The sequence below is a fragment of the Labrys sp. ALF-8 genome (genome assembly GCF_059699065.1).
Genome location: NZ_AP048537.1, coordinates 2,420,144 through 2,477,814, shown reverse-complemented (window position 1 = coordinate 2,477,814; position 57,671 = coordinate 2,420,144). Strand labels below are relative to the sequence as shown.

The window sequence follows — 57,671 nt, the reverse complement described above, 5'->3', positions numbered from 1 at the left end:
AGCCGCATCGCCGGCTTCGGCGGCGCGCCGAATATGGGTTCCGATGCCCGAGGCCGGCGCCATCCGAGCGAACCGTGGCTGAAGGCGGGTGCAGAGGCCGATCCCGATGCGTCCCCGGCGCTGCGGCGCGGCCGCAAGCTCGTGGTGCAGATCGGCGAAACCTTCGGCGAGGGCAACGCCTCGCTCTTCGTCGAGCGGCTGGATGCACTCGAGCTTGCCGCCAAGCTCGATCTCGAACTCGCCCCCGTGATGGTCTACGGCGATGACGTCACGCATATCGTCACCGAGGAAGGCATCGCCAACCTGCTCCTCTGCCGGGACAGGGACGAACGCGAGCAGGCCATCCGCGGCGTGGCCGGCTACACCGAAATCGGGCGCGCGCGCGATGCGGGAATGGTGGGGCGCCTGCGCGAGCGCGGCGTGATCCGCAGACCCGAGGATCTCGGCATCGACCCGCTCGACGCAGACCGCTCCCTGCTCGCGGCTCGTTCGATCAAGGATATCATGCTCGCCTCCGGCGGGCTCTACCGGCCGCCGAGCCGGTTCCGCAGCTGGTAGGCGAAGGCGATCCTCATGGAAAAGCTCAGTTTCACCTTGAAGGCCGCAAGGCCGGCCGGCGGCACCCGGCGCCAGGTCATCACTGGCGTCGTCGCCTCGGGCAATCTCGAAGTGTTGGCGGAGCGGGTGCTGCCCGCCGACACCTGCACCATCGACATCGCGACCGCAGCCCGCGGTTTCGGCGAGGTCTGGGAGGCCGTGATTGCTGATTTCGTGATCCGCCGTCCGGCCGGCGGCCTGCATCTATCCATCAATGACGGCGGCGCGCGGCCGGATACCGTGGCCCTGCGGCTCGCCCAGGCCGTCCGCCTGATCGAGGAGCCCGAAGCATGAGTGCCTCCAACCGCACCCTGAGCTGGTTCGAAGCCAGCGCGCGGCAACGCCTCGCCGCCGTCGTCGACCCCGGCAGCTTCGTCGAGGCGGTCGGCCCCGAACAGCGCGAGGTCAGCCCCCATCTCGCGCTCTTCGATCTGCCTGAACAGTTCGACGACGGCATGATCGTCGGCCGTGCCGCAATGGCCGGCCGGCCCGTTCTGGCGGCGGCCCAGGAAGGCCGCTTCATGGGCGGCGCCTTCGGGGAAGTGCACGGCGCCAAGCTCGTCGGCCTGTTGCGGTCCGCCGCCGCGCTGAAGCGTGACGTCGTCATTCTCTTCGACACCGGCGGTGTCCGGCTCCAGGAGGCCAATGCGGGCGAACTTGCCATCGCGGAAATCATGCGCGCGCTCATCGAAGCTCGCCTCGCCGGCGCCCGCGTGGTCGGCCTGGTCGGTGGCCGCGCGGGCTGCTACGGCGGCGGCGGGCTGATCGCAGGCTGCTGCTCCACCCTGATCGTCTCCGAGCAGGGACGTATTTCCGTCAGTGGCCCGGAGGTGATCGAGACCAACAGGGGCATCGAGGAATTCGATTCCCGCGATCGCGCCTTCGTCTGGCGCACCATGGGCGGCAAGCACCGCTATCTGATCGGCGGCGCGGACGTCTTCGTGGATGACGAGGCAAGCGCCTTCCGCGATGCCGCCCTGGCCGCGATCGCCCAGCCCGCCGGGCTCGACCTCGACCGGCTTGTCGCGGAACAGCGGCGGCTGGCTCGCCGGCTGCAGCGCTTCGGTGCCGCGCGCGACGGCAAGGAGATCTGGTCGGATCTCGGCATCGCCGATCCCGCCGGCATTCCAGGACTCGGTACGCAGGTCTTCCTGCACCTCGCCGACGGCAGGAGGGAGACGGCCGATGACGCTCGCTGACATCCTCGCCTCGCTTTTTCCCATGGGACACACGGTTACCGTCGCCGATGGCGTGATCCGCGGCGAAGCCACCTCGCCCGGCGGCGGCATGCTGCATGTGCTGGGCCTTGCAGACGAAGTGTCTCTCGGCGTCGAGGACGCGCTCGACATCGCGGGGCATGTGCTCGACATCGCCGGCAATGGCGACGGGAGGCCCATATTGATGCTGATCGACTCCTCCAGCCAGCGCATGAGCCGGCACGACGAGCTCCTCGGCCTCAGCGAATATCTGGCCCATCTCGCCAAGGCACTGCTGCTGGCGGAGGTGCGGGGCCACCGGACCATCGCCCTACTCCATGGCGGCAGTGCCGCAGGTGCGTTCATTGCCACGGCACTTGCGACCGGCACGCTTGTCGCCCTTCCCGGCGCCCATCCCGCGGTGATGGACCTACCCTCGATGGCGCGCGTGACCAAGCTCTCCCTCGACGTCCTCAAGGCGAAGGCCGAGACGACGCCCGTGTTCGCCCCCGGCCTGGACAATCTCTTCAGGACAGGCGCCATCCACGCGGTATGGGATCCGGCGATCCCTCTTGCTGGCCAGCTCGCCGCGCTGCTGGCGACACCGGCCGCAGCCGACCATCGCGACCGGCTCGGCGCCGAGCGTGGCGGTCGTCCGAAGGCTGCCGCCATCGCCGAGCGCGTGATAGCCGAGGTGTGCCATGGCTGAAAACCCGAGGCGCCCCTCGACGAGGACCAGCGGCGCCAAGCCGCGCTTCCAGCCGCTTGCCCGCCACACCATGGTGAAGCCGGCGCCCAGGGCCTGGGCTGCCCTGGTGGCAAGCCGGCCTGACCTCGCCGGCGAGCCCCTGCTGGCGGGTTGGGCCGAGGCCGGCTATCCGCTTGTGGCCCGCCGGCCCGCCAACGGCGAGGAGGCCGGCCCGGTCGCGCTTGGCCTTCCGCTGCCTCCGGCCATGGGCAAGCGGCGCATCGCGATCACCCTGATGTCGGACGAGATCGCGGATTCGGCCCGTCCGCCCCTTCTGTGCGACGCCGCTGGTGCCGCCCCGGTACCCTGGCAGGTGACGATCGCCGCATTGCTGCGACTCGACCCGGACACCCGCTGCTTCGGAAGCCTCGCCTGGCAGCATCTCACCGGGCTTGCCTATGTGAGCGCCGGCTCGGACCTCGACCTCCTCTGGGAGCTGCCGCCACCCGAAATGCTCGGGCGGCTGCTCGAAGGCATCGCGGCAATCGAGTCGAGCGCCCCGATGCGGATCGACGGAGAGGTTCTCGGCGAATCCGGTGGCGCCAACTGGCGGGAATTGCTGGCGAGCGAGGAGATCCTCGTCAAGGGCCGGATCGAGGCTCGCCTGATGCCGCGAAGGCAATTCCTGATGGGAGAGCGGGGATGAACGCCCTTCCGCTAGCTCGCGACTTTCCGTTTGCTCGCCTTGCCGGCATGGGGCGTTGGGCCGCCGATTGCCTGAGGCAGGAAGCCGCGACCTACCCCAAGCCCGGGCTGGTGAGTCATGTCGACAACGGCGCTCACCGCGACATGGACTTTGCCCTGCTGGCCCGCAGCGCGAAAGCGCTGGAGCCTTATTTCGGCGGGCTCGCCCAAGCTGGCGCTGCGGGCGCCGGCTTGGACCGGCTGAGGGCGATCGGCATCGAGGCCGAGCGCGCCATGCTGGCTGCCACCCGCGGCGTGAACACCCATCGCGGGGCAATCTTCGGGCTGGGCCTCCTCTGCGCCGCCGCCGGATTCCGCCATGCCTATGGCATTGCCATGCCGCTCGGCCGGATCATCGCGGAACGCTGGGGCGAGGCGATCCTCGCGGGCCCGGTGCCGCTGCGCAGCCATGGAGCCGAGGTTGCGCGCCGCCATGGCGTCGGCGGTGCCCGCATGGAAGCGGCGCGGGGCCTGCCATCCGTGTACGAGATCGCCGTGCCCGCCCTGCGCGAAGGGCGCGCCGCGACCGGCGAGGAAGAAGCCGCGCGCGTGCAGGCCTGCATGGCACTGATAGCCGACGTGGCCGACACGAACATCCTGCATCGGGGAGGCACGTCCGGGCTTGCCTTCGCCCAGGGCGAGGCGCGTGCCTTCCTGGCCACGGGCGGCGTCGGCGAAACCGGGTGGCGGATCCGGGCGGTCCGTATCCACCAGGCCTTCGTCGCCAGAAACCTCAGCCCCGGCGGTTGCGCCGATCTCCTTGCCATGGCGCTGTTCGTCGACAGGGAGGAGGCGTGATGCTCGCCCTGCTGTGCGGCGGGCAGGGGCTGGTGTCGCCCGCCCTGTTCGATCTCACCGCCGAAGAGCCGCAAGCGGCCACCGTCTTCGCCGAGGCGGAGGCTCTGCTGGGCCGCGACCCGCGCATGCTCGTGCGAGACGCAGACGATCCGCGGCTGCACGCCAACCACGCCAGCCAGATCCTCTCAGTCTCCGCCGTGCTCGCCGTCCATGCCTGTATCGCCACGGCGCTGCCGGCCACTTTCGCGGTGACGGGCTACAGCGTCGGCGAGATGGCTGCCTGGAGCATCGCCGGCGCATGGAGCGCGGTGGCGGCCCTGCGACTTACGGACCGCCGTGCCCGCGCCATGGACGCTGCCGGCGGTACCCAAGCCCAGCTGGGCTATGTACGCGGGCTCGCGAGGGGTGCCGTCGATGCGCTGGCCGGGCGCCATGGTTGCGACATCGCCATCGTCAATCCAGGAGGGCTTTTCGTGCTGGGGGGCGCCCGGGCCGACATCACGGCGCTCTGCCGCGAGGCTGAGAGTGCCGGGGCGGCGAAGGCAGCCCTGCTCGACGTGCACGTCGCCTCCCACACGCCCCGCCTTGCCACGGCGATCGCGCCCTTCCGCGAGGCGCTCGAGAACAGCGTTGCAGGCGATCCCCGGCCCGGATGCCTGCTTCTGGCAGGAAGTGACGGCAGCCGCGTCTTCAAGGCCGCACAGGCCATTCCGCGCCTGGCCGCGCAGGTCGCTCAGCCCATCGACTGGGCCACCACCCTGCAGGCCCTCGGGGAGAGCGGTGTCGATCGTATCCTCGATCTCGGACCGGGCCATGCGCTTGCCGAAATGGCGCGCGTCGCCCTTCCCGAGACACGCAGCTATGCCGCCGACGGCTTCCATAGCCTTGCCGGCCTGCGCGACTGGCTCTCGACGGCGGGGCGCGAATGACGATGCATTCTCGATTTCCAGGAAGGACGGCCGCGAATAGCCGCCTGCGTTTCAGGAAAAGCGCTGCGATCTGCAAAGACGACGTCCGCGCCCCTCGTCTACGAAAAGACCATCACGGAGGCGCCGCCCATCGGTCTCCTTCGCAGCCCGTTTCTTTCGAAGGACCAGAACCATGTTGATGAACAGACGTGTGTTTTCGACCGCCGTTCTCGCCGGAGCCGCGGCCTCGCTGATATCCACCCGCAGCATGGCTGCCATCCCGGCGCCGGCGAAGGCACGCAATGTGGTGTTCGTGCACGGCCTCTTCGCCGACGGCTCCTGCTGGTCCGAGGTGATCGCCCGGCTGCAGGCCGTTGGTCTCAACACCACGTCGGTGCAGAACCCCCTCACCACGCTCCCCGACGCCGTCGCATCGGCCCGGCGCGTACTCGACCGCCAGGACGGCCCGACGGTATTCGTCGGCCACTCCTTCTCAGGCATGATCGTGACCGAGGCCGGGGTGCATCCGAATGTCTCCGCGCTCGTCTATGTTGCGGCCAGGGCCCCGGATGCGGGGGAGGACTACACCGCCCTGGCCAAGACCTATCCCACGCCGCCAGCCACCGCAGGCATCGTCTTCGACGGCGACGAGGGTCGCTTGGGCGAAGAAGCCTTCCTGCGGGACTTTGCCGGAGACCTGCCGAAGGCGAAGGCAGAAGTGCTCTATGCGGTGCAGCAACCCTTCCACAAGGCTCTGCTCACCGGCAGGACCACGAACGCCGCCTGGCGGTCGAAGCCGAGCTTCTATGCCGTCTCGACGGAAGACCGCACCATCAATCCCGATCTCGAGCGTTTCATGGCCAGGCGCATGGGCGCCAGGATGATCGAGGTCAAGGCCAGCCACCTGTCGCTGATCTCCCATCCGGACGAGATTGCCGGCCTCATCCTTGAAGCAGCCGGCCACACGGCCTGAGCTGCCGCAAGGCGACCGCCGGAATCGCGGCCGACCGTCAATGGGGCCGGCGCCGGCCACTCGGGCTCAGCGGCCGCAGGCGGTCGGCCGCGTCGCTATGGGTGGTCTCCATCGGCTTGCGCCGAGGATCCGACTCCGGGGCCTTCACGACCCCCGAAGCATAGTCCTCGATTTCCGAGGCGTAGGGCTGTTTGTTCTCTCGCTCCGCCTTGACGCCCTTGACCTGGATGGCACTCTCCATCCGTGCGACCTTGCGTTCCCTGACCATGGGCTCCCCTTCCATGTGGCTCGTCGGCTTTCACCACGGAAACGCCCCGGCGGCGATCCTGTTCCGAATTCCACCCGCCGGCATCCCATGATTGACATTCGCCCCCGGGCCTGCAATCTCTAATGTGAGATCGATCTCATATCGATCCATCTTGAGATCGGATCCGGGTCACGTAGAGGGCCGCGGGCTCCGGGAGGAACGCCGTTGCTGCTGCAGATTGCCCTCGACAAGCCCGAGCACCTCGCCTGGCTGCCGCGCCTGAAGCCCTTCGCCGACATCGTCGAGATCGGCACGCCGTTGCTCAAGCGCTTCGGCATCGGCGCCATTGCCACCGCCCGCGAACTCTGCCCCGGCATTCCGGTACTCGCCGACACCAAGACCGTCGATGGAGGCCAGTTCGAGGCCGACATGGTCTTCAGCGCGGGTGCGACTCTCATGACGGTGCTCTCCTGCGCTTCCACCGCCACCCATGACGTCGTCGGCCTCAGGGCAGAGCATTTCGGCGCCAGCGTCGTGGTCGATACCATCACCCAGTCGGGACATGACGAACTTCTGCCGCCCGACATCCGCTTCCATCCCAGCTTCGCCTATGTGGCCGTGCATTCGCCCACCGACAGGCGGCTCGCGGGCGACGTCTCCACGGCCCATATCGACGCGGTGCACAGGATGCACCGGCGCGGCTTCCGCGTCTCGCTCGCTGGCGGTATCGGCCCGGCCACGCTCGACGCGGTCCTGGCCGCCGCACCCGAGATCGTCGTGGTCGGAAGCGCCATCACAGAAGCAGAAAGACCCGAGGAGGTCGCCCAATGGATCAGTTCGAGACTTCCCCAGCGCGGCCTTGGCTGGCCGTGGGACAGGAAATAGCCAGCCTGCTCGAAAATATCGACCCGGCAGCCTTCGAGCGTGTCGTGGCGGCCTTCGAGACGAGGGACCGCCGCTGGTTCTTCTCCGGCCAGGGCCGTTCCGGCCTTTCGGCCCAGATGGCGGCGATGCGCTTCATGCATATCGGCCACGAGGTCCATTTCCTCGGGGAGGTCACGGCGCCATCCGTGCGCAGGGGAGATGGCCTGCTGATCATTTCGGGCTCCGGCCAGACGCCCGTGAGCGTCGGCTTCGCGCAGATCGCCAAGGCCGAAGGAGCCACGGTGATCGCGCTGACCCACAAGCCGCAGAGCAGGCTCGCCGGTATCGCCGATATCGTGCTTCCCGTGCCGGTCGAGAAGACGGCGCAGTTCGGCGGCAGCCTCTTCGAGCAGGCTTGCCTGATCCTGCTCGATGCGGTGATCCTCGACCTTGCCTCCCGCATCCCCGACGCCCACGAGCAGATGTGGCACCGGCACACCAACATGCAGTGAAGATCTCCCGGCATGGATGCCATGAAGACGGTAATGACGATCGGCGACTGCATCATCGACGCCGTCGAGCAAACCGACGGCACATTCAAGACCTATGCGGGCGGGGCGGGGCTCAATCTGGCCGTCGGCCTTGCCCGTTTCGGCCTCGACTCGGCCCTGCTCAGCCGGGTCGGGGCCGATCGGCCAGGCTTTCGCCTCCGACGCTACCTCAGCGAGCGGAATGTCCGGCTGATCGACACGCCCAGCGTCGATTTCACCGGCAGCGCCCTGTCTCGCAGGATCAACGGCGAACCCTCCTATGTCTTCTCCGCCGACCTGCGGCGCAGGCGCTATATCGTCGGGCCGGAAGCCCAGTCCGTGCTCGACCGGGCGGCGGCCGTAGCGGTCAACTCCTATCCGTTCGAGAACGCCGCTCATGTCGCCGACCTCGCGGCGAAGCTCGGGGCGGCGACGGGCCTCGTCTTCATCGACCCCAACCCACGCCCTGACCTGATCGCGGAAATGGAACCCGTGCGCGAGGGCATCGCCGCTGTGGCGGGCAAGGCCGATCTCCTCAAGCTAAGCGAGGAGGATGCCGTGCTGATCTTCGGAACGGCCGGCCGCGAGGCGGTTTCCACCCTGTTCTCGTGGGGAGTCGATACCATCGTCCTCACCCAGGGCCGCAGGGGCGCGACCCTGTTCGCCCGCGGCGGGCCGATGATCAAGGTACCCGCGAGCACCGGCGGCGTGCCGATCGTCGATACGATGGGGGCTGGCGACGCAACCTTCGCCAGCCTCATCGCCTCCTGCCTGGAGCGGGGTCTGCCAAGGGATGAGGAGGAGTGGGGCGACTGCCTGGACCGAGCCATGCGAACCGCGGCCGCGACCTGCCGCCACGAAGGCGGCGAACTCGTGCTGCCATGGGATGAGCCCGATCGGCTCCCTGCAGGCAGTTCCGCCCGGCTTCACGGCCTGGAGCCGGGCACCTAAAGAAGCTGAAAAGGGCCGTCCCGCCATCGCGGGCCGTTTCGACTCAGGCCGTCGTCAGCGCCCGCTCGTGCGCCTCGCCGTCGGATCGAATTGCCAAGAATCGCAAAATGCTTTGAAAGGAATCATGGCGAGCAGCACGATATCCGGTGAGGAGCGAGAGAACGAGGTAGGCAGCCGTCCCGCCCGCCTGGTCGATGTCGCCCGCCTGGCCAAGGTCTCTCGCGCCACCGCCGCGCGCGCTCTCGGCGGCTACGGCTTCGTCGGCGAGGAAACCCGGGAACGTGTAACCGCGGCGGCGCGATCCCTGAACTACCGGCTCAACGAAGTCGCCCGCGCCATGCGCGCCGGCAAGACGCTGGCGATCGGCGTGGTCGTGGCCGATATCAGCAATTCATTCTTCGCCAGTGCCGCCCGCGCCATCATCGACACCTGCGCCGAGCAGGGCTACCAGGCGCTGATTCTAAACACCGACGACGACATTGCGCGCGAGATCGAAGCGGTTCGAGTGCTTGCCGAGAAGCGTGTCGACGGGCTTATCGTCGTGCCGTCCTCGCCTGACCACAATGCGCATCTGCGCGGCATCGGCGAACTTTCCAGCCGCATCGTGCTGCTCGACCGTCGCGTCGCTGACATGAATGTGAGCACCGTGACGACGGATGACCGGAAAGGTGCCCGGGACGCCATCGACCTGCTCGTGGCGCGCGGCCATACCCGCATCGGCCTCCTCGTCTCGACGGTAGCCGCCCGCACCTACGGCGCCACCATGCCTCGTCTCGCCGTTTCCACCGTTCGGGATCGCGTCGCGGGCGCCAAGGAGGCATTGCGGCAGGCCGGCCTGCCGCTGCCCGGCGCCTGGGTGCGCTACAGCCGCAACGACCTGCCGATCGTCACCCAGGCGGCCCTGTCCATCCTCGGCAGCGAGCCGAGGCCGACGGCAATACTGGCCACGTGCGAGGAAATGGCGATCGGTGCGCTGGCGGCCTGCCGCGAATTGGGTCTCGTCGTCGGCAAGGACATCGCCCTGGTCAGCTTCGACGAATCGCCCTGGTCAAGGGTGCTCACGCCCGCGATCTCGGTCGTGCAGAGGCCGATCTACGAGATGGGGCGGGCCGCAGTCACGACGCTGATCCAGCAGATCCAAGGTGGCGTCGCGCCGAAGGCCATCGAATTGCCGACCATGCTGGTCGATCGCGAATCCGTTTTCGCCATGAAGCGCTGATCCTTTACCGTTGACAACCCCGGCCCGATGGGGGACAAAATTTGTCGTGAGACACTGCAAACTAAATATGAGATCGATCTCACAAAGGGAGGTTACCATGAAGACCATCAAGCATCTCGCTGCCGTGGCTCTGACGAGCACGGCCGTCGCCCTGGCCGCCGGCGGTTCCGGTGTCGCCAAGGATGTAAAATCCGTCGGCATTTCCGTGGGTTCGATGGGCAACCCCGGTTTCGTGATCATCGCCAACACTGCGACGCGCCTGATCAAGAAGGCCAACCCGAACGCCCAGGTCACCGCGGTCGGCTATGACTATGATCTCGGCAAGCAATTCAACCAGATCGACAACTTCATTGCCGCCGGCGTCGATTTCATCCTGCTGAACCCCGGCGATCCCAAGGCCATCACGCCCGCCATCAAGAAGGCTCAGGCGGCCGGTATCCCGGTGGTCGCGTTCGATACCGTGGCCGACGGCGCCGATGCCGCCATCACCACCGACAATGTCATGGCCGGGCGCATCTCCTGCCAGTACATCGCCGACAAACTGAACGGCAAGGGCAACGTCATCATCCAGAACGGCCCCCAGGTCTCCGCGGTGGTCGACCGCGTGGTCGGCTGCAAGGAGGTCTTCGCGAAATATCCCGATCTCAAGGTCCTGTCCGACGATCAGGACGGCAAGGGCTCGCGCGATGGCGGCCTGGCAGTGGCCCAGGGTTATCTGACCCGCTTCCCGAAGATCGATGCCATCTTCACCATCAATGATCCGCAGGCCATCGGCACGGCGCTTGCCGCCAAGCAGGCCGGCCGCAACGAGTTCTTCATCACCTCGGTCGACGGCTCGCCGGACATCGAGGCAGCACTGAAGGATCCGAGCCTCGACATGATCAAGGCCTCGGCCAGCCAGGACTTCTATGCCATTCCCAAGACTTCAGTCGAGATCGGCCTCGCCCTGATCAACGGCAAGAAACCCGAGAAGACACTGACGCTGATCCCTTCGACGCTCGTCACCCGCGAGAACGTCAACGAATACAAGGGCTGGAACAGCAAGCACGACGACTGAGCCCGGAGAAGCCTTCTCCAGAATGGCCGAAGGGAGGCCGGCATGGGCGATGATGCGCCACCGGCCGACCCCACAGGAGACGCCGGCCGCTCATTCCGGACCGGCCCTTATCCTGCGCCAGGCCCTTCCCTCACCCCGGGGGAGGGCGCCAACTCCGAAGAGAAAGAACCTGCCGTGACCGAACTCCGCAGCGACACGCTGGCCTCCCTGGGCCCCAATGTCGTCAAGCCGACCTATGACCGCAGCCGCCTCACGCCGGGCATCGTGCATTTCGGCGTCGGCAATTTTCACCGCGTGCACCAGGCCGTGGTGGTCGAGGCCTGCCTGCACCATCCGGGCCATGAGGACTGGGCGATCTGCGGCGTGGGACTGCTCGACGGGCCGGCCTCGCGGGCGAAGGCGGAAGCCTACCGCAGGCAGGACAATCTCTACACCGTCACCGAACTTACCTCGCCGACACCGAGTGAGACGCAGGTCATCGGCGCCATGGTCGAATACCTGCATGCGCCGGCTGATCCGGAAGCGGTGCTCGCGCGCCTGGCGGCCCCCCTCACCCGCATCGTCTCGCTCACCATCACCGAGGGCGGCTACAACATGGACGAGGCGACCGGCGAATTCCGCCTGGATGCCCCCGACGTCGCGGGCGACCTCGCCGGTGGCCCGCCGAGGACGGTGTTCGGCTACATCGTCGCCGGCCTCGCGCGCCGCCGCGCCGCCGGCCTGCCTCCCTTCACGGTGATGTCCTGCGACAATCTCCAGCGTAACGGGGAAACCAGCCGCAAGGCCGTCATATCCTTCGCCCGTGCCGTCGACGCCGGACTGGCGGACTGGATCGACCGGGAGGGCGCTTTCCCCAATTCCATGGTCGATCGCATCGCCCCGCAGGTTCCCGAGGAAGATCGCAGGCGCATCGTAGCGGCGACCGGCGTCGACGATCTCGTCGCCGCGACCTGCGAGACCTATACGAAGTGGGTCGTGGAGGATCGCTTCTGCGCCGGCCGCCCGAAGCTCGAACTCGGCGACGTGGTGTTCAGCGACGAGGTCAGCGCCTATGTCGCGGTGAAGGGACGCCTCTCAAACGCCGCCCACATGCTGATGTGCTACCCCTCCCTGCTGATGGGAGCACGCTTCGTCGACGAGGGCATGCGTGATGCCCGCATCCCCCACCTGCTCAGGAATTTCTGGGATCTCGATTCCCGCCGCCTGGTGACGCCGCCTGCCGGCTACGACGTCGGAACCTTCACCGGCAAGGTGATCGAGCGTTTCGCCAACCCCGCCATCAAGGATACGCTGCTGCGTGTCGCGGGAGACGGGGCCTCCAAGATCAACGTCTTCCACGGCAAGACCATCGGCCAGCTCATCGACGACAAGGCGGACCTGACGCGCGAAGCCTTCCTCATCGCCAGCTTCGCCCGCTATCTCGGCGGCGTCGACGACAAGGGCGTGGCCTATGAGATCTTCGAGCCTCAGATCGGCGAGGAAGACTGGCGGATGGTCCGCGCCGGCGGCCCGATGGCCGTTCTCGAGATCGCCGCCTTCCGCGGCCTGGGCCTGAAACGGAGCCCGGCCTTCGTGGAGATTTACCAGGCTTTGTCGAAACTATTGGCAGAAAGGGGAACTGCTGCGACACTGGACGCAATTCTGGTCTGACCAATCGAAATCCGCCTGCAAGAGCGGATGAGAAGGGAGAGGTGGATGAGCGCCGCCGATACGCATGCCTTTCTAGAAATGCGCAATGTTTCCAAGACGTTCGGCCGTGTGCAGGCCCTCAGGAACGTTTCCCTTGATGTGAGGCTTGGCGAGATTCACGCCCTGATGGGCGAGAACGGCGCGGGCAAATCGACGCTGATGAAGATCCTATCGGGCGCCTATGTGCCCGACGAAGGCTCGGAGATCCTCATCGACGGACAGAGGGTGGCGATCAACGGGCCGATGTCGGCCAAGCAGCACGGCATCGCCATCATCTACCAGGAACTGGCGCTCTCGCCCAACCTCACGGTCGCCGAGAACATCTATCTCGGCCGCGAGATCCGGAAAGCCGGGTTCATCGACCGCGGCGCCATGAATGCCGCCATCCAGGGTCTGCTCCAGCGGCTCGGCGCAACCTTCACGGCCCGCGACAACGTCTCGGACCTCTCCATCGCCGAGCGCCAGCTCGTCGAGATCGCTCGTGCCGTCCACGCCCATTCGCGCGTGCTGATCATGGACGAGCCGACGACCACGCTCTCCGAACGCGAGACGGAGCGGCTCTTCGCCCTCGTCCGGCAGCTGCGCAGCGAAGGTCTTGCCATCGTCTATATCAGCCACCGTATGAAGGAGGTCTACGAGCTTTCGGACCGGGTCTCCGTGCTGCGAGACGGCACCTATGTCGGCACGCTCGACCACGCCGACATCACGCCCGCCGCCGTGGTGCGCATGATGGTCGGCCGTGACCTCTCCTCCTTCTACAAGAAGGAGCACGACGCCCATCAGAGCCGAGGACGGGTGATCCTTTCAGTCAAGGACATCAGCGACGGCGGGCGCATCCAGCCCTGTTCCTTCGACATCCACGAAGGCGAGGTGCTCGGCATAGCCGGCCTGGTCGGCGCCGGCCGCACGGAGCTTGCCCGCCTCATCTATGGTGCCGATGCGAAAGTGTCGGGCACCGTGAGCGTCGACGGCAAGGAGCTCGACATCAAGACGCCGCTCGACGCCCTCGATGCAGGCATCGCCTATCTCACCGAGGACCGCAAGCTGCTCGGCCTGATGCTGGACATGACGGTGTCCGAGAACATCAATCTCGGCGTCATTGCCCGCGATGCCCTGCCGGGCGGCCTGCTCAATCTCGGCAAGGGCAAGAAACGCGCCCTGGCGGCGATCCAGGCCACGGGCATCCGCACGCCCTCTCAGGACGCCACGGTGGGAGGCCTGTCCGGCGGCAACCAGCAGAAGGTGCTGCTTTCGCGCCTGCTGGAGACCAAGCCGCGCGTTCTTATCCTCGACGAGCCGACCCGGGGCGTGGACATCGGCGCCAAGTCGGAAATCTACCGCCTGATCGACAAGCTGGCGCGCGAAGGCGTCGGCGTTGCCGTGATCTCCTCCGAACTGCCGGAAATCGTCGGCATCTGCGACCGAGTGGTGGTGATGCGCGAGGGCCATATCGCCGGCGAAGTGGGCGGCGGACCGGAGGCTCCGGCCATCAACCAAGAGAACATCATGGCGATCGCCACGGCCGCGGCGAGCAAGGAAGCAGCCTGAGCCCCGGCCAAACGCCGGATCGACCCCGACATCACAGGACAGTGCGATGACCTCAACCAACCCGTCCACGACGGACGCCCAGCGCCGGAAGCTGGCTCTGGCCGGCACTCTCCGGGCTCTCGGCATGCTGCCGGCCCTTCTCCTGATCGCGATCCTCTTCCAGCTCCTCTCGGCCTATGTCGAGACAGGCTCCCTGGCCTGGGGCGCCGGGCGCTTCATGTCGTGGAACAACCTGTCGATCGTGGCGCAGCAGGCTTCGATCAACACGGTGCTCGCAGCCGGTATGACCTTCGTGATCCTGACTGGCGGCATCGACCTCTCCGTCGGCGCGGTGCTGGCGGCGGCGGCCATGGTGGCGCTGATCGTCTCGCTCATCCCCAATTGGGGCATGATGGGCGTGGTCGCGGCGCTCGCCACCGGCGCCGTTCTGGGCCTGATCAACGGCGCGCTGATCGCCTTCCTGCGGCTGCCGCCCTTCATCGTCACCCTCGGCTCGATGACGGCGGTACGCGGCCTTGCCCGCCTGCTCGGCGAGGACAAGACCATCTTCAATTCCAGCCTGCCCTTCGACTTCATCGGCAATGGCTCGCTCTTCGGCATTCCCTGGCTGATGGTGATCGCCATCGCCACGGTAATCGTATCCTGGCTGATCCTGCGCCGCACCGTGCTGGGTGTGCGCATCTACGCTGTCGGCGGCAATGCCGAGGCGGCGCGCTTGTCGGGCATCAAGGTCTGGTTCGTGCTGCTGTTCGTCTATGGCATGTCGGGCCTGTGCGCGGGCCTGGGCGGGGCGATGTCCGCCGCCCGCCTCTACGCCGCCAACGGCCTGCAGCTCGGCCTCACCTACGAACTGGACGCCATCACCGCGGTGATCCTGGGCGGCACCTCCTTCGTGGGCGGCGTCGGCTCGATCTGGGGCACGCTGATCGGCGCGCTGATCATCGCCGTGCTCTCCAACGGCCTCGTGCTGATCGGCGTCTCCGACATCTGGCAATACATCATCAAGGGCCTGGTTATCATCGGCGCCGTCGCGCTCGACCGCATCAGGATGTCCTCGGGCGCGACCCGCACGTAAGGCACCCAGGAGAGCCGACCCCGTGGCCGGCACTCCTCTTCCATGTCAAGGACAGAGAAAGGTTGTGGGACTGTCTTACCCCCTTCGTGCCTTCTTCGCTGCCTGCTTGGCCGCGCGTTCCATGAAGCGCCTGTCCATGCGCTCCTGCGCTTCCGGCGAGCCGTCGTGGAAGGTGCCGAGCCACTTGTCGATCGGGATGGCGCCGTCGGTGTAGTTGCACTCGAAATATTTGTGGTGGAGGTAATGCTCGTAGGCGTGGGTGTCGATCGCCGAGCGCTCGCCCACCACGATCTTGTCGAAGCCGGCATGGCCCTGCGCCGGCACGAGGCCGAGATGCTGGAGATGGAAGATCGCATGGAAGGGATGCGAGGGCACGATCCAGTGGATGAAAACGCCGGAGAAATAGAGAAGGTGCTCCACCGGATGCATGGCCAGCCCCGACCACGGCCCCGGGTTGACGTTGTTGTGGTGCAGCTTGTGGACCGAATGGTAGAGCGGTGGCCAGTGGATCAGCCTGTGCACGAGATAGAAGTGCACCTCCCTGAAGAAGGGGATCAAGAGGAGGATCACGGTGCAGTAGATCGGATGGTCGGCATAGCCGACATAGGGAATATAGCCGTTGGCGAAGGCCCAAAGCGTCAGCACCTCATAGACCGTCCACACCGGCACACCGCTCGCGAAAGTCCAGATCATGTTGTCGACGGTCTGGTTGCGGAACAGGAAGACCGGATTGTCGGTGGCCGGCCATTTGCTGTTGTACTTGAAGGCGGTCCCCTGCCTGCGGAGCCAGTAGAGGCGAAGGTGGAACGCGCCGAACACCGCGAGCACGATCACGGCGTTGCGGACGAGCAGGAAGAGCATCCATCCCGGCGCGAAGTTCGTCATCTCGGCCATGGGCGGGGTCAGGTAGAGCCACAGCACCACGCTGAGAGCTGCATAGCCGAGGTTCCAGGGGAGGATGTAGCCGGGATAGCCGAAAAACCAGCGCAGAAAGCGCAAGGGCTGCGCCGGCCAGACGAAAACCGGCGGATATTCCAGAAATTTCAAAGGCCTCCAGTCGCCGCGCTTGTCGCGCTTGCCATAAAGCGTGTCATCCATCCCTGTCATCCCGGAGTCTGTAGCCAACTTCCTTGTCGGACAAGTTAGTGTGCAACCTAGCGGGAATACAGGGGAATCTGAAGTAAGCAGAAGGTGCAAGGGCAACGGGAACGTGGATTTCATACGCTCCCCCGGCGCACCGGCCTTCGAAGGCCGACCGGTTCGTTTGGAACCCTGGACTTCCTCTCTTTGTCAGGATTTGGGAGCCTGGCTCTCCGGATCACTCACTTCGGCTTTCGCTTGTGCTGGCTCACTTCCACGCCATCCTGGGGATGCAGGAAGAAGAAGCCGGGGAGCGAGAGGAGCGGAATGATCGCCATCAGGAGGAAGACCTGGTGGAAGTGCTGCGGCGTCAGCGGCGAACCATCCCAGGTGACGATGCCCAGGAACATGGCACCGAGCGAGACGCCGAAGCTGACGCTGAGCTGTTGTAGCACTCCGCCGAGGCTGGTGGCGCCGCTGAGCTGGGCGGAGGGCATGTCGGCGTAGGACAGCGTGTTCGAGGTCATGAACTGTGCGGCACGCGCCAAGCCGAATATGAAGACATAGGCGTCGATCCACAGATGCGGCGTGTCGGGCTGCATCAGCGCAAAGCCGGCGATCAGCGCGGAGCCGCTCACCGCGCTCCAGAACAACACCCGGTCGAAGCCGAAAAGGCGCAGCATGTATTTGGAGACGGGCCGCACGAAGAAGGAACTGACCGCGCTGACGAAGGTGATCGAACCGGACTCGATGGCACTCATGCCGAAGCCGACCTGCAGCATGAGAGGCAGTACGAAGGGTACCCCGTTCATGCCGACCCGGCAGATACCGCCGGCCAGGGTACCGACGCTGAAGGAGCGCAGGCGGAACAGCGTGAGGTCGACGGCGGGATCGGCGACGCGCCGCGCATACCAGCCGAAGGCGAAAAGCAGCAGCACGGCTGCGGCAAGCACCGCGACGATCCAGGAAACGGCAATCGTCGGCCGCCCGATATTCTCGATGCCGAACTGCAGGAGGGCCGCCGCCGTACCGACGATCAGAAAGCCCGGAAAATCGAACCGCACGCTGCGGCTGCCGTGGATGTCGCCGACAAAACGCAGCGCCAAGATGATGCCGAGCACGCCGAAGGGCAGATTGACGTAGAAGATCCAGCGCCAGGAAAGATAGTGGGTCAGCACGCCGCCGAGCAGCGGACCGATGACAGGACCGATGATGGCAGGCATCGTCGTGTAGGTCATGGCGGTGACGAGTTCCTTGCGCGGAAAGCTGCGCAGCAGGATCAGCCGCCCCACGGGCGTCATCATCGCGCCGCCGAGACCCTGGAAGATGCGCATGACCAGCAGCATCTCAAAATTCTGGGCAATACCGCAGAAGGCCGAACTCACCGTGAAGATGGTGAGCGCCAGCACGAAAATCTGGCGTGCACCGAAACGATCGGAGAACCAGCCACTGACCGGGATGAACACGGCCAGTGTCAGCACATAGGCGGTTATGGCGAGGTTGAGCCTGAGCGGCGTCGTATCGAGACCGGCGGCCATCTGCGGGATCGCGGTGGCGATGATGGTGGAATCCAGATGCTCCATCAGGAAGGCGACGCCGACCACCAGCGGAATCAGCAGCCGCAGACGGCCGTCGCGCTGGGTGGCGAATTCTTCCGCCTCCGCCGGGGCACCCGCATTCTCAAGCATCGGCCGGATGTAGCGCAGGCCTTGCGAGGCGGCAAGCCACGAAGTCGTGCCCGCCTGTGATCAGACTTGATTGAAACAGGATTCCGGACACGAACTACCAGATTCACGCCGCTTTCACGCAGTTATCCTATTGTATGTTCAATTTTCTATATTGGGCTTTCTGGTATTGTTGTAATGTATATCTCGCATCAACAAGCTGCTTATCGCTGGCGATTGCCAGCTCGACATGGCGCCGGAGCCGGGAAGCACAGGACGTAACGGAAAGCTGGAGTTTCTCGCTGCGAGGTGCCGCGAATTCGTATCGAAGGGGCCCCGGGGGTGATCCCCGGTGGCTTCGGCCGATCACCGGCATTGCCTCGCGAGGCGCCGGCTGACGGGCGGGTTTGGAGGGGAGCGGCGTGCAGGAACTCACGGGGGAGCAGATATCGCAGCTTTCGAGAGCCTTGACGAAGACCGTCAATCTCAACGATCTCAAGGATCTCGTCTATATCGCAACGGGCGATCAGCTGGACGTCTATTGGGCCAATACCGCCAATCCGCTCCTGGTCGTCCTGCGCGACTTGCTGACCCGTCTCGAACAGGAAGGACAGACGGTCGCCTTCCTCAAGACCGTTTACGCCAAACGCCCGTTCCGGGCGGATATTCGCGGCCTGATCACCCAGCTCGCGCCGGAAGCCGCCGTCGACCAGCTGACCAGTCCCTTCGACTTCGTCGTGCAGGATAATGCCAACCGCGGCACCCAGCCGGTCGATGGCAAGCTGGCGCCCGGCCTGCAGCGGAACATAAAGCCCCATCTGCAGATGCTCGATCTGCGGCTGTGGGCCCAAGGCCTGGACCAGGCGAGCCATCGCGTCTGCCGCGTCGACATCGGCGGCAGCCCGGCAGGCACCGGCTTCCTCGTCGGCCCCAGCGTCGTCCTGACGAACTGGCACGTCGTCGAGAACGCCGCCGGACAAGGCAGCCTGGCCACGCTTTCCTGCCGCTTCGACTACGCCAGGCAGGCAGACGGTTCCTTCAGCACCGGCGAGGAGATCGCGCTTGCCGATGGCGGCCTTCTGCATCATCGGCCCTACGCGCCGGCCGAGGCTTCCGACACGCCGGACCAGCCGCCACCGCTGGCCACGGAACTCGATTTCGCTCTTCTGTGCCTGGCCAAGGCGGCGGGCAAGGAGCGGGGCTGGTTCGCCTTGCCGGAGCGTGACGAGACCCTGCCGGAAAAAACTCCGTTGATCATCGTCCAACATCCGCATGGCGGACCCATCAAGCTTGCGATCGATACGGAAGCCGTGCTGCCGACGCCGGGGGCGCCGGAGCGGCCGCGCCTGCGCTACGCCACCAACACCGATCCCGGCTCATCCGGCTCGCCCTGTCTCAGCATGGACTGGCAGCTTGTCGCCCTGCATCACTATGGCGACCCGGCGTGGAGCGACCCGAAATTCAACCAGGGCATCCCGGCCGGCCGCATCAGGGCAGACCTCGTCGCCAATGGCCATGGCGACAGGCTCTCTGCGGGAGGCTGAGCATGCCGGACCCCGCCCTGCCCTCCGAAAGCATCATCGCGCTGGCCGACAGCGTCGGCGATCTGTGCACTTTTCGGGAACTCGGCGACCTCACGCTGGTATGCAACAACGAGCCGATCACCGGCATTTCCTTCGAGCAGCAGCCGCGGCGCGACATCGCCAGGGACTGCATCGACTGGGCTGTGAAGACAGGCATCCTCACCAATTTCATTGCCTGCGTGCTCTATTCCAAGAAGAGGGACCCCGGTTTTCCGCCCTTCCAGATCCTGGTGAAGTCCGTGCTCCCCGGCGCGCTCGAGGCCCCGCCCAGCGTCCAGCCCCAGGTCTATGCCGTGGTCTCCGGCATCAGCAGCCTCGAAGAGCTGATGAAGAGGGACGAGGTGCGCGGCCAGCTCTCCGCCTCGCGCGACAGGCTGACCTCGATAACGCAGAGCATCAACCTCCTGGTGATCTACAAGACTCTTCACGATACGCTGCATCGCCTCCAAACGACACAGACGCGCACCCTGCTGCAGGCGGCGGTGACCGCCGCTGACGACCAGATCAGCTCGGAAATGATCGCCGGCTATATCGGCGCGACCAACCGCGCGGTCACCGACATCCGCGTCCTGATCGACGCACCGGAGAAAGCCGCACTCCTGAACGGCTTCGACCAATCCTGGATCGAGATCCTCAAACAGGCGGCCGGCAAATGCCAGGACGGCCTGGACAACGGCCTTCCGGCCCGCATCCGCATCGCCCTTCGCAGCATCGCCATCATCCTCAGCGAACAGTCGCCGCTCCTCAACAAGTACATCTTCAATTCGGCCAATCGCCTGCCCCTCGCCGATCTTGCGACCACCCTCGGGAGCGTCAGCGGGCTCGACAAACTCTATGCGGGGCAGCTAGGCCCCGCCATCGCCGCCCTGGCGGAACTGCGCAAGAACCTCATCGACAGGGTGACCGCGCATGACCGCCTGCAGACGGTCGAGCAGAATCTATCCATCCTGGCAGAGTGCCTCGACGATACCGCGGACCTCATCCTCGGTCAGATGGCGGAGCTGTGGCCTGAAACCCGGAGTTCGGCGCTCAGCACCAACGGCCTCGATCTCGGTCCCGCCACCTATGTCATCGACCAGAAGGACAGCGACCGCGTCGATGGATGTCTACTCGACATCGAACGCATGCAATCCGACCCGGCGCTCGCCGTCAAAGTGCCCGACCAGGTCAAGGCGCTGAAAAGGGCCTTCTTCATCTTCCAGAGCAAGGTTGGTTCGCATTTCTTCGAGGTGGACAGCAAGTTGAAGTCGGATTTCGACAGCACCGCCCAGATCAGCAGCCGCCTTCAGGCAGTCGTGGGGGCCTTGGCATGAAGAAGCGTCACGGGTGGATCTGCCTCCTCGAGTCACCTGCCCACGTCAATCCGCAAGCGGAGGCTCGGTGTCATGGATGAACCGGCCCTGCCCTACGCCAACCTCACGGCACTTCGCGCCGAGCACCTCGCACTCCTGCGCGAGTGGCGTGCCAGCGAAGGGCGAAACAAGGATGCTGTCCTCTCCTTCCGGCAGAAGATCATAGCGACGGGCACGATACTTGAGCAGGAGGACGATCGCAGGGCCGCCCAGGATATCCTCGAATATTGGAGCGCTCAGCTCCTCGCCTGCTCCGAAAGCATTACATTTCCCGACCTCGACCTCGAGATCATGCCCTTCGCGCCCGAGGCAACCCTGGAGCCCACGGGAGCGGCCCCTCCGGCACCGTCCCCGCCGGCTGTCTCGCCCCTTCCTTCGCCGCCTCCGCCATCTCCATCGAAGGTCATGCGGCGGACCACGCGCCTCAACGGCTGGCTGTTCTGGAGCCTGGTCTTCGCCGCCTGGCTCGGGATGATCGGGCTGTTGCTTGCCCCGGAATATCTTGCGACATCGCCCGGGCCCGATGTCGGAGGCGATGAAAGCTATGACAGCCTGCACCACATGATCGCCGGCAATGTCCTGGTGGCGATCGCGGTGTTCGGGCTGATCGCCAGCGCCGCCCTGGCGCTCTCCTGGCGCCACCTGGCGCGAAAGCGCCTCTCGAAATCCGCGGCCGCCTCCGCCGCGATCGACCCGCGTGAGCAGATCCGCCTCAGCGCCCTTGCCCGGCAATGGCGGGAATCGGACTATCTGCCCGGTTATCTGCTCACGGGTGTAGCGCTGGCAGAAGCATCCGCCTATCGCCGCAACGATCCCGAGATCGAGAAACTCGTCGTCGCCAGCGAGGCGGCCGAGCGCCGCACGCTGTTCATCCGGCGTGGTTTCTTCGCGGTCTCCTTCCTGCTCATCCTGCTGGCCGCAGCGGCGAGCTATCTCTTCAAGGAGACCGAGGCCAGCCGTCAGGCCGCGGAGGTGGCAAAGCGCGCCCGTGTCCATGCGGAGAACCAGACGGCCGATGCCCGCATCCGCGCCAGGAAGCTCAGCGATCTCCTGAATCTGGCGGCCCAGGATCAGGCCGACAGCACGACCCGCATCAAGGCGCTCGAGGCCGAGCTCAGCCGCATGAAGGCCCTTCTCGCGGATGCCCGGAACACGCTCGGCGCCGTTACCGCGACACCTCCGCAAGCGGAACATCAGAAGACGGCCAGCGAACTGGCGGCGACCCTCACGCAGGCGCTGGATCGCTACGACGCCTACACGCCGCCTGCACCGGCCGGGCTGACCGCGGGGCAGCAATTGCTGGTGAGCACCGGCCTCATCGACTCGCCGGACGAGACGCAGCGCGACAAAGCGGTTCGGCAGCTCAAGGATGCGCTGCAGGGAGGTACTTTGCCGACTAGCGATCAGGTCCGCATATGCGACACCATGGTGGGGATGCTGATGCATCCCTCTGTCGACGGATTGACGCAGACCGGCCTCGCCAATCTTCTCGAGGTGCTTGCGGCGGTACCGCCCGGTAAATGGGGCCGGCCCGACTGGAGCAATGCACGGGCCGGCGCTCGCCGCGCCGCGGCCTGGCTGCTGGATTCGCCGGAGACACCGGCTTCGCCGGCCAAGGCAGAGGCGTCACCGCCTGCGATTGCGAAGGAACCCGCCGATGGTGGCGAACGCCTCACGCTGGCCTCCCAGAAGCTGTTCACGGAACTCAAGCACAATATCGGACTGGAGCCTGCCCCGAACCAACTCGTCTTCCTGCAATTCACCGCCATACCGCGTGACGACGCTTCGGCGGTGGGAGCGGCCATGATCCGGCTTGGCTGGCACGTTCAAGGCGCGGAGAACGTCGCCAGCGCGGTGGGCGTCAACGAAGTGCGCTACGGCTCGCAGGCCGACGGCGACACCGCCGCCTTGCTGGTCGGCGACCTGCGGAAATATGGCTTCGTCCGAATGAAGCTTGCGCCCATGAACCCGGCCATCAAGGCCGGCACCCTGGAGGTCTGGTTCGGCGAAGGGGCTGACAAGGGCGGATGAGCATGGGACGGCAAGCAGAGCAGATCAGCGCGGACGCCTGCGCGTGGTCATCGAAGGCGGCAACCCCGGGCGGCTGAAGCTCACCGAAATACCTCCCCTGCAAGGCCGCTGCTCACGGTTTACGGCTCAACGACCCGACACGACGCCCTTCGGCGCTGTCGAAGCCTCCTGCTTCCCATCGCGCCGGAACACCGCCAGGAGGCTGCTGCGGATGCTGTCCTGCCTGTCGGATGACGTGATCTTCGCGCCCGTCAGGTCGGTGACGTAGAAGGCGTCCACCGCCTTTTCGCCGAATGTGGCGATATGGGCGGATGCGATGTTGAGGTTGAGTTGCGACAATGCCGTGGTGAGATCGAAGAGCAAGCCCGGACGATCGAGACCCGAGACCTCGACCACGGTATGGCGATTGGACCACTCGTTGTCGACCACCACCTCGGGGGCCACGTGGAAGGCCTTCTGGCGCGGCTTGACCGAGATCGCGCTGCGCTTGGCCACGGCATCGGGCAGGCGGATCGTGCCCTGCAGCGCCTGCTCCATAGCCTTGGCGATACGGCCCGCGCGGCGCAGTTCGTCCTCGTCATGCGGGAATTCGCGGGACACGAAGATGGTGTCGAGCGCGAGGCCGTCGGTGGTCGTGTTGATCTGAGCGTCGACGATGTTGGCGCCGGAAGCCGCGCAGGCTCCGGTGATGATCGAGAGCAGTCGCGGATGGTCGGGCGCCAGGATCGTCAGCTCGGTCACGCCGCGGAACGCATCGGTGTCGACCTCCGTGCCGAGACTCTCGCCGCGCTCCAGCACCGAGCGCATAAAGCGCGCATGGCGCAGGCGGCGCGGCAGGTCCACCCTGAGCCAGTAGGGGGCGTAGTGCTTCGCGATATAGGTCTCGATCTCGTCGCTGCTCCAGTCGGCGAGGCCGGCGCGGAGTTCTTCCTGCGACTGGCGCACGCTCGCCCGGCGGTCCGCATTGGAATGCCCTCCGGCCAGTACCAGCTCCGTTTCCCAGAACAGGGAGCGTAGAAGCTGGCCCTTCCAGCCGTTCCAGACGCCAGGCCCGACAGCGCGGATATCGGCCACGGTGAGGATGAGCAGCAACTTCAGGCGTTCGAGCGTCTGCACCGTGCCGGCGAAGGTCTCGATGGTCTTGCGGTCGGAAAGGTCACGCGACTGCGCCGTCATCGACATCACGAGATGCTGCTCGACCAGCCAGGAGACCGTGTCGGTCTGCGCCGGCGTCAGGCCCAGTCGCGGCCCGAGCTTCTTGGCGATCCTGGCGCCGGCAATGGAATGATCCTCGGGCCGGCCCTTGGCGATGTCGTGGAGGAAGGTGGCGACATAAAGGGCGGTGCGGTTCTGGATCGTCGGCATGATCTCGTTGACGAGCGGGTGCTCGTCCGCCCCCACGTCACGGTCGATATCCGCAAGTTCGCCGACCGAGCGAAGCAGATGCTCGTCCACCGTATAGCGGTGGTACATGTTGAACTGCATCATCGCCACGACCTTGCCGAAATCGGGGATGAAGCGGCCGAGCACGCCGGTCTCGTTCATGCGCCGCAGCACGGTCTCCGGCGCGTTGCGCGAGGTGAGGATCTCGAGGAAGAGGCGGTTCGCCTCCTTGTTCTCGCGGAGCGCCGCATTGATCAGCTTGAGCGAACGAGTAACGAGGCGCATCGCATCCGGATGCAGCGCCAGGCTGTGCCGATCGGCAAGGTGGAACAGGCGGATCAGGTTCACCGGATCGCGCGCGAACACCTCGTCATTGGCGACGTTGAGCCTGCCTGTCTCGATGACGAAATCCTTCGTGCCGGTCAGCGCCTTGCGTTGGGAGCGGCGGAAAGGCGCCATGAAGCGATCGAGCCTCGCCTTTGGCTTGGCCTGGCGTTCCTCCAGGGCAGCGCAGACGATGGCCGTGAGGTCGCCCACGTCCTTCGCCACGAGGAAGTAGTGCTTCATGAAGCGCTCGACCCCACGCAGGCCGCCGCGATCCGCATAGCCCAGGAAGGAGGCGATCTCGCGCTGGATATCGAAGGTCAGCCTGTCGTCGGCGCGCCCGGTCAGGAAATGGATGGCGCAGCGCGTGGCCCAGAGAAAATCCTCGGCAAGCACGAACTGCCGGTATTCGCGCCGCGTGAAAAGGCCGGCCTCCACGAGCGCCGACGGCTCGTGCACGCGATAGACATATTTGGCGATCCAGTAGAGCGTGTTGAGGTCGCGCAGCCCTCCCTTGCCTTCCTTGACGTTGGGCTCGACCCGGTAGCGTGAATTGCCGGCCTTGACCACGCGATTGTCCCGTTCGGCGAGCTTGGCCGCCACGAACTCGGCCGCGGTCGACTGCACCAGTTCGCGATCGAAGCGACTCGACAGATCATGGGCGAGCGCCATGTCGCCGAGAATCGGCCGCGCCTCCAGGATCGTCGTACGGATAGTCATGTCGGAGCGGGCGAGGCGCAGGCAGTCGTCGATGGACCGGGTGGCGTGGCCGACCTTCTGCCCGAGATCCCACAGCACATAGAGAATGGCCTCGGTGACGCTCTCGCCCCACGCCGTCTGCTTGGCCGGCAGCAGGAAGAGCAGGTCGATGTCGGAACCAGGCGCCAGCGTGCCGCGCCCGTAGCCGCCGACGGCGATGATCGCCATGCGCTCGCCGGCGCTGGGATTGTGCGAGGTATAGAGATAGCGCGTCACATAGGCATAGGTGGCTCGGATGATCTCATCCTCCAGCCACGACAGGCGCTGGGCGCAGGCCGTACCGAGCCGATCCTCGCGGAACCACTGGTAGATCCGCTCGCGCCCATCCTTCAGCGTCGATTTCAGCAAGCTGACCACGGCCTGGCGCAAGGCATCCGGATCGCCCTCATGCTCGAGGGCGAGCGCATCGATCTCGGCTTCGAGCGCCATGCGGTCGATGACGAGATTGAACTCACGATCGGGCTTGTCGAGCATGGAAATTCTTGAATCCTGGGATTGCAGGCATCCTAGCCTGCTCTTGGAAACGATACGCATCGGGAAAGGAAGAGCAGGTTAGGATGCCTGCGATCCCAGGGTGGTCACCCCTTCTTGGCGTTATCTCGTTTGGCTTTCAAGGAAAACAAGGCCTCGAGAGCCTGCCTCGGCGTCATATCGTTGGGATCGAGCCCATCGAGCGCCTCGCCAATCTCGTCCTTCTGCTTCGCCACCGGCGCTGCCGTCGGCCTCGGAGCGGCGGCGAAGAGCGGCAGGTCGTCGACCAGCCGGCTGGCAGGCGCCTGCCGATCCTTCGCCTCGAGCTGGGCCAGGACGGCACGCGCGCGTTCGACGACCGCCGCCGGCATGCCGGCAAGCTTGGCGACCTGGATGCCGTAGGAACGATCGGCGGCGCCCGGCACCACCTCATGCAGGAACACGACGTCGCCGTGCCATTCCGTGACCCGCATGGTGGCATTGGCAAGGCGGGGAAGCTTTCTCGTGAGCTGGGTAAGCTCGTGGTAGTGCGTGGCGAACAGGGCCCGGCATCGGTTGACGGCGGAGAGGTTCTCGATGGCCGCCCAGGCTATGGAGAGGCCGTCGAAAGTGGCCGTGCCGCGACCGATCTCGTCCAGGATGACGAGGGCATGCGGTCCCGCCTGGTTGAGGATTGCCGCCGTCTCCACCATCTCGACCATGAAGGTCGAGCGCCCGCGCGCCAGGTCGTCCGCCGCCCCCACGCGGGAGAACAGGGCATCGACGGCGCCGATATGAGCATGGCGCGCCGGCACGAAGGAACCGATCTGGGCGAGCACGGCGATCAGGGCATTCTGGCGCAGGAAAGTCGATTTACCCGCCATGTTGGGGCCGGTGAGCAGCCAGATCGCACCGGCGGGCTTCTTTTCGTTTTCCTCGCCGGTGAGGTCGCAATCATTGGCGACGAAGGGTTTTCCCTCGCGCTTGAGGGCCTGCTCCACCACCGGATGGCGACCACCCTCGACGGCGAAGGCGAGCGAGGTGTCGACCAAGGGGCGGACGTAGTTCTCCTCCTCGGCCAGCACGGCGAGCGCCACGACGACGTCGAGCAGCGCCAGTGCCTCGGTGGCGGCTCGGATGGCGGCGCCATCCGCCATCAGGCCCTCGGCCAGCGCGGCGAAGATCTGCAACTCGATCGCCAGCGAGCGCTCGGCCGCCGATGCAATCCGGGACTCCAGGGTGGAGAGTTCCGCAGTCGAAAAGCGCATGGCGCCCGCCATGGTCTGGCGATGCACGTAGGTTTCGCGCAGGCCGGGCTGAAGGAAGGCTTCGCCAGCCTGTTGCGGCACCTCGACGAAATAGCCGAGCATGTTGTTGTGCTTGATCTTGAGCTGGCGGACCTCGCTCTCCTCGGCGTAGCGCGACTGCAGCCCGGCGATCACGCGGCGGCTCTCGTCACGCAGGGCCCGTGTCTCGTCGAGTTCGGTGCTGAAGCCGGTGCGCACGAAACCGCCGTCACGCTTGAGCAATGGCAGGTCGTCCTGCAGGGCGGCGGCAAGGCGCGGCGCCAGGCTGGCCTCCGGCCGCGCCAGGGCGGTGAGGATTCCGGCGATCACGGGCGGCAGGCCGGACTGGCGCTGGAGCAGCCCTTCCAGCGCGGCAATGCCGGCCAGCCCCTCGCGAAGAGCTGCAAGATCACGCGGGCCGGCCCGGTCCAGAGCGAGGCGCGCCATCGAGCGCGCGATGTCGGGCGCGGATTTCAGCCGTGAGCGGATCTGGCCCCGCAGGAGCGCCTGCTCGGCGAAGAACGCCACCGCATCCTGCCGCAAGACGATGGCCTCGGGCCCGAGTAGCGGGCTCGCGAGCCATTGCGCCAGGAGGCGGCCGCCCCCGGCCGTCACCGTGCGGTCGATCGCATCGAACAGCGAGCCCGCACGTTCGCCGCTCGTGGTGCGAAGCAATTCGAGATTGGTGCGCGTCGCAGCATCGATCGCCATATGGGCGCTGGCGCGGTCGCGCCGGGGCGGGTCCAGCGCCGGCTTCTGGCCAACCTGGGTGCGCAGGATATAGGTGACGAGACCGGAAGCAGCGGCCAGTTCGGCACGCGAGAAACTGCCGAAACCATCGATGGTGCCGACATCGTAGAAGGCCGCGAGCCGCCGTTCCGCCTGCGCCCCGTCGAAGACGTCGCGGCCGACCGGCGTCACCGCGGCGCGCAGCTCGCGCCACAGCGAGGCCAACTCGCCATCTTCATGGACGGCCTCCGCCAGCACGATCTCCGAGGGATCGAGCCGGGCGATCTCGGCGGAAAGTCCCGCCGGATCGCACTCGGAGAGGCCGAATTCGCCGGTGGAGATGTCTGCGAAGGCAAGGCCGAACCGCACCTCGTCGTCGGAAATGCGCAGCCGCGCCACGGCAAGCAGGAGGTTTGCCCTCGTCGGCTCCAGCAACGTCTCCTCGGTGATGGTGCCGGGCGTGACGAGACGTACCACGCCGCGCTTGACCACCGACTTCGATCCGCGCTTCTTCGCCTCTGCCGGATCCTCCATCTGCTCGCACACAGCGACGCGATGGCCACGGGCGATCAGCCTCTGCAGGTACTCGTCGGAGCGCACCACCGGCACGCCGCACATGGCGATGTCCTCGCCCTGGTGCTTGCCGCGCTTGGTGAGCACGATACCGAGCGTCTTCGAGGCGATCTCGGCATCCTCGAAGAACAATTCATAGAAATCGCCCATGCGATAGAAGAGCAGGGCACTTGCATGCGCGGCCTTGATTTCGAGATATTGCGCCATCATCGGCGTGACGTTTTGGGCGTCCGCCGGTTCGAGCTTCTGGGGCGAAGTGGTCATGGCGATACGCTAGCAGAAGGGGCGCCACGAGGCACGGCTGGGTGATATCTGCCTTGTGGATAGAGGGCGGCACCATGTCTTCCCGCTTCACCGGGACGTTCCCCGCTTACGCCATTTCCTCTCCAATTTGTCATCTTTGCCTTTCTGGACCCCTCGGCGACGCCTGCCTATACTTTTCGGCCATGGGTCATTGCAGAAAGGAAGTCGAGCCGTGACACGTCTCACCGCGAAGGATTTTTCGCCCGAGCTGCTCGAACTCTACGACTTCTACGCTCACGGCATTATCACCAAGCGCGAGTTTCTCGACCGCGCCGCGAAATATGCCGTGGGTGGCCTGACCGCGGCGGCCGTCCTCGCTTCGATGAGTCCGAACTACGCCATGGCGCAGCAGGTGGAGTTCACCGATCCCGATATCTTACCCGAATACATCACCTATGCCTCGCCGAACGGGAATGGGGAGGTGCGCGGCTATCTCGTGCGACCCGCCAAGGCGGGGGGCAAGGTGGGTGGCGTGGTGGTGGTCCACGAGAATCGCGGCCTCAACCCCTATATCGAGGACGTCGCGCGACGGGTCGCCAAAGCGGGCTTCGTCGCCCTCGCTCCCGACGGTCTCACTTCGGTGGGCGGCTATCCGGGCAATGACGAGAAGGGCCAGGCGCTGCAGCAGAAGGTCGATCCGGTCAAGCTGATGAACGACTTCTTCGCCGCCGTGGAGTTCCTGATGAAATCCGACCAGATCAATGGGAAGGTCGGCATCGTGGGCTTCTGCTATGGCGGGGGCGTCGCCAATGCGGCCGCCGTCGCCTACCCCGAACTGGCCGCGGCGGTGCCATTCTACGGCAGGCAGCCCAAGGCCGAGGACGTGCCGCGTATCAGGGCGCCGTTGCTCCTCCACTATGCGGGACTGGATACCCGCGTCAACGAGGGCTGGCCTGCCTATGAGGCTGCGTTGAAGGCGAACGGCAAGGTCTACGAGGCCTATGTCTATCCCAACGTCAATCATGGGTTCCACAATGATTCGACGCCACGCTACGACGAGGCGGCGGCGAAGCTGGCATGGGAACGCACCATAGGCTGGTTCAACCGGTACCTGGCCGGCTAGCGCATGATGGTTTTTGCCTAGGGCGCTTCACGGAATCAGCAGCAGGCTTCCGCTGCTGCGCCCCGCTTCGAGATCGGCATGCGCGCGTGCCGCTTCCGCGAGCGGATAGGTGCCACCGATGGTGCCCACGATGCCCCGGCGCATGGCCTGCAGCACGGCCTCGGCGGCGATCGGATAGATGGCGGGATCGGCTGAGTAGGCCATCACGCTCGGCCGGGCGAGGCAGAGCGCCCGACGCGGGCCGATCTCGGCGACATCGAGCGGAGGGATGGCACCGCCGGCCTGGCCGATGCTCGCCACCGTCCCGAAGGGCCTGACGCAGGCGAGGCTCTTGCGAAGCATGTCGCCGCCGATGCCGTCATAGGCCACATCGACGCCGCGCCCTCCCGTGAGTTCGGCGATCGCGCCGACGAGATCGGCCTGGCGCCCGACGACGAGATGCTGGGCGCCGGCGTCACGGGCGAGACTCGCCTTCGCCTCCGATCCCACCGTGCCGATCACGGTGGCGCCCAGATATTTTGCCCAGCGCACCAGCATGAGGCCAAGTCCCCCCGCCGCCGCATGCACCAGCAACGTGCTATCCGGTCCGACGGGATAGGTCCGTGTCAGCAGCATATGGGCCGTCATGCCGCGCACCATCGAGGCCGCGGCAAGCGGGAGGGGGATGTCATCCGGCAGGCGGACGGCGCGCGCCGCGGGCAGCAGGCGCGCCGTGGCATAGGCCCCCACGGGGGCACCGGCATAGGTGATCCTGTCGCCGGCCGATACCACCGTCACGCCGGCGCCGACTTCCTCCACCACGCCCGCGCCCTCGACCCCGAGGATCGTCGGCAAGGCCGGCAGCGGATAGAGCCCCATGCGGTGATAGATATCGATGAAATTGACGCCGATGGCTTCCTGGCGGATTCGGATCTCGCCAGGTCCAGGCGCTTTGCGTTCCTGATCCTGCGCCGAGAGATGCTCGACACCGCCGGTCCCCGTCAGCCTGACTACCTTGTCCATGATGGCCTCCCACTGATCGAGAGGATCGTGCAGGATGGACCATTGTGTGAAAATTCCCGATAATCTCCCATCACATGGGAGAAAATTCACATTGGCGAATTGGGAAGACCTGCGGCACTTCTCTGCTCTCGCCCGCGCCGGAACATTGTCGGGCGCCGCCCGGCTGCTCGGCGTGGAGCATGCGACCATCGCCCGGCGGGTCGAGGCGCTGGAGCAGGGGACGGGCTTGAAGCTGGTTGACCGGCGGGGACGACGCCTCCTGCTGACCGAGGCAGGCGAGCGCATCGCCGCCATTGCCGGCCGGATGGACACGGAGTCGATGGCGGTGGAGCGGATTCGCGTCAGCGCCCAGAGTGCGCTGGTGGCCGATATCACCATCAGCGCGCCGCCATCCTATGCCGCCGCCCGGTTGATCGAGCCGCTGGCGGAAATCCGTAACCGGCATCCCGGCATCCGGCTTCGCCTGATCGGTGAGAAACGCGAGGCCTCGCTCGACCGTCGCGAGGCGGACATCGCCATTCGCCTCACCCGTCCCCCGAAGGGCGACTTCACCATCAGCCGGATCGGCGAGATCACCTTCGGGCTCTATGCCAGCCCGGCCTACCTGACGGGAACGAAGCCGGAGGACTGGTGCTTCATCGCCTACGAGGAAGGCATCATGGAAGCTTCTCCCCAGCAGCGCAGCCTGCTGGCTTTCGCCGGGGCCAGGACGGTCGGCTTTCGGGCGAGCACGCTCGAGATCCAGATCGGCCTCGCTCGGGCGGGCGTCGGGGTGGCCATGCTGCCCGATTTCCTGGCGGGGACCCGCGATGGCCTCGTGGCGGTTGCGCCTGAACAGCCCGCCGTGCGCCGGGAGATCTGGCTGGCCGTGCATAGCGACCTCAAGGACTCACCGGCCATACGCGCCGTGACGGCCGAACTGCGCGAGGCGATTGCGGGCAGGACGGCGCCTTGACGCGTTTGACGGCGGGATCGGAACGCCGCCTTCGAAATTCCTGCCGGCCCGAACGCATTCTGCCTCAACAGATGAAATCCTCCTTGCCTTGCTGCAGGCGATAGAAACCGGTCTGCGGGACGGGCAAGGCAAGCATCTCCCTTTCGGGCAAGCCGCAATGGATACCTCTGATCAGGCGGCCGGTGAGGCCATGGGATATGGCCACCACGGGCGTGGAAAGGCTGGACAGCCAACCCTCGATGCGTCGGCAGGCCTGCGCGAAGGTCTCGCCGTCTGGCGAACGGAAATACCAGTCGAAGGCAGTGCTACCGGCCAGGACGCCGGGATACTCCATATCGATCTCATAGAGCGTCATGCCATCCCAGGAACCGGTCGTCACCTCCATCAGGCGCGGCTCCTCCTTCATCGGCAGCGCCAGGGAACGGCGTATGTATGCCGCCGTCTGCCTGGCCCGACCGAGGGGGCTGACGTGGATCTCGAAGCCATTCTCCCGCCCGGCCATTTCCCGGGCCAGCCGGAGGCCCATGCCATCGGACTGCTCGATACCGCGCGATGTCAAGGGCGTGTACTGCCGTCCCTGGAATCGCCCGGCCGCATTCCAGGCCGTCTCGCCATACCGAAGAAGATAGATCATGCCACCGGGCCGCGTTGAGGGAAGCATGAGGAGCAACAGGCGTGCAGCATTTTTGTGGCGCGCCCCGCATCGAGGGCGAACGGCGCCCATGCTCTTCCTGATTCATCCTCTCCGTCACTCCCGGCCATTGACGCCGCTGCCCGCGAGTGCCACTTGAGCCCGATGAATCCTTCCGCCCAAGAGCCCGGCTTCGGCATCTATGTGCACTGGCCGTTCTGCCTGGTCAAATGCCCCTATTGCGACTTCAACAGCCATGTCCGCCATGGCGGGGTCGACCAGGCCGACTATCTCGACGCCTATCGGCGGGAGATCGCCCACATGGCCGCGATCGCACCCGGGCGCACGGTCGAGTCGATCTTCTTCGGCGGCGGCACCCCTTCGTTGATGGAACCCGCGACGGTGGGAGCGATCCTCGATGCCGTCGGCGCCGCCTGGAGGGTTGCGCCCGATGTCGAGGTCTCGCTCGAAGCCAATCCCACCAGCGTCGATGCCACGCGCTTCGCCGGCTATCGCGCCGCCGGGGTCAACCGTGTCTCGCTGGGGGTGCAGGCCATGAACGATGCCGACCTCAAGCGGCTCGGCCGCATGCATTCGGTGGCCGAGGCGATGTCGGCGGTATCCATCGCCGCCAGGCACTTCGAGCGCTATTCCTTCGACCTCATCTATGCACGGCCGAACCAGCACCCGGCCGACTGGCAGCGCGAGCTAGACGAGGCAATCGACCGCGCCGCGGAGCACCTGTCGCTCTACCAGCTCACCATCGAGCCCGACACGATGTATGAGCGCCTCGTGGCGGCCGGCAAGCTGATCCCCATGCCGGATGACGACGCGCGGGTGCTCTTCGATATCACCCGCGAAACCTGCGAGAAGCGCGGCCTGCCCGCCTACGAGATCTCGAACCACGCAAGGCCCGGTGCCGAATGCCGGCACAATCTCGTCTATTGGCGCTATGGCGAGTACGCCGGCATCGGCCCAGGCGCCCATGGCCGCCTCGTCGACGAGAGCGGACAGCGGCGCGCGCTGTCGACGGAACGCAACCCGGAAAAATGGCTCGCGGGCGTGCGCAAGAACGGCCACGGCCTGGCTGACGACCAGGCACTCACCGCGGACGAACAGGGTGATGAAATGCTGCTGATGGGCCTGCGCCTGGCCGAGGGCATCGATCTCCAGCGTCTTGCGCATCTGCGCGGCCGCGGCGTCTCCGAGGAAACGCTTGCCGCCCTCGGTTCGGGCGGCATGATCGAGCGCAACGGCTCCCATATCCGCGTCACGCGGGCAGGCTTTCCGCTGCTCGACGCCGTCATCGGCGACCTCGCGGCCTGAGCGCTCCCCGCCGGGGAAGGCCCCCGCCTCAGCGCCAGCCGGTCCTATCGCACCTTGTGCAGCCGGGCCAGGATCGCCTCTGCGACGGCGCCGTAGTCGCCGTCGAAACCATGCCCCCCCGGACGTGACACCCGCGCGGCGCCGTCGAGCACCGGCAGGTTGCAGGCCTCGCCATCTCTGGCACCGTGAATACAAAGCACCTTGTGCCTGGGCAACTGGCGCACCGCCGGCTCGATCGGCACGTCGTCAGGTGCGGGAAAATTCAGCATCTCCCAGATCGAGATGCTGAAATTGGCCGCCGGCTGCAGGCCGATCAACGCGATCAGCGCGGTGCGCCGTCTGGTTTCCTCCGGCAGATGCTTCCAGACGAACGGGAGCGCATCGGCGCCAAAGGAATAGCCGGCCAGTACGAACCGCTCGCCATGCCAGGATCGCCCGTAGAAGGCGAGGATGCGCTGCAGATCCGCCGCGAGAGACACGGGCGTGCTGCCCGAAAAGAAATAGCGGTAGGAGTTGATGCCGATCACGCTGATGCCGGCTTCGTTGGCCCGTTTCGCCACGGCTTCCTCGAGATCGCCCCAGCCATTGTCGCCGGACAGAAGCAGCATGATCGTGCCATCCGGCCGCGACGACCTGTGGATCTCGAGCGGGAGGCCGAGGGACTCCTCCGCCGCGTGGCCGGAAGACTCGAAGAGCGCGAGGCCCACGAAGAGGAGGCCCAGGACGAGCAGCGCCCGCGAGCGGCCTCCGATGCGCTTCCCCGCCGCTCCCGCCGAGGCCGTCACGAGGCGGCCGCCGACCAGGGCTCGATCAGGCCGGCATGAAGCGAAGCGCTGAACACCCCCCTGTCGATCGAGCCGATATTCTCGTCATCGAAATCGACTTCGATGACGAGGGCATGGGCGAGGGAGAGCCGGCGCAGATACTCCAGCAGGGCCATTGCTGCCTCGAAGTCGCGCTTCTCCGCCTCGACGGCAACGCCCGTCGCCGTTGCCCGCACCTGAAACTCAACGGCGCTTTTGACCTCGCCATCCGCCTCGCCCTCGCGGTACTTGTAGGCATCGGGCTGGCCGAGGGGCCACGTCACGCCATCGGCGAATTCCTCGACATCGTCGAGCAACTCATCGGCGGCGTCCTCGTCGGCGATGCCGGACAGGTGGAAGGTCAGAAGATGGATCTTGCGGGCGGCGCTCATGGGATCCTCATCCAGGCGATGCTGCTGGCGGGGATGAAACCAGGGCACCGGATGCCGACAGGCGTACTCCGAAGCACCGGGAGGAACAAGCCATCTCTCCGGGCGATCGTCCATGGCGGCATCGCTCGGTCGCATCTGCCGAAGGCCGCCGGATTCCGGCCATCCTCAAACCCGTATCGATGTCCGCCCGTTCCACGCGGCGAGGCGTGCATGTCTCAACGTTCGTGGGAGCAAAGTGGACAGCATGCGCCGTTGTGGCCTAGACTTTGTTGCTAGGCTTTAGAACAAAGAAGCATCTGGCATCGCTGCATGAACAAGATCGACCTCAAACGACGCGCCGGCGATCAACCCGACCCCTTGGAGCAGGCCAATCCCGTACGGCTCGGAACCCGTCTGCGCCTCGCCCGCCAGACTCGGGGACTGACGCTCAAGGCGCTGGCTACCGCGGCCGACTGCTCCGAAAGCCTGCTTTCCAAGATCGAAAACGGCAAGGCTTCGCCTTCCCTGCCCATGCTGCACCGCCTCGTCGAGGTGCTTGGAACCAACATAGGCTGGATGTTCGAGGAATCCGACAGCGAGGAGGGGATCGTCTTTCGTGCAGGCACCCGCCCGCTGATTTCGCTCGACCCCCTGCGTCGCGGCGAGGGCATCTCGCTGGAGCGCGTCATCCCTTATTCCCCCGGCCATCTTCTCCAGTGCAACATCCATCACATCGAGGCGGGCGGCGAAAGTGCCGGGCCCATCCGGCATCAGGGTGAGGAAGTCGGCTACGTCCTGGCGGGCACCGTCGAGTTGATGGTCGGTGAACGCACTTTCAGGCTCTCCATCGGCGATACCTTCGTGTTCAGGTCGGAATTGCCGCACTGGTATCGCAACACCGGAACCGAGAGGGCGAGCATCTTCTGGGTCAATACTCCCGCCACCTTCTGAGCCTCCTTCTCGACCAGTACCTCGTGAATCGAGGCCTCTCATTCAAGCAACTTGACATGTATTCAAGTCTCTTGAATTATGTGGAGGTTACGATTGAAAATGAGCCCGGCACGGGCCATCCATGAAGGGAACTGAAATGCGGCTCTCAAAGTATCTTGCCGGTTATGCGGCAGCGGCGGCCCTCGCGCTGTCCTTCGGTTCGGTGTCCGCCCTGGCCGACACCTTCGCCCTCGTCACCATCAATCAGCAGGCCCTGTTCTTCAATCAGATCAACGAGGGTGCCCAGGCCGCCGCCAAGGCTGCGGGGGTCGATCTCGTCATCTTCAACGCCAACAACGTCCCCAGCGCGCAGAATGACGCTGTCGAAAACTACATCACGCAGAAAGTCGACGGCATCATCCTGATTGCCATCGACGTCAACGGCGTGAAGCCCGCCATCACGGCAGCGAAGAAGGCCGGCATTCCGGTCATAGCCATCGACGCTCAGATCCCCGACGGCGACAACATAGCCTTTGTCGGCGTGGACAACCTCAAGGCGGGCGAGGACATCGGCAAGTTCTACGCCGACTACGTCAAGTCCAAGCTCAACGGCACCGCGAAAGTCGGCGTGGTCGGCGCGCTCAATTCCTACATCCAGAACCAGCGGCTGGACGGCTTCAAGAAGGCGGTGGGCGCCAGCGGCCTCAAGGTGACCTTCCTCGATACGGTCGATGGCCAGAATGTGCAGGATGTCGCCCTGACCGCCGCCGAAAACCTGATGACGGCCAATCCCGACATGACCACGATCTATGCGACCGGTGAACCGGCCCTGCTCGGCACCGTGTCCGCCGTGACCAGCCAGGGGCGCACGGACGGCGTCAAGGTCTTCGGTTGGGACCTGACCAAGCAGGCCATCGAGGGAATCGACCAGGGTTGGGTTACCGGTGTGATCCAGCAGGACCCGGCCGGAGAAGGCAAGGCAGCTGTCGAGGCCCTGGTCAAGGTAAAGAAGGGCGAGAAGATCGAGCCGATCATCAACGTTCCCGTGACGATCGTCACCAAGGAGAACGTCGACAAGTTCCGGGCCATGTTCAAGTAACGGCTGCCAGGCCACAGCACGATCGATCCCATGCCCGCTGCGACAAAGCTGCGGGATGGGTGTTTCATTGCCAGGCGGAACCATGATGGACAATGGCGAACCCTACCGCGTCAGAATGACCGGTATCTCCAAGCGATACAACACGATCCAGACCCTGGACGACGTATCCCTGATGCTCAAGCCCGGCGAAGTGCTGGGGCTGGTCGGCGACAACGGCGCCGGCAAATCGACCCTGAGCAAGGTGTTGTCGGGCGCCGTGATCCCCGACTCCGGCACCATCGAGATCGACGGCAAGGTTCAATCCTTCACCTCGCCCGCCGATGCCCGTGCGGCTCGCGTGGAGATGGTCTACCAGGACCTGTCGCTTTGCGACAGCGTGGACGTCGCCGGCAATCTCTTCCTCGGCCGCGAACCGAAGCGCCGTGTGCTGGGCGTTTCCTTCCTCGACCAGCGCCGGATGCACGACCAGGCCCGTGACATGCTGGACAAGCTGGGCATCGTCATCGCCGACACCCGGCTGAAGGTGGAGAACCTCTCCGGCGGGCAGCGCCAATCGATCGCCATCGGCCGGGCCGCCTCCTTCAATCCTTCTGTGCTGATCATGGATGAGCCGACCGCCGCGCTGGCCGTCGCCGAGGTGGAGGCGGTGCTCGACCTGATCCGCACCGTCAGCGCACGTGGCGTCAGCGTGATTCTCATCACCCACCGCCTGCAGGATCTCTTCCTCGTCTGCGACCGCATCCAGGTGATGTATGAGGGGCGCAACGTCGCCGAACGCCGGATCGAGGACACCAATATCGAGGAGGTCGTGAACCTCATCGTCGGACGTAAATTCAGCGCGCGTTCCGCCGGAACCCTCAAGGACAGCGGAGCACGCACATGACGACGTCATCCTCCTCTCCGGCCCACCGTCCACGCGTCCACAAGGCACGGTGGCGGGACAAGGCCATGACGAACGGGAGCATCATTTCGATCGCACTCTTCTTCGTCTTCGTCTGCTTCGTCTTCTCCATCTGGACTGAGACCTTCCTCACCGCACCCAACCTGCTGAACATCGTGCGCCAGTCGGCGCCGCTGCTGATCGTCGCCGCGGCGATGACCTTCGTGATCACCACCGGAGGCATCGATCTTTCGGTGGGGTCGGTGCTGGCACTCGCGGCGACGCTCTCCGCCGCCTCGCTGCAGGCCGGCATCCCCTGGCCCGTCGTGATCGTGCTCATGCTCGCCATGGGCGGCGTGATCGGCGCCATGCAGGGTTTCTTCATCGCCTATGAGCGTATTCCCGCCTTTATCGTCACGCTGGCGGGGTTATCGGTGATCCGTGGCTTCGCATTGCTGATCACGGCTGGTTATTCGATCCCTGTCGACGCCATGAACCCGTTCACCGCGATCGGCCGCGCCTGGTTCCTCGGCATCCCGGTTCCGGCCCTGATCGCCCTCGTCGTGCTGGTGGCGGCTTTCCTTGCCTTCAACCAGACTCCTTTCGGCCGGTACGTGACCGGGGTCGGCGCCAATGCAGAGGCGGTCCGGCGCGCCGGCATCAACACCCGCCTCGTGGTGCTGTGTGTCTACATCCTGTCCGGCACGGCCGCCGCGGCCGCCGGCGTGATCCTAGCGGCACGTCTCGGCTCGGGCTCATCCAATGCCGGCCAGGGCTTCGAACTGGACGTCATCGCCGCGGTGGTGCTGGGCGGCACGAGCCTGTTCGGCGGTCGCGGCACGGTCATCGGAACAGTGCTGGGCGCCCTGACGGTCGCGGTGATCGCCAACGGGCTCGTACTGGCCCATATGTCGCCCTTCCTGACCCCCATCGTCACCGGTTCGATCATCCTGATCGCGATCTGGCTGAACTTCCGCATCTTCAAGGGCGCGATGAGGAACCACTGACCATGGATCACCTGTTTCAAGCCCGTCCCGCCGAACGCAAGCCGATCGGCGTCAAGTCCGGCACCGCCATGACCGTGCTGGGCCCGATGGCCGTCGACGACCTCGGCGTCACCCTGATGCATGAGCATATCCTGCTCGACGGCGCGCGAACCTGGAAATGCCCCTGCCATCCAGCCGAGAAGGCGATTGCCGAGCAGAAGGTGAACATCGAGATCATCGGCGAACTGCGGATGAATCCGTATATGAACCGCGACAACGTCTCGCTCGACGACAGCGATCTCGCCCTGTCGGAGCTGAAACGCTTCCAGGCACTCGGCGGCCATACCGTGATCGAGGCCACCAATATCGGGATCGGCCGTGCTCCCGAGAAGCTCGCGCGCATCTCACGCGCCTCCGGCATGAAGATCATCATGGGTACCGGCTTCTATCTGGAGCCGACGCACCCCGAATGGCTCAAGGCGATGGATGTCGAAGCCGTGACCGACTTCATCGTCAACGATGTCGGCGGCGGCGAGACGCAGCCTGAGATCATGGCCGGCATCATCGGAGAGGTGGGCGTCAGCAAGGACTTTACGGCGGAGGAAGAGAAGTCGTTGCGCGCCTCGGCGCGCGCCGCCCGGATTACCGGCCTGCCGCTTTCCATCCATCTGCCGGGATGGGAGCGCCTCGGCCATCGCGTACTCGATATCGTGGAAGCCGAAGGCGCAGACCTTCGACACACCGTGCTCTGCCACATGAATCCGAGCCACGCCGACCTGCCCTATCAAAGGGCGCTGGCCGGGCGCGGGGCCTTCCTCGAATACGACATGATCGGCATGGACTACTATTTCGCCGACCAGGAAGCCCAGTCCCCCTCCGACGAGCAAAGCGCCACGGCAATTCGCGCGCTTGTCGACATGGGGTTCGAGGACCGCCTGCTCCTGTCCCAGGACGTTTTCCTGAAGATCATGCTCACCCGTTATGGCGGCTTCGGCTACGGCTTCATCCTCAAGCATTTCGTACCTCGCCTCCAGCGTCATGGCGTGGAGCAGGCCGCCATCGACCGCATGCTCGTGGACAATCCCAAATCCGTGTTCTCCGCCGCGGCGTGAGCGCACCCATCCGTTTCCCAAGGAGTGACCATGTCCAAGAAGAAAATCCTGCTCGCCGGCGAATCCTGGGTCTCGACCTCGACTCACATCAAGGGCTTCGACCAGTTCCCGACCGCTACCTATCACACCGGCGCGGACGAGCTCCTCGCGGCCCTGAAGGACAGCCCCTTCGACGTGACCTTTATGCCCTCGCACGAGGCCCAGCGCGATTTCCCTCAGACGATGGAGGCCCTTTCGGCTTACGACGCCGTCGTCCTCTCCGACATCGGCGCCAATACGCTGCTGCTGCATCCCGATACCTGGATCCATTCCAAGCCCACGCCGAACCGCCTGCGCCTGATCCGCGACTATGTGAAGAATGGCGGCGGCCTCCTGATGTTCGGAGGCTACTTCAGCTTCCAGGGCATCAATGGCGGCGCACGCTACCGCAAGACGCCCGTGGAGGACGTGCTGCCGGTCGAGTGCCTTGCCTTCGACGATCGCGTCGAGGTGCCGGAGGGGTATGTCCCTGCCGTCACCGGCCCGAACGATCACCCGATCCTGCAGGGCCTTGGAACGGAATGGCCGATCCTGCTCGGCTACAATGAGGTGACGCCCAAGCCGGGAGCGGAGATACTCGCGACCGTCTCAGCCGACTATGGCTCCCAGCCCCTGCTGGTCACCGGCACCTTCGGCCAGGGCCGGACCGTGGCCTGGACTTCCGATGTCGGGCCGCATTGGTTACCCCCGGGCTTCATCGCCTGGAGCGGCTACAAGAGGCTGTTCGAGCAGATGCTCGCCTGGGCCACCACGAAAGGCTGAGTCATGGCCGTGCACGTCGTCGGCAATGTCTGTGTCGACACGACCTTTCGGCTCGGACGGTTCCCTGTTCGCGGTGAAACGCTCAACGCAACGGGCCATGCCGACGGCGTCGGCGGCAAGGGCGCCAATCAGGCCGTTGCCGCCTCCCGGGCGGGCACGGGCGTGACGCTCTGGACGGCGATCGGCAACGACGACGCAGGCCGCTGGATTACCGATCGCCTCTCGGCGGAAATGCTCGCGTGCTCCTTCTCCGTCAAGCCGCAGCCGACGGATCGCTCGGTGGTTCTGGTGGAGGGCGGCGGCGAGAACATGATCGTCACAGGCAGCCTTTGCGCCGAAGCCTTCGATCCGTGTGCAGAGACTGATATCGTCGGCAGGATCGCTCCCGGCGATGTTGTGGTGATGCAGGGCAACCTCTCGCCTCGCGCCACTTCGGCATGCCTTCAGGAAGCCAGGCGACGCGGCGCCCGCACCATTCTCAATCCCAGCCCGCTTCCAGTCGGCATCAGCGCGGCGCTCCCGCCCGCCGGAATCATCGTCGCCAATGTCGGGGAGGCCCGCACGCTGACCGGACGGGATACACCGGAGCGTGCCGCGACCGATCTGCTTGCAGGAGGTGCCGACGTCGTTCTCGTCACGCTCGGCCCCGGAGGCTGCCTCGTCGCCGAAGGCGGGGCCGGAAACATTCGCCACCTGCCGGCTCCCGTGGTCGAAGCCGTCGACACCAGCGGCGCGGGCGATGTTTTCTGCGGCATCGTGGCCGGCGCCCTGGACCTCGGCATGGCTCCCGTCGAGGCGGCTCGCCTTGCCGTCTCCGCTGCCGCCATTGCGGTCGGCCGCGAGGGCACTTCGGCCTCCTGCCCGAGCAGGGCGGAGATCCGCGAACTCATCAGGAAATTGGAAACGGAACAGCCATGACAGCCCCCTCCAAACCCATCGGCCAGGCCTCCGGCGATGCCTTGAGCAGCCTGTTCGGCAGATCCAAGGCCGTCATCGGCGTTGTGCATCTCGCGCCCCTTCCCGGCTCCCCGCACTATCAGGGAGAAGCGATCGAAGCCATCTACCAGCGTGGGCTGGACGACGCGAAGGCCTATCTGCACGGTGGATGCGACGGGGTGATCGTCGAGAACCATGGCGACATACCTTTCGCCAAGCCCGACGACATCGGGCCGGAAACCTCGGCCTATATGTCGGTGATTTCCGACCGCATCCGGCGCGAGATCGGCCGTCCCATCGGCATCAACGTGCTGGCCAACGCAGCCATTCCCGCCCTTTCCATCGCCAGCGCCGCCGGCGCCGGCTTCATCCGGGTCAACCAATGGGCCAATGCCTATGTCGCCAATGAGGGCTTCGTCGAGGGCGAGGCCGCGCGCGCCATGCGCTTTCGGGCCAAGCTTCGCGCCCATGGCATCCGCATCTTCGCCGACGCCCATGTGAAGCACGGCGCCCATGCGATCGTCGCCGACCGGCCGGTGGAGGAACTGGTCAAGGACCTCGTCTTCTTCGACGCCGATGCGATCATCGCCACCGGCCAGCGCACCGGGCATGCTGCCGATCTCTCCTATATCCGCATGATCAAGGACGCGGCGGGCCTGCCAACCCTGGTCGGCAGCGGTGTCACGCCGGACAATGCCAACGACATCCTCGGCATCGTCGACGGCGTGATCATCGCCAGCGCCCTCAAATATGATGGCGTGTGGTGGAATCCGGTCGATCCCGCCCGCGTGACGGCCTTCGTCGCCGGATTGGCGCGATGACGGTTGCGACGATCAATGCCGGACGGTTGCAACGGCGTCTGGAGGACTTCGCCCGCATCGGCGCCACGGCAGCTGGCGGCGTCAACCGGCAAGCCCTGAGCCGGGAGGACCGCGCGGCGCGGCGCCTGCTTGCTGAACTGGCGCTGGCCCGCGGCTTCCATGTCTTCCAGGACGCCATGGCCAACCTCTTCATACGGCGAGAGGGCCGCGAGGACGACGCTCCCCCGCTGCTGATCGGCAGCCATCTCGACAGCCAGCCGACGGGCGGCCGCTACGACGGCGCTCTCGGTACGCTCTCCGCCTTCGAGATCCTCGAGGCGCTCGAAGACGCGGGCATGCAGACCGAGAGATCCGTCGAGGTCGTTGCCTGGACGAATGAGGAGGGCAGCCGCTTCGCGCCCGGCGTCATGGGGTCCATGGCCTTCGCCGGCGCCGCGGATCCGGCGGCGTGGCGCTCGCTGGCGGACAGCAAGGGAGCTTCCTTCGCCGATGAACTCGCCGAGACCCTGGCGGCGCTGCCCGAAGCCACGGCACGCGCGCTCGGCACGCCCGTATCCGGCTATATCGAATTGCATATCGAGCAGGGGCCGTCACTGGAAAAGGAAAAGCTTGCGATCGGCGTGGTGACCGGGGTGCAGGGCACACGCTGGTTGCAGGTGACCATCACGGGCGAGGCAGGCCACGCCGGCACGACCGCTTTGTCCTACCGCCGTGACCCCATGGTTGCGGCCGTGGGCGTGCTCCACGCATTGCAGGCCAGCGTGATGCCCTCCGATATGGACGCACGGCTTACGGTCGGGCGGATTGCGACGGTTCCGGGTTCGGTGAACGCCATACCAAGGGCCGTGACCTTCAGTCTCGATATCCGCCATCCCTCCGCCGCCCGGCTGCAGGAGATCGATGCGCAGGTGCGGGCGATCTGCGGCGAGCAGTGCGCCGCACAAGGCTGCTCGGTCGAAATCGCCACGGCGTTCGACATGCCGCCCGGCGTGTTCTCCCCGGCCATGGTCGAGGTCGTGCAGGAGGCGGCCCTGCGACTCTCCCTGTCCAGCAAAAGGATGGTATCGGGCGCCTTCCACGACGCCCTCTTTGTTTCGAGGGTTGCACCAACGGCCATGATCTTCGTGCCCTGCCGGGACGGCATCAGCCACAACGAGACCGAATATGTCGAGCCAGCGAGCGTGGAGAACGGCGCACGGTTGTTGCTCGAGGCCACGATCGCCGCAGCAAACGGTCCGTCGCCTGTGTAGGCGCTGCGCCCCGCATCGGTGGACCAGACCGATCGGCGCCTGGGAGACGCCGGCCTTCGGTGGCCGCTGCTCAGCGCAGGGCGAGGGCGATCTTGGCGGCGAACTCGTCCAGCGCCTTGCTCATGGCCTCGACCTGGCTGCCGGTATCGGCTGCGGCGGGACGAACGATGACAATGGCCTGAGCCCCAGGCCCTCGCCCGCCGGACCGATAATGCAGGCGCCATTGGGCCTGCATGGCGATTTCGCCCGTGGGCCCAGGCTCGAAGCGGTTCACGGAGAATTCCAGCGTCGCCGCCTCGGTGCCGGTGGTCGTCTGGCTGGTCGTGACCAGCGAGCGGGCGGGCAGGTGCCGGCGCAGATCTTCGGCGAGCACGCGCTGTATCATGCTGCCGAATGGCTCGCCCCAGCGCTCGAACTCGGAAATGTCGAGCTGGACGTCGCTGGACCGTCGCACAAACTGCGGCCGGTCCAGGTATTTCGGAAGGTCCACCGTCTCGATCGATATCGAGACGGGACGCCCGGAGGAGGGCGTTCTCTCCAGGGTGGTGAGGGTATAGATCTTCGATGCGGGCGAGGCACAGGCCGAAAGCAGCCCCAGGACCATTGCGAGCCCGAGGAGGGACCATAGAGATACCGGGCGGGGCATCGTGGGCGGCATTCTCTATTCTCCTTGCGGCTTGCCCCGGATCACGGATTCCGGGTGCTGTGCCATATAGTCGGAAAGCACGCGGATCGAGCGTACGGCTTCGTCGATCTGCGCCATCAGACGGGTAAGGTCACGCCTGAAGGAGGACGTCCCGCCATAGCCCTGATCGAATGAACCCAGGGTCGAGTTGATGCGCCGCATCGATAGCTGGGCGCTGTCGAGCACCGGCGGAAGCTTTTGAAGCGCCGGTCCAAGATCGGTCTTCGCCTGGGCGAGCAATTCCTGCGCGGAAGTCAGGGCTCCCGACAGCGACTGCAGCGATTGCTTGATCTCCGGGCCGCCAGCCAGGTCCTGGAACGACTTCAGCGTATCATTGGCCTGGCCGACCAGCTTGTCCAAGGGCAGCTTCGACACCCGATCGAGAATGTCGTTGACCGAGCGCATCGCCGAATCGAGCTGGTTCGGGCTGGTCGGGATAACCGGATAGGCTTCGCCGGTTCCCAGTTCGGCAGGCGCCGCCCTGGGATCGACATCCAGGGAAACGACGCTTTGCCCGGTCAGGAAGTTGCTGGTCTTGATCTGGGCGCGCAATCCCCTTGCCACCAGCTGCTTGAGGACGTCGCCGGAATTCGGCATGCTGGTGACGCCGACGATCTGGAAGCGCTGAGGCTCGAGTTCGATCACCACCGGAGCGCGCGCGGTATTCTTGGCGACGTCGAACTGGAGGCCGACATCCACCACCTGGCCGATCTTGAGGCCGTGCCATTCGACATTGGAACCGGGCGCCAGACCTCCCACCGAAGAGTCGAAGAAGACGAGATATCTCAAGCGGATCGTATATCGGTCTTCATCCGCGCTGGCCTGGTCGGCGTAGAGCTTGTAGCGCGTACCGGCAGCGGCCTGGGGCCCCGGCTTTTCTCCGTTCGGAATGTCGAATGCGACACCGCCGGCGAAAATCGCCTGGAGCGATTCAAGCTGAAGTTTGAACCCCTGGGCCCCCGTCGTCAGGGAAACGCCGGACGCGCTCCAGAAATTGGTGTTGGCGCGGACCTCCTTGTCATAGGGATCGCGCACGAAGGCTCGAATCTTGATGCCGGCCGCAAGATCCGACGAGTCGTAGCCCAATATCTGCCCGACCTGGACACCCCGGTAGAAAATGGGCGATCCGATATCGATCGAACCGAGCTGCCTGGTATCGAGGGCGAACTCTGTTCCCGGCGTATCGGCCTGGATGACGGGCGGCACCTCCAGGCCGGTAAAGCTGTCCGCGGGCTTTCCGGTCCTGCTGGGATCGAACTCGATATAGACGCCGGAGACGATGGTCGACAAACCAGAGATGCCCGAGCTGGCGGACAGGCGCGGGCGGACGACCCAGAATTTGGTGCCCTCCAGCATCAGCGGCTCGGCTTCCTTGGTCATGTCGGCCGTCACCCTGACATGTGTGCCGTCGGGAGCGAGCCCGATCGACTTGACCGTTCCGAACGTGATCGCCTTGTACTTGATCTGCGTCTTGCCGGCCTCGATGGCTTCGGCCGTCCGAAGATAGATCGTGATCTCCGGGCCCTTCTGGGACAGCGTCGTCCAGCCGAGATAGGCAGCGATGAAGGCGGCCACGATCGGGACGAGCCAGATCACCGAGAAGCGAAAGCGGCGTGGCGGCTGAATCCTGGGAGTGGCCGGACCATCTTCTGGATACGCTACGTCGGAATTGGTCACCGGCCTCTCTTCCCACTGTGACGATCCAGAGCATCCCACATGAGGCGAGGATCAAATGACTCGGATGCGATCATCGTAATGATCACGACGCTGGCGAAGGCGATGGCGCCGATGCCCGGCTGGATGGTGGCGATCTCCCCGAGCTGGACCAATGCCACAAGAATGGAGATCATGAAAATATCGATCATCGACCAGCGGCCGACGAATTCGATGATCCGGTAGAGCACCGTCCTCTCGTGCAGGCGCCAGGTCGAGGCGCTTTGAGTGGTGATCAGCAGGACCACCAGCCCGACCAGCTTGAGCACCGGCACGAGGATCGAGGCGAAAAGCACCAGCAGCGCCAGCGGCCACATTCCCGCATCCGCCAGCGCGACGACACCGCTGAGGATGGTATCGGGCTCGCCATGACCGAGCGAGACCACCGTCATGACCGGAAACAGGTTGGCGGGAATGTAGAGAATCGCCGCCGTGGTAACCAGCGCCCAGGTCCTGCTCAGGCTGGCCGGCTTTCGATGATGGAGATGCGCCAAACAGCGGGGACAGTGCCCTTTGCCGTTCTCGTCCAGATTGGATACGAGGCCGCAGGTCTCGCAGCGGCAAGTCGGGCGGGCACGATCGACGGCCACATGCCTCGGCACCACGCCCTTGCTCTCAAAGGCACGCCAAACGGTCTCATCATCGAGCATCGAGCCCGTCAGGACGGTGATCAGCATGAGGGCGCCGACCGCGAACACGCCATAGCCGACATCCACGCTGGCCAGATCGATCAGCTTCACATAGGCGACGAAGACGCCGAGCATGTAGACCTCGACCATCGCCCAGCGGCTGATCTTGGTCGAGAAACGATAGAGGACGGGCAGCCAGCGGGGCGGGCGGCGGAGCCTGAGCCCGCCCAGCACGAGCAATCGGCACAGGATCTGCAGGCTTGGCGCGGCCAGCATCGTCACCGCCACGACGATGGCCAGTTCCCAGAACCCCTCGTCATACAGCGCTCGAACGCCCGTGATGAGACTTGCGACCTGCGCGCGCCCCGAAATCTCGAGAGAGATGAAGGGCAGCATGTTGGCCATGAGGAAGCAGATCGCGCCAGCGCAAGAATAGGCGAAGGCATGGTCGAGAGAGACTTCGCGGAGCTGGTGGAGGCTGTTGTCGCAGCGCGCGCAACGAGCTCGCGCGCCGTCCTGCAGGGGAGGCACGTCATGCGCGAGGCCACATTCGTGGCACTCCATGATTCGCTGTGAACCTTGCCCGACCGAAGCAGCCGGCCCAATCCTCTGGCTACTCAATACGTCACCATCATGTATTGGAGGGGCACTCGTCCGCTGAATGAAAGAAGATCTAGCGCGCCGATGCGAATCGACCGGCGCACGGCGCAGCAATAGCAGGCCCCGACCCGTTTCGACAACGATGCCGCGCACGCCGGACCAAGCATCGCCTCGCTGCCCCAGATCTTGGACTTCAGCGGGCACCGCGTCAATCGCCCGGAATTCATCGCCCGCCATTGCAGCATTCCTCCCGCTCGTCGGCATGCACCTTCACCCATGACGCAATCTGCTCGCATCGGCCCCTGCCCTGTCTCGTGGGCGGTCGTGCACCTCGGCGCACACTAGGAGGCGCTCTGCCATCTGTTCGCTTCTAACGAATAGTGATGCCGGTTTTCAGCCGATTATCCGCTTTCGGAAACAGGGCATGCTCCGGTCATCCCAAGGCGCAAGAGCGCCGAAACCGAAGGAGAGACACAATGTCTGAGCACAGCAACAAGGTCGCCATCGTCACCGGCGCTTCACGTGGTATCGGCGCGGCGATCGCCGAACGTCTTGGCAAGGATGGCTTCACCGTCGTCGTCAACTATTCCGGTAACGCGGCGGCGGCCGAAGACGTGGCCCGCAAGATCGAACAGGCAGGGGGGAGAGCCGTCACCGCCCAGGCCGATGTGGCCGATGCGGAGGCCGTGCGCCGCATGTTCGATTCCGCCGAAACTGCCTTCGGCGGCGTCGACGTGCTGGTCAACAATGCCGGCATCATGATGCTGTCGCCGCTCGCCGGCGCAGACGACGCCAATTTCGACCGCCAGGTCAGCGTCAACCTGAAGGGCACCTTCAACACGCTGCGCGAGGCGGCCAGGCGGCTGCGCAACGGCGGGCGCGTCATCAACTTCTCGACCACCGTCGTCGGGCTGAAGCTCGAGAGCTACGGCGTCTATGCTGCGACGAAGGCCGCCGTGGAAACTCTCACCGCCATCATGGCCAAGGAGATGCGCGGCCGCGGCATCACGGTCAACGCCGTGGCTCCCGGCCCCACCGCGACCGACCTCTTTCTCCATGGCAAATCCGACGAGTTGATCGAGCAACTGGCGAAGATGGCTCCCCTGGAACGCCTGGGAACGCCGTCCGACATCGCCGCCGCCGTCTCCTTCCTCGCCGGCCCGGACGGCGGCTGGATCAACGGACAGACGCTGCGCGCCAATGGCGGCGTGATCTGACGCCGAAGTCGCGATGGCGGACAGCCGCCATCGCTCCCCCTGCATCATCCCCGCCCATGGAAGGAACGGAACCATGAACAAGCAAGTCATCGTCATCACCGGCGCTTCGAGCGGTTTCGGCGCCCTCACCGCCCGCGCCCTCGCCAAGGCCGGCCACACCGTCTATGCCGGCATCCGCGCCACACAGACCCGCAACACCAAAGCCGTCGCCGAAGCGGCGGGCTTCGCGCGGGAGAACAGCGCCGACCTGCGCACGGTCGAACTCGATGTCGCCGACGCCGCCTCGGTCGAGGCCGGCATCGCCGGCATCATCGCAGAGGAGGGACGCCTGGACGCCGTCGTCCACAATGCCGGCCACATGTCCTTCGGACCGGCGGAGGCCTTCACGCCCGAACAATTCGCCGAACTCTACGACATCAACGTGCTCTCGACCCAGCGCGTCAACAGAGCGGTCCTTCCCCATATGCGCAAGGCCGGGAAGGGCCTCGTTGTCTGGGTGTCGTCGTCGAGCACCCGAGGCGGCACGCCGCCCTATCTGTCGCCCTATTTCGCCGCCAAGGCGGCGATGGATTCACTCGCCGTCTCCTACGCCAGCGAACTGACCCGCTGGGGGATCGAGACCGCGATCATCGTACCCGGAGCCTTCACCAAGGGCACCAATCACTTCGCGCATTCCGGCTCGCCGGCCGACACCGCCCGCGCGTCCGAATACAATGACGGCCCCTACAAAGGCGTGCCCGAACAGGCCCTGAAGGGTCTTGCATCGCTCGAACCCGCCGATGCCGACGCCGGGGACGTCGCCGTCGCGATCGTCAGGGTGGTTGGCATGCCCTTCGGCAGCCGCCCCTTCCGCACCCATGTCGATCCGTCCCAGGACGGGGCTGAGATCGTCAACGGCGTCGCCGACCGCGTGCGAGCCGAGATGTTCCGCCGCATCGGCCTCGAGGATCTGCTCAAGCCGACGATCAGGCCATGACCGCGGGGTGCCCGGTACGGCCGGCTCGCGCCTCGGGCACCCTCGCCTCTCCCACAACGATCCCGCACGGTCCTGACCGGTCGAGCGCGCACTTTTCCGGGCAGCGACATACAACCCTCAGTCTACCTTGACATTTGTCTATCACTACCCGAATATTGTCAAAGTCGATGAACCGAGCTGGCCTCGGATGTCGATCGACCCTGCCGGCCAAGGCAGCGGTCCATAATCGGGAGAGGAAACGTGGAGCATCTGCTTGAGGTAGAGGGGCTGAAGAAGTCCTTCGGCGGCGTCGCCGCCCTGCGGGATGGCCGTCTGCGACTGCGCGCCGGTTCCGTGCATGCCCTGTGCGGCGGCAACGGTGCGGGCAAATCCACCTTCCTGAAGATCCTGATGGGCATACACCGGCGCGACGCGGGCTCGATCCGTCGTCGCGGCCAGGAAGTCCACTTCTCGACGCCGGCGGAAGCCCTTGCCTCCGGCATCGCCATCATCGAGCAGGAACTGAGCCCCGTGCCGCACATGACGGCGGCCGAGAACATCTTCCTCGGGCGTGAGCCGTCGGCACGTTTCGGCGGCATCGATTTCGGCGCGATGAACCGTCAGGCCCAGGCGCTCTTCGACCAGCTCGGCTTCAACATCCGCGCCAGCCAATACATGATGAACCTCTCGGTGGCGCAGATGCAGCTCGTGGAGATCGCCAAGGCGCTCAGCCACGACGCCGAGGTGATCTTCATGGATGAGCCGACCTCCGCCATCGGCGAGAAGGAGGCTCAGCACCTCTTCTCGGCCATTGAACGACTGAAGGCCGCCGGCAAGGGAATCGTCTATGTCTCCCACCGGCTCTCGGAGATCTTCCAGATCGCCGATTCCTACACCGTCTTCAGGGATGGCGGCTATGTGGACAGCGGCGAACTCGCCAGCGTCACCCGCCCGCAGTTGATCAGCATGATCGTCGGGCGTGAACTCGGCGAGGAATATGTCAAGACCAACGTGCCGAGCCAGACCGTCGGCTTCGGCGTATCGGGCCTGACCATACCGGGCAGGATCGAGGATATCTCCTTCTCCGTCCGCCAGGGGGAAATCCTCGGCATCTACGGCCTGATGGGCTCCGGACGCACCGAGATCTTCGATTGCCTCTTCGGCCTCAGGAAACCCAGCGCCGGCACGATCACCCTTGCGGGCCGGCCGCTTGCGATCACCCGGCCGGCCGACGCCATGCGCGAGGGCATCGCGCTCGTGACCGAGGACCGCAAGCTCACGGGGCTCAATCTCATCGACAGCGTGCGCAACAACATTTGCCTCGCCAGCCTGCCGGAACTCAGCCCCGGGTTCACCATGCAGCGCCGGCGCGAGCAGTCAGCCTCTACCGAGATGATCGAGCGCTTCGGCATCAAGGCAGCGCGGGACACCATGCCCGTCTCTTATCTCTCGGGCGGCAACCAGCAGAAGGTCGTGCTCGGCAAATGGTTCCTGCGGGAGCCGAAGGTGCTGCTCCTGGATGAGCCCACGCGCGGCGTGGACGTCGGTGCCAAGCGCGAGATCTATCGCATCATCTGCGACTTCGCCGCCCAGGGCGGGACCGTCGTGATGATCTCGTCCGAAATCGATGAGGTTCTCGGCATGTCCGACCGGATCCTGGTGATGCGGCAGGGACGCTCGGCAGGAACCTATCGCCGGGAGGAAACCGACGCCCAGTCGCTGGTGCACCTGTCCACTTGAGCCACGGCACAACAGAGCGTCATCAGGCATAGAAGAGGAAATCCGCGTGTCCGCCAACGAGAATCCTTCCACGGGCAGCTGGTTCAGCACGGATCGCCGCCGGCTGCTCCTGCAGGAATACGGCATATTCATCGCCTTCCTGCTGTTGGCCCTGATCCTGTCACTGTCCAACGAGTACTTTCTGACCGCAGGCAACATCTCGAACGTGCTGCTGCAGACCGCCATAAACGGTGTCCTCGCCATCGGCATGACCTTCGTGATCCTGACGCGCGGCATCGATCTGTCGGTCGGTTCCGTGGTGGCGCTCACGGGCATCGTCAGCGCCAGCCTTGCCACCAGTTCGGCGACCGCCGGCCTGCCAGGGGCGCCGTACCCGTTCTACCTGGCCCTGGCCGCCGGTCTCCTGGTGGGTATCGCCTGCGGCGCGGTCGTCGGCGTCATCGTCTCGCGTTTCTCGGTTCCGGCCTTCGTCGCGACGCTGGGCATGCTTTCGGCGGCGCGCGGCCTTACCCTGATCTATGGCGGGGGGCGGCCGGTGCCGGCGCTGACTCCCGAATATCGGTGGATCGGCACGGGCAACCTGTTCGGCCTTCCCATGCCCGTCGTCCTGCTCGCGGTCGTGTTCATCATATCCTGGTGGGTACTGAACCGTACCCGCTTCGGCCGCTACATTTACGCAGTGGGCGGCAATCCGCACGCCGCCAAGACCTCGGGCATCGACGTCACCCGTATCCGGTTCATCGTCTACGTCATTTCAGGCGGGCTGTCGGGCCTGGCGGGGATGATGCTGGCCGCTCGCACGGGCTCGGCGCTGCCGCAGGCCGGCATCGCCTACGAACTCGATGCGATCGCAGCCGTCGTGATCGGCGGCACCAGCCTCTCCGGCGGCGTCGGGCGCATCACCGGCACGCTGATCGGCGCGCTGATCATCGGCGTGATGAACAACGGCCTCGATCTGATGGGCATCCAATCCTACTACCAGCAGGTTCTCAAGGGCGCCCTCATCGTCGGCGCCGTGATGCTGGACCGGAAGCGCAACCAGGGCGAGTGAAGCCCTCCCCAAAATCCGGCATCCACGCCGCGATCCGATCCGTATGCCGCAATGGCATCGGCGTTCCAAGAGGAGACGACCATGAGGAAACTGCTTTTCGCCCTGGCAGCCGCCACGGCGCTGCTGATGACGCCTGCGCTGGCGCAGGACAAGAAGATCAAGATCGGTGCGGCCCCCTACGGCCTCAACGCCGAGTTCATGCAGATCTGGACGGCCGCGCTGAAGGATCACCCCGCGGTCAAGAGCGGCGAGGTCGAATTGACCGTGTTCGACGGGCGCTACGACGCCCTCGTGCAGCAGGAACAGTTCAACACCATGATCACGCAGAAATTCGACGCGATCATCTTCGTGCCCATCGACATCGAGGCCGGAGCGACCGCCGTGCAGGCCGCGCATGATGCGAACATTCCCGTGATCGGCTCCAATACCCGCGTTCATTCCGACCTGCTGTCGGCCTATGTCGGCTCCGATGACACGATCTCCGGCTATCTCGAAGCCAAGAGCGTGCTCGACAAGATCGGCTGCAAGGGCAACGTGGTGATCATCGAAGGCCCGATCGGCCAATCCGCGCAGATCTCGCGCCTCGAAGGCAACAAGAAGGCGCTGGCGGAATGCCCGAACGTGAAGGTCCTGGAGGACCAGACCGCCAACTGGTCGCGTGCCGAGGCACAGACACTGATGGAGAACTGGCTCACCGCCCACCCCGGCCAGATCAACGGCGTCATCGGCCAGAATGACGAGATGGCGCTGGGTGCCATCGAGGCGATCAAGGCCGCCAAGCTCAACGTCAAGGACTTCGCCATCGCCGGCATCGACGGCGTCACCGACGCCCTCAACGCGGTCAAGCAGGGCACCATGACCTCGATCCTGCAGGATGCACGAGCCCAGGCGCAGGGCGCGATGGATCTCGCGATCTCCCAGGCCAAGAAGGGCAACTACAAGCCCGAGTCCGACATCTGGGCCGAGTATCCGAGCATGCCGTACAACAACGGCACCAGCAAGGAATACAATGTGCCGTGGACCCCGGTCACGGCCGAGAACGTCGACAAGCTCCTCGCTGCCCGCAGCAAGTAATACCCTCAACGGCACGGGGCGGATGGTCCGCCCCGTGCTCTCCCGCCAGGACCACGCGACATGACCGATACTCCGCAGATCGACCTGACCTTTCCGCTCGCCGGCAAGGCCGCCCTCGTGACGGGTGCCGCCTCCGGCATCGGCGCAGCCATTGCAAGCGCCTTCGCCGCCAAGGGAGCCAGAGTGGCGGTTCTCGACATCAATGCCGAGCTCGCCGATGCGAAAGCCGGCGAACTCGGCGGCGGTGCACGCGCATTCGTCTGCGACGTCACCGATCCCGCCTCCGTTCAGGCGGCGGTCGAGGGAGCCAAATCCGCCTTCGGCGGCATCGACATCGCCGTCAACAGCGCGGGCGTGGTGTTCCTGGCGCCGGCCGAGGACCTCCCCCTCGACTACTGGACCCGTACGATCGACATCAACCTGAAGGGGAGCTTCCTCGTTACGCAGGCCGTCGGCCGGGCGATGATCGCGAGGGGCAAGGGTGGCAAGATCATCAACCTGGCTTCCCAGGCCGGCACCGTCGCCATCGAGGAGCATGTCGCATACTGCGCCTCGAAGTTCGGGGTCATCGGCATGTCCAAGACCTTTGCCGCCGAATGGGGCAAGCATGGAATCACCGTCAACACGCTCTCCCCCACGATCGTGCTCACCGAACTCGGCAAGAAGGCGTGGGCGGGCGAGAAGGGCGATGCCGCGCGCAAGCGTATCCCGGCCGGCCGCTTTGCCTTCCCGGAAGAGATCGCGGCAGCCGCCGTATTCCTCTCTTCCGCCGGTGCGGACATGATCAATGGCGCCGATCTGCTGATCGACGGCGGCTACACGATCCTCTGAGCCCCGCGCCCAGAAACCTCAAGGAGACACTATGCAGCGGTTCGTCAACAACCCCGACGAGGTCGTGGAAGATACGGTGAAGGGCTTCGTCAAGGCGCATTCGGATATCGTTCGCCTTGCCGACAACCCGCGCGTCGTCGCGGCCAGGAATGCACCCATCGCCGGCAAGGTCGGCGTCGTCACGGGCGGCGGCTCAGGCCACGAGCCAGCCTTCATCGGCTATGCCGGCGAGAATATGCTCGATGCCGTCGCCGTCGGCGAACTCTTTTCGTCACCCACCGCCAAGAGCTTCTACGATGCCTTCCGCGAGGCGAACGGCGGCAAGGGAGTCGTATGTCTCTACGGCAACTATGCCGGCGACAACATGAACGTGAAGATGGCGGTCAAACTCGCAGCCAAGGACGGCATCGACGTGGCAACCGTGGTCGCCAATGACGATGTCTGCTCGGCACCGCCCACGGAACGCGAGAAGCGGCGCGGCGTGGCGGGCGAGATCTTCATGTGGAAGGTCGGTGCGGCGAAGGCGGCGGGCGGCGGCAGCCTCGAAGAGGTCCGTGCAACGGCGCAGAAGGCGATCGACAATTGCCGCTCGATCGGCGTGGGGCTGGGGCCTTGCACGCTTCCCGCGGTCGGCCATCCGAACTTCCAGATCGAGCCGGGAACGATGGAGGTTGGCATCGGCCATCATGGCGAGCCGGGCGTGCGGGTCGAGCCGCTCAAGACCGCCCAGGAAGTGGCGAAGGACATGTCGAAGCTCGTCCTCGACGACCATGATCTTTCCGCTGGCACGGAAGTCGCCGTCCTCGTCTCCGGGCTGGGCGCGACACCCCTCAACGAGCTCTATATCCTGAACGACACCATCGAGCAGGAGATCACGGCCCGAGGCCTGAAGATCCACAGGACCTATATCGGCAATTACTTCACATCGCTCGACATGATCGGCGCGACCCTGACCGTGATGGCTCTCGACGAGGAACTCAAGGCGCTTCTCGACCTCAATGTACGCTGCACCATGCAGTTCTGACGGAGAAAACGAAGCATGCAGTCATTCACCAACGCATCGGCTGGAGCGATCGTTCTCTCTCTCGCCGACCGGATCATCGAAAACCGCGCCTACCTCAGCGAGATAGACGGCAAGATCGGAGACGGCGACCACGGCGTCAACATGGCGAAGGGCTTCGGCATGGCCGCCGACCGCCTGAAGGGCAGGGAGACGTCGCTCAGCGAGGCCCTCGACACCCTCGGGACCGTTCTCATGACGGAAATCGGCGGCTCGATGGGCCCCCTCTACGGGGTGATGTTCACGGAGTTCGCCGAGAAGCTCGACGGGGTGACGGCCATCGACGCGGCAACCTACAGCAGGATGCTCCATGCCGGGCTCGAGGGCATCCAGGCGATCGGCTCCGCGAAGGTGGGCGACAAGACGTTGCTCGACACCTTCGTCCCGGCCGTCGACACCTTCGATGCGGCCGTCTCCGAAGGCAAGTCCTTCGGCGAGGCGCTCGACGCACTCGTTCCAGCCGCCGAGGCGGGGCGCGACTCCACCCGCGACCTCGTTGCAAAGATCGGCCGCGCCAGCCGTCTCGGCGAGCGATCGCTGGGGGTACTGGATGCCGGCGCGACCTCCTGCGCCATCATCCTCAAGGAGCTCTCCCTCGGTGCCCGCGCCCGCCTCGTCTAGAGGGGCACGAGTTGAGAGCAGGTCTCGTCGGCGATCCCTCCCTATCGCCGGCTTTGCCGAGACCCGCTCTGCCGGACCGCGCTTTTCTTGCAGCGCGGTCCGCGCCGACCTTTAAAAGGAGTTGCAAACGCGCGGCACTCCTCCCAGTTTGCCGAAAAATGGGAAAACTGCCTACCTTCATGGAAATAAACGAATCCTCGCCGCAGAAAAATGGAACAGGCCGCGCCCGCACGACGGACGGGACGGATGGCATCCCCCTTCGCTATGGCGACGATCCCTATGTGTGGGCCTGCTGGCTCTATTACGAAGAAGGCAGGACCCAGGGCGACATCGCGAATATCATGGGTATCTCGCGCGCCACGGTGAACAGTTACCTGGCCGATGCGCGCACGCGCGGAATCGTGAATATCTCGCTCGAGCCCGCCCGGTTGAGCTCGCTGACCATCGCGCAGGAACTGAAGCGGCATTTCGGCCTGTACGATTGCCTTGTGGTCCCAAGCGACGACAGCTCGCGGTCGCTGATAGAGCGCCTCGGCGCGGCGGGAGCGCGAGCCCTCAACCGCCTCCTGAAGTCCGGCGATACGATGGCCGTCGCCTGGGGGCGGACGGTTCTCGCGATCGCCGAGCAGGCCTCCGTGCCGGGGCTGCAGGACGTCACGATCGTGCAGGCGACCGGCGGCACACGCGCCGATTTCGCCTATACGCCCGAGCTCTGCGCCGCGGCGCTGGCCCGCGCCGTCAACGGAAAGCTCATCAACCTGACGGCGCCGGCAATCGTCTCGAATGCGGATGTCCGCGACATGCTCCTCCACGAGCCGTTGATCGACAGCCAGTTCGAAGTCCTTGCCAAGGCGAACAAGGCTCTCTTCGGCATTTCCTCGCTGCGCCCGAACTCGACCATCCATACCAGCGGCTTCTTCGAATCCGTGTCGCTGCAGCAATATCTCGCCAAGGATGCCGTGGGCGTCGTCGCCGGCCGCTTCATCGACGGCTGGGGTGCGCCGGTCCCAGGCCCGCTCGACGACCGCACCATCGGCATATCGCTCGACATGCTCAGGAAGATCGGGACTCGGATTGCGATTTCAGGTGGTTTCGACAAGGTGCCCGCGATCCTGGCGGCTCTCCGGGGCGGCTATGTGAACGTCCTCATCACCGACGCGGCAACCGGCTGGGGCATCCTCAACGCGGAAGGCGTGACCCAGATCGAGCATAAATCATCGCCGCGTTCGGGAGCCGACGGGGCGACGGCGCCCCCCACCGCCTACCGCACGCTCGTCAAGAAGTTCCTGAACGCCCCCGATGACGTCGTCGACGAAATGCTCGACGGCGCGGTCAGGGCCCATGCCACCTACATCCAGCCGATAAGGGACTCCAACCGCGCGCTGATCGCCCGCAGCGGCCCACGGCCCGGCAAGGTGGGGCTCGTCATCGGGGGCGGCACGGGGCACGAGCCCTGTTTCCTCGGCTATGTCGGCAAGGGTCTCGCCGATGCCGTCGCAATCGGGAATGTCTTCTCTTCCCCTCCCCCCGCCCCCATCCTGCAATGCGCCAGAGCCGCCTCGGGTGGAGAGGGCGTCCTCTTCGTCTACGGAAACTACGCCGGCGACGTGATGAACTTCGAAATGGCGGCCGAGATGGCCCAGGAAGAGAAGATCGACGTGCGAACCGTCCTGACCACGGACGACATCGCCTCCTCCTCCCTGGAGGATCGCGAGGGCCGGCGCGGCGTTGCCGGCAACTTCTTCATCTTCAAGATCGCGGGCGCGGCGTGTGACCGGGGCCTCTCGCTCGACGCCTGCGAGGCGGTGACCCGCAAGGCCAATGCGAGAACCTTTACGATGGGTGTCGCGCTGGAGCCGTGTTCCCTCCCCCAGACGCGGCGCCATAATTTTGAAATGGGTCCGGACGATATCGAGTTCGGCATGGGC

Annotated in this window: 52 protein-coding genes (2 of these 52 running past the window's edge); 40 read left to right on the top strand and 12 right to left on the bottom strand. The window is 65.5% G+C overall.

Features of this window, described 5'->3' with window-relative positions; all coding sequences use genetic code 11:
- From mdcA to AC6H34_RS11390, 8 genes are all read left to right on the top strand, one after another.
- Window positions 1–558 carry the end of a malonate decarboxylase subunit alpha gene (gene mdcA / locus AC6H34_RS11425; RefSeq protein WP_497538892.1) on the top strand. It extends 1,089 nt beyond the left edge of the window, so 558 of the gene's 1,647 nt are visible here — the last part of the coding sequence; its start codon lies off the left edge, out of view; the stop codon is at window positions 556–558.
- Window positions 559–573: 15 nt separating this feature from the next.
- Window positions 574–891, top strand: a complete 318-nt coding sequence (mdcC, locus tag AC6H34_RS11420) for a malonate decarboxylase acyl carrier protein (protein WP_448149870.1) — start codon at window positions 574–576, stop codon at window positions 889–891.
- On the top strand, window positions 888–1,796 hold the full coding sequence (locus AC6H34_RS11415) for a biotin-independent malonate decarboxylase subunit beta (protein WP_497538891.1): 909 nt from the start codon (window positions 888–890) through the stop codon (window positions 1,794–1,796). The genes mdcC and AC6H34_RS11415 overlap by 4 nt, the downstream gene beginning before the upstream one ends.
- On the top strand, window positions 1,783–2,502 hold the full coding sequence (locus AC6H34_RS11410) for a biotin-independent malonate decarboxylase subunit gamma (RefSeq protein WP_497538890.1): 720 nt from the start codon (window positions 1,783–1,785) through the stop codon (window positions 2,500–2,502). The genes AC6H34_RS11415 and AC6H34_RS11410 overlap by 14 nt, the downstream gene beginning before the upstream one ends.
- A complete protein-coding gene (gene mdcG, locus AC6H34_RS11405; protein ID WP_497538889.1) occupies window positions 2,495–3,187 on the top strand; it encodes a malonate decarboxylase holo-[acyl-carrier-protein] synthase in 693 nt (230 codons plus the stop codon). The genes AC6H34_RS11410 and mdcG overlap by 8 nt, the downstream gene beginning before the upstream one ends.
- Window positions 3,184–4,023, top strand: a complete 840-nt coding sequence (mdcB, locus tag AC6H34_RS11400; protein ID WP_497538888.1) for a triphosphoribosyl-dephospho-CoA synthase MdcB — start codon at window positions 3,184–3,186, stop codon at window positions 4,021–4,023. The genes mdcG and mdcB overlap by 4 nt, the downstream gene beginning before the upstream one ends.
- Entirely contained in the window at window positions 4,023–4,952 is a 930-nt protein-coding gene (locus tag AC6H34_RS11395) for an ACP S-malonyltransferase (RefSeq protein ID WP_497538887.1), read from the top strand. Before mdcB ends, AC6H34_RS11395 begins: the two co-directional genes overlap by 1 nt.
- Before the next feature lie 172 nt (window positions 4,953–5,124).
- Window positions 5,125–5,904 (top strand): alpha/beta fold hydrolase, encoded by a 780-nt coding sequence (locus AC6H34_RS11390; protein WP_448149876.1) that lies wholly within the window; start codon window positions 5,125–5,127, stop codon window positions 5,902–5,904.
- A 37-nt stretch (window positions 5,905–5,941) separates the two neighbouring features.
- Here AC6H34_RS11390 and AC6H34_RS11385 read toward each other — a convergent pair whose 3' ends face one another.
- Window positions 5,942–6,172: a hypothetical protein gene (locus AC6H34_RS11385; protein WP_497538886.1), complete on the bottom strand. Its 231-nt coding sequence runs from the start codon at window positions 6,170–6,172 to the stop codon at window positions 5,942–5,944.
- 204 nt (window positions 6,173–6,376) lie between these two features.
- Here AC6H34_RS11385 and AC6H34_RS11380 point away from each other — a divergent pair, with 204 nt between their 5' ends.
- The 8 genes from AC6H34_RS11380 to AC6H34_RS11345 all read left to right on the top strand — a co-directional run bounded on the left by AC6H34_RS11380 (window position 6,377) and on the right by AC6H34_RS11345 (window position 15,084).
- Window positions 6,377–7,036: an orotidine 5'-phosphate decarboxylase / HUMPS family protein gene (locus tag AC6H34_RS11380; protein WP_497538885.1), complete on the top strand. Its 660-nt coding sequence runs from the start codon at window positions 6,377–6,379 to the stop codon at window positions 7,034–7,036.
- Window positions 6,979–7,527: an SIS domain-containing protein gene (locus AC6H34_RS11375; RefSeq protein ID WP_497538884.1), complete on the top strand. Its 549-nt coding sequence runs from the start codon at window positions 6,979–6,981 to the stop codon at window positions 7,525–7,527. The genes AC6H34_RS11380 and AC6H34_RS11375 overlap by 58 nt, the downstream gene beginning before the upstream one ends.
- A 12-nt stretch (window positions 7,528–7,539) precedes the next feature.
- Complete coding sequence (locus tag AC6H34_RS11370) at window positions 7,540–8,496, top strand: PfkB family carbohydrate kinase (RefSeq protein ID WP_497538883.1); 957 nt, start codon at window positions 7,540–7,542, stop codon at window positions 8,494–8,496.
- A 124-nt stretch (window positions 8,497–8,620) separates the two neighbouring features.
- A complete protein-coding gene (locus AC6H34_RS11365; RefSeq protein ID WP_497538882.1) occupies window positions 8,621–9,715 on the top strand; it encodes a LacI family DNA-binding transcriptional regulator in 1,095 nt (364 codons plus the stop codon).
- Window positions 9,716–9,812: 97 nt separating this feature from the next.
- Window positions 9,813–10,772, top strand: a complete 960-nt coding sequence (locus AC6H34_RS11360; protein ID WP_497538881.1) for an ABC transporter substrate-binding protein — start codon at window positions 9,813–9,815, stop codon at window positions 10,770–10,772.
- Window positions 10,773–10,946: 174 nt separating this feature from the next.
- Window positions 10,947–12,422, top strand: coding sequence for a mannitol dehydrogenase family protein (locus AC6H34_RS11355; protein WP_497538880.1), 1,476 nt, complete (start codon window positions 10,947–10,949; stop codon window positions 12,420–12,422).
- 45 nt (window positions 12,423–12,467) lie between these two features.
- Complete coding sequence (locus AC6H34_RS11350; RefSeq protein WP_448149884.1) at window positions 12,468–14,009, top strand: sugar ABC transporter ATP-binding protein; 1,542 nt, start codon at window positions 12,468–12,470, stop codon at window positions 14,007–14,009.
- 46 nt (window positions 14,010–14,055) lie between these two features.
- Entirely contained in the window at window positions 14,056–15,084 is a 1,029-nt protein-coding gene (locus tag AC6H34_RS11345) for an ABC transporter permease subunit (RefSeq protein WP_448149885.1), read from the top strand.
- A gap of 75 nt (window positions 15,085–15,159) precedes the next feature.
- Here AC6H34_RS11345 and AC6H34_RS11340 read toward each other — a convergent pair whose 3' ends face one another.
- Window positions 15,160–16,182 carry a sterol desaturase family protein gene (locus AC6H34_RS11340; RefSeq protein WP_497538879.1) on the bottom strand — a complete coding sequence of 341 codons (1,023 nt, stop codon included), beginning with the start codon at window positions 16,180–16,182 and terminating at the stop codon, window positions 15,160–15,162.
- Between the two features lie 224 nt (window positions 16,183–16,406).
- Window positions 16,407–17,852, bottom strand: coding sequence for a DHA2 family efflux MFS transporter permease subunit (locus AC6H34_RS11335; protein WP_497538878.1), 1,446 nt, complete (start codon window positions 17,850–17,852; stop codon window positions 16,407–16,409).
- A 398-nt stretch (window positions 17,853–18,250) separates the two neighbouring features.
- On the opposite strand from AC6H34_RS11335, the gene AC6H34_RS11330 reads away from it, so the two are divergent.
- The 3 genes from AC6H34_RS11330 (at window position 18,251) to AC6H34_RS11320 (ending at window position 22,794) form a co-directional block, all read left to right on the top strand.
- Window positions 18,251–19,372: a trypsin-like serine peptidase gene (locus tag AC6H34_RS11330; protein WP_448149888.1), complete on the top strand. Its 1,122-nt coding sequence runs from the start codon at window positions 18,251–18,253 to the stop codon at window positions 19,370–19,372.
- A gap of 2 nt (window positions 19,373–19,374) precedes the next feature.
- The gene (locus AC6H34_RS11325; protein WP_497538877.1) at window positions 19,375–20,724 is read left to right on the top strand and encodes a hypothetical protein; all 1,350 of its coding nucleotides are present in this window, start codon (window positions 19,375–19,377) and stop codon (window positions 20,722–20,724) included.
- Window positions 20,725–20,796: 72 nt separating this feature from the next.
- Window positions 20,797–22,794 carry a hypothetical protein gene (locus tag AC6H34_RS11320; protein WP_497538876.1) on the top strand — a complete coding sequence of 666 codons (1,998 nt, stop codon included), beginning with the start codon at window positions 20,797–20,799 and terminating at the stop codon, window positions 22,792–22,794.
- Window positions 22,795–22,920: 126 nt separating this feature from the next.
- On the opposite strand, the gene AC6H34_RS11315 is transcribed toward AC6H34_RS11320, so the two are convergent.
- Both AC6H34_RS11315 and mutS read right to left on the bottom strand, forming a co-directional pair.
- Window positions 22,921–25,734, bottom strand: a complete 2,814-nt coding sequence (locus tag AC6H34_RS11315) for a [protein-PII] uridylyltransferase (RefSeq protein ID WP_497538875.1) — start codon at window positions 25,732–25,734, stop codon at window positions 22,921–22,923.
- A gap of 104 nt (window positions 25,735–25,838) precedes the next feature.
- Window positions 25,839–28,562, bottom strand: a complete 2,724-nt coding sequence (gene mutS, locus AC6H34_RS11310) for a DNA mismatch repair protein MutS (RefSeq protein WP_497538874.1) — start codon at window positions 28,560–28,562, stop codon at window positions 25,839–25,841.
- Between the two features lie 211 nt (window positions 28,563–28,773).
- Between mutS and yghX the strand changes: the two genes are divergently transcribed.
- Window positions 28,774–29,664 carry a YghX family hydrolase gene (gene yghX / locus AC6H34_RS11305; protein ID WP_497538873.1) on the top strand — a complete coding sequence of 297 codons (891 nt, stop codon included), beginning with the start codon at window positions 28,774–28,776 and terminating at the stop codon, window positions 29,662–29,664.
- 27 nt (window positions 29,665–29,691) lie between these two features.
- Here the strand turns inward: yghX and AC6H34_RS11300 are convergent, their stop codons facing one another.
- Window positions 29,692–30,666 (bottom strand): quinone oxidoreductase family protein, encoded by a 975-nt coding sequence (locus tag AC6H34_RS11300; RefSeq protein ID WP_497538872.1) that lies wholly within the window; start codon window positions 30,664–30,666, stop codon window positions 29,692–29,694.
- Between the two features lie 91 nt (window positions 30,667–30,757).
- Between AC6H34_RS11300 and AC6H34_RS11295 the strand changes: the two genes are divergently transcribed.
- The gene (locus tag AC6H34_RS11295) at window positions 30,758–31,621 is read left to right on the top strand and encodes a LysR family transcriptional regulator (protein WP_497538871.1); all 864 of its coding nucleotides are present in this window, start codon (window positions 30,758–30,760) and stop codon (window positions 31,619–31,621) included.
- A gap of 64 nt (window positions 31,622–31,685) precedes the next feature.
- On the opposite strand, the gene AC6H34_RS11290 is transcribed toward AC6H34_RS11295, so the two are convergent.
- The gene (locus AC6H34_RS11290; RefSeq protein WP_497538870.1) at window positions 31,686–32,255 is read right to left on the bottom strand and encodes a histidine phosphatase family protein; all 570 of its coding nucleotides are present in this window, start codon (window positions 32,253–32,255) and stop codon (window positions 31,686–31,688) included.
- A gap of 162 nt (window positions 32,256–32,417) precedes the next feature.
- Here AC6H34_RS11290 and hemW point away from each other — a divergent pair, with 162 nt between their 5' ends.
- On the top strand, window positions 32,418–33,578 hold the full coding sequence (hemW, locus tag AC6H34_RS11285; protein WP_497539876.1) for a radical SAM family heme chaperone HemW: 1,161 nt from the start codon (window positions 32,418–32,420) through the stop codon (window positions 33,576–33,578).
- 44 nt (window positions 33,579–33,622) lie between these two features.
- Here hemW and AC6H34_RS11280 read toward each other — a convergent pair whose 3' ends face one another.
- A complete protein-coding gene (locus tag AC6H34_RS11280) occupies window positions 33,623–34,363 on the bottom strand; it encodes an AcvB/VirJ family lysyl-phosphatidylglycerol hydrolase (protein WP_497538869.1) in 741 nt (246 codons plus the stop codon).
- Window positions 34,360–34,773 (bottom strand): hypothetical protein, encoded by a 414-nt coding sequence (locus tag AC6H34_RS11275; RefSeq protein WP_448149898.1) that lies wholly within the window; start codon window positions 34,771–34,773, stop codon window positions 34,360–34,362. The genes AC6H34_RS11280 and AC6H34_RS11275 overlap by 4 nt, the downstream gene beginning before the upstream one ends.
- A 309-nt stretch (window positions 34,774–35,082) precedes the next feature.
- Between AC6H34_RS11275 and AC6H34_RS11270 the strand changes: the two genes are divergently transcribed.
- The 9 genes from AC6H34_RS11270 (at window position 35,083) to AC6H34_RS11230 (ending at window position 43,567) form a co-directional block, all read left to right on the top strand.
- Window positions 35,083–35,703, top strand: a complete 621-nt coding sequence (locus AC6H34_RS11270; protein WP_448149899.1) for a cupin domain-containing protein — start codon at window positions 35,083–35,085, stop codon at window positions 35,701–35,703.
- Window positions 35,704–35,839: 136 nt separating this feature from the next.
- Complete coding sequence (locus AC6H34_RS11265) at window positions 35,840–36,781, top strand: ABC transporter substrate-binding protein (RefSeq protein ID WP_497538868.1); 942 nt, start codon at window positions 35,840–35,842, stop codon at window positions 36,779–36,781.
- 82 nt (window positions 36,782–36,863) lie between these two features.
- Window positions 36,864–37,664 carry an ATP-binding cassette domain-containing protein gene (locus AC6H34_RS11260; protein WP_448149901.1) on the top strand — a complete coding sequence of 267 codons (801 nt, stop codon included), beginning with the start codon at window positions 36,864–36,866 and terminating at the stop codon, window positions 37,662–37,664.
- Window positions 37,661–38,668: an ABC transporter permease gene (locus AC6H34_RS11255; protein ID WP_448149902.1), complete on the top strand. Its 1,008-nt coding sequence runs from the start codon at window positions 37,661–37,663 to the stop codon at window positions 38,666–38,668. Before AC6H34_RS11260 ends, AC6H34_RS11255 begins: the two co-directional genes overlap by 4 nt.
- 2 nt (window positions 38,669–38,670) lie before the next feature.
- Entirely contained in the window at window positions 38,671–39,759 is a 1,089-nt protein-coding gene (locus AC6H34_RS11250) for a phosphotriesterase family protein (RefSeq protein ID WP_497538867.1), read from the top strand.
- Between the two features lie 30 nt (window positions 39,760–39,789).
- Window positions 39,790–40,560: a glutamine amidotransferase gene (locus AC6H34_RS11245; RefSeq protein WP_497538866.1), complete on the top strand. Its 771-nt coding sequence runs from the start codon at window positions 39,790–39,792 to the stop codon at window positions 40,558–40,560.
- A 3-nt stretch (window positions 40,561–40,563) separates the two neighbouring features.
- Window positions 40,564–41,478 (top strand): ribokinase, encoded by a 915-nt coding sequence (locus AC6H34_RS11240; protein ID WP_497538865.1) that lies wholly within the window; start codon window positions 40,564–40,566, stop codon window positions 41,476–41,478.
- On the top strand, window positions 41,475–42,317 hold the full coding sequence (locus AC6H34_RS11235) for a BtpA/SgcQ family protein (RefSeq protein ID WP_497538864.1): 843 nt from the start codon (window positions 41,475–41,477) through the stop codon (window positions 42,315–42,317). The genes AC6H34_RS11240 and AC6H34_RS11235 overlap by 4 nt, the downstream gene beginning before the upstream one ends.
- The gene (locus AC6H34_RS11230) at window positions 42,314–43,567 is read left to right on the top strand and encodes a Zn-dependent hydrolase (protein WP_497538863.1); all 1,254 of its coding nucleotides are present in this window, start codon (window positions 42,314–42,316) and stop codon (window positions 43,565–43,567) included. The genes AC6H34_RS11235 and AC6H34_RS11230 overlap by 4 nt, the downstream gene beginning before the upstream one ends.
- A 70-nt stretch (window positions 43,568–43,637) precedes the next feature.
- Here AC6H34_RS11230 and AC6H34_RS11225 read toward each other — a convergent pair whose 3' ends face one another.
- Genes AC6H34_RS11225 through AC6H34_RS11215 form a run of 3 tightly spaced genes read right to left on the bottom strand, consistent with a single transcriptional unit; the run spans window position 43,638 to window position 47,158 of the window.
- A complete protein-coding gene (locus tag AC6H34_RS11225; protein ID WP_497538862.1) occupies window positions 43,638–44,225 on the bottom strand; it encodes a PqiC family protein in 588 nt (195 codons plus the stop codon).
- A 3-nt stretch (window positions 44,226–44,228) separates the two neighbouring features.
- Window positions 44,229–45,929: a PqiB family protein gene (locus tag AC6H34_RS11220; protein WP_497538861.1), complete on the bottom strand. Its 1,701-nt coding sequence runs from the start codon at window positions 45,927–45,929 to the stop codon at window positions 44,229–44,231.
- Complete coding sequence (locus tag AC6H34_RS11215) at window positions 45,926–47,158, bottom strand: paraquat-inducible protein A (protein ID WP_497538860.1); 1,233 nt, start codon at window positions 47,156–47,158, stop codon at window positions 45,926–45,928. The genes AC6H34_RS11220 and AC6H34_RS11215 overlap by 4 nt, the downstream gene beginning before the upstream one ends.
- A 512-nt stretch (window positions 47,159–47,670) precedes the next feature.
- On the opposite strand from AC6H34_RS11215, the gene AC6H34_RS11210 reads away from it, so the two are divergent.
- From AC6H34_RS11210 to AC6H34_RS11170, 9 genes are all read left to right on the top strand, one after another.
- Entirely contained in the window at window positions 47,671–48,411 is a 741-nt protein-coding gene (locus AC6H34_RS11210; RefSeq protein ID WP_497538859.1) for an SDR family oxidoreductase, read from the top strand.
- A gap of 73 nt (window positions 48,412–48,484) precedes the next feature.
- Window positions 48,485–49,387: an SDR family oxidoreductase gene (locus AC6H34_RS11205; protein ID WP_497538858.1), complete on the top strand. Its 903-nt coding sequence runs from the start codon at window positions 48,485–48,487 to the stop codon at window positions 49,385–49,387.
- Between the two features lie 240 nt (window positions 49,388–49,627).
- Window positions 49,628–51,106 (top strand): sugar ABC transporter ATP-binding protein, encoded by a 1,479-nt coding sequence (locus tag AC6H34_RS11200; protein ID WP_497538857.1) that lies wholly within the window; start codon window positions 49,628–49,630, stop codon window positions 51,104–51,106.
- A 46-nt stretch (window positions 51,107–51,152) separates the two neighbouring features.
- The gene (locus AC6H34_RS11195; protein WP_448149914.1) at window positions 51,153–52,157 is read left to right on the top strand and encodes an ABC transporter permease; all 1,005 of its coding nucleotides are present in this window, start codon (window positions 51,153–51,155) and stop codon (window positions 52,155–52,157) included.
- Window positions 52,158–52,238: 81 nt separating this feature from the next.
- Complete coding sequence (locus tag AC6H34_RS11190; RefSeq protein WP_448149915.1) at window positions 52,239–53,231, top strand: substrate-binding domain-containing protein; 993 nt, start codon at window positions 52,239–52,241, stop codon at window positions 53,229–53,231.
- A 60-nt stretch (window positions 53,232–53,291) separates the two neighbouring features.
- Complete coding sequence (locus AC6H34_RS11185; RefSeq protein ID WP_448149916.1) at window positions 53,292–54,062, top strand: SDR family oxidoreductase; 771 nt, start codon at window positions 53,292–53,294, stop codon at window positions 54,060–54,062.
- 31 nt (window positions 54,063–54,093) lie between these two features.
- Window positions 54,094–55,086, top strand: coding sequence for a dihydroxyacetone kinase subunit DhaK (locus tag AC6H34_RS11180; RefSeq protein ID WP_448149917.1), 993 nt, complete (start codon window positions 54,094–54,096; stop codon window positions 55,084–55,086).
- A 15-nt stretch (window positions 55,087–55,101) separates the two neighbouring features.
- A complete protein-coding gene (gene dhaL / locus AC6H34_RS11175; RefSeq protein ID WP_448149918.1) occupies window positions 55,102–55,743 on the top strand; it encodes a dihydroxyacetone kinase subunit DhaL in 642 nt (213 codons plus the stop codon).
- Between the two features lie 179 nt (window positions 55,744–55,922).
- Window positions 55,923–57,671 carry the 5' portion of a bifunctional sugar-binding transcriptional regulator/dihydroxyacetone kinase subunit DhaK gene (locus AC6H34_RS11170; protein ID WP_448149919.1) on the top strand. Its footprint extends 348 nt past the window's final position, so 1,749 of the gene's 2,097 nt are visible here — the first part of the coding sequence; the start codon lies at window positions 55,923–55,925; the stop codon falls past the right edge of the window.

Coding starts and splice junctions, on each gene's coding strand:
- AC6H34_RS11365 (WP_497538882.1), top strand. CDS start 8,621: ATGGCGAGCAGCACGATATCCGGTGAGGAGCGAGAGAACGAGGTAGGC.
- AC6H34_RS11240 (WP_497538865.1), top strand. CDS start 40,564: ATGGCCGTGCACGTCGTCGGCAATGTCTGTGTCGACACGACCTTTCGG.
- AC6H34_RS11350 (WP_448149884.1), top strand. CDS start 12,468: ATGAGCGCCGCCGATACGCATGCCTTTCTAGAAATGCGCAATGTTTCC.
- AC6H34_RS11410 (WP_497538890.1), top strand. CDS start 1,783: ATGACGCTCGCTGACATCCTCGCCTCGCTTTTTCCCATGGGACACACG.
- AC6H34_RS11340 (WP_497538879.1), bottom strand. CDS start 16,182: ATGGATGACACGCTTTATGGCAAGCGCGACAAGCGCGGCGACTGGAGG.
- AC6H34_RS11215 (WP_497538860.1), bottom strand. CDS start 47,158: ATGGAGTGCCACGAATGTGGCCTCGCGCATGACGTGCCTCCCCTGCAG.
- AC6H34_RS11250 (WP_497538867.1), top strand. CDS start 38,671: ATGGATCACCTGTTTCAAGCCCGTCCCGCCGAACGCAAGCCGATCGGC.
- mdcB (WP_497538888.1), top strand. CDS start 3,184: ATGAACGCCCTTCCGCTAGCTCGCGACTTTCCGTTTGCTCGCCTTGCC.
- AC6H34_RS11290 (WP_497538870.1), bottom strand. CDS start 32,255: ATGATCTATCTTCTTCGGTATGGCGAGACGGCCTGGAATGCGGCCGGG.
- AC6H34_RS11335 (WP_497538878.1), bottom strand. CDS start 17,852: ATGCTTGAGAATGCGGGTGCCCCGGCGGAGGCGGAAGAATTCGCCACC.
- AC6H34_RS11205 (WP_497538858.1), top strand. CDS start 48,485: ATGAACAAGCAAGTCATCGTCATCACCGGCGCTTCGAGCGGTTTCGGC.
- AC6H34_RS11385 (WP_497538886.1), bottom strand. CDS start 6,172: ATGGTCAGGGAACGCAAGGTCGCACGGATGGAGAGTGCCATCCAGGTC.
- AC6H34_RS11275 (WP_448149898.1), bottom strand. CDS start 34,773: ATGAGCGCCGCCCGCAAGATCCATCTTCTGACCTTCCACCTGTCCGGC.
- AC6H34_RS11185 (WP_448149916.1), top strand. CDS start 53,292: ATGACCGATACTCCGCAGATCGACCTGACCTTTCCGCTCGCCGGCAAG.
- AC6H34_RS11255 (WP_448149902.1), top strand. CDS start 37,661: ATGACGACGTCATCCTCCTCTCCGGCCCACCGTCCACGCGTCCACAAG.
- AC6H34_RS11390 (WP_448149876.1), top strand. CDS start 5,125: ATGTTGATGAACAGACGTGTGTTTTCGACCGCCGTTCTCGCCGGAGCC.
- AC6H34_RS11345 (WP_448149885.1), top strand. CDS start 14,056: ATGACCTCAACCAACCCGTCCACGACGGACGCCCAGCGCCGGAAGCTG.
- hemW (WP_497539876.1), top strand. CDS start 32,418: ATGAATCCTTCCGCCCAAGAGCCCGGCTTCGGCATCTATGTGCACTGG.
- AC6H34_RS11265 (WP_497538868.1), top strand. CDS start 35,840: ATGCGGCTCTCAAAGTATCTTGCCGGTTATGCGGCAGCGGCGGCCCTC.
- dhaL (WP_448149918.1), top strand. CDS start 55,102: ATGCAGTCATTCACCAACGCATCGGCTGGAGCGATCGTTCTCTCTCTC.
- AC6H34_RS11360 (WP_497538881.1), top strand. CDS start 9,813: ATGAAGACCATCAAGCATCTCGCTGCCGTGGCTCTGACGAGCACGGCC.
- AC6H34_RS11300 (WP_497538872.1), bottom strand. CDS start 30,666: ATGGACAAGGTAGTCAGGCTGACGGGGACCGGCGGTGTCGAGCATCTC.
- mdcC (WP_448149870.1), top strand. CDS start 574: ATGGAAAAGCTCAGTTTCACCTTGAAGGCCGCAAGGCCGGCCGGCGGC.
- AC6H34_RS11245 (WP_497538866.1), top strand. CDS start 39,790: ATGTCCAAGAAGAAAATCCTGCTCGCCGGCGAATCCTGGGTCTCGACC.
- AC6H34_RS11210 (WP_497538859.1), top strand. CDS start 47,671: ATGTCTGAGCACAGCAACAAGGTCGCCATCGTCACCGGCGCTTCACGT.
- AC6H34_RS11320 (WP_497538876.1), top strand. CDS start 20,797: ATGGATGAACCGGCCCTGCCCTACGCCAACCTCACGGCACTTCGCGCC.
- AC6H34_RS11315 (WP_497538875.1), bottom strand. CDS start 25,734: ATGCTCGACAAGCCCGATCGTGAGTTCAATCTCGTCATCGACCGCATG.
- mdcG (WP_497538889.1), top strand. CDS start 2,495: ATGGCTGAAAACCCGAGGCGCCCCTCGACGAGGACCAGCGGCGCCAAG.
- AC6H34_RS11370 (WP_497538883.1), top strand. CDS start 7,540: ATGGATGCCATGAAGACGGTAATGACGATCGGCGACTGCATCATCGAC.
- AC6H34_RS11325 (WP_497538877.1), top strand. CDS start 19,375: ATGCCGGACCCCGCCCTGCCCTCCGAAAGCATCATCGCGCTGGCCGAC.
- AC6H34_RS11230 (WP_497538863.1), top strand. CDS start 42,314: ATGACGGTTGCGACGATCAATGCCGGACGGTTGCAACGGCGTCTGGAG.
- AC6H34_RS11235 (WP_497538864.1), top strand. CDS start 41,475: ATGACAGCCCCCTCCAAACCCATCGGCCAGGCCTCCGGCGATGCCTTG.
- AC6H34_RS11225 (WP_497538862.1), bottom strand. CDS start 44,225: ATGCCGCCCACGATGCCCCGCCCGGTATCTCTATGGTCCCTCCTCGGG.
- AC6H34_RS11190 (WP_448149915.1), top strand. CDS start 52,239: ATGAGGAAACTGCTTTTCGCCCTGGCAGCCGCCACGGCGCTGCTGATG.
- AC6H34_RS11415 (WP_497538891.1), top strand. CDS start 888: ATGAGTGCCTCCAACCGCACCCTGAGCTGGTTCGAAGCCAGCGCGCGG.
- AC6H34_RS11270 (WP_448149899.1), top strand. CDS start 35,083: ATGAACAAGATCGACCTCAAACGACGCGCCGGCGATCAACCCGACCCC.
- mutS (WP_497538874.1), bottom strand. CDS start 28,562: ATGACCACTTCGCCCCAGAAGCTCGAACCGGCGGACGCCCAAAACGTC.
- AC6H34_RS11260 (WP_448149901.1), top strand. CDS start 36,864: ATGATGGACAATGGCGAACCCTACCGCGTCAGAATGACCGGTATCTCC.
- AC6H34_RS11395 (WP_497538887.1), top strand. CDS start 4,023: ATGCTCGCCCTGCTGTGCGGCGGGCAGGGGCTGGTGTCGCCCGCCCTG.
- AC6H34_RS11375 (WP_497538884.1), top strand. CDS start 6,979: ATGGATCAGTTCGAGACTTCCCCAGCGCGGCCTTGGCTGGCCGTGGGA.
- AC6H34_RS11180 (WP_448149917.1), top strand. CDS start 54,094: ATGCAGCGGTTCGTCAACAACCCCGACGAGGTCGTGGAAGATACGGTG.